Genomic DNA, 56,664 nt, shown 5'->3' with positions numbered 1-56,664 from the left:
CGTCACCGTTCGCTGGCGCGACGGGCACTGGTGACCTGGCCGCCGCCGGCCCCCTCCACCGTTCCGCAGCTCCCACGTTCCGCAGCCCCGCAGAGAAACCAGCCCCCAGAGAAACCAGTCCCGCAGATCCCTCCAGGAGGACCTCATGCCCGTGCGCAGCGCATGGCTCGTCAACCGCACCGACGCCGAGTCCGGCCAGTCCCGGGCCGACACCCGGCTCGCCCCGACCGGCACCATGACCCCGACGAGCGGGCTCGCCAGCCGCAGCGGCATCATCCCGGGCTCGCCCGACGGCAAGTCCCTGCTGTCCGCGTTCTACGTCTTCAGCTCCACCGCGGGCATGACCGCGACGGTCGCCCCCGGCCGTGCCGTCGTGCAGGGCAGCGAGGCGGCCGGCGCCTACCCGGTCGTCCTCACCGACTACACCACCATGGTCTTCGCCGACGGCGACGCCAACAACCCTCGGATCGACCTGGTCGTGCTGCGGGTCTACGACGCCCAGGTCGACAAGTCCGGCCGTACCGAGGTCGTTCTGGAGATCGTCCAGGGCGCGGCCGAGGGGAGTCCGCAGGTCCCGCAGACCCCGCCCGCCTCCCTGCCGCTGGCGACCGTGCGGGTCCCGGCGGGCGCCTCGGTCGGCACCGGCGGCATCGCCTGGGCGTCCGCCGTCGCCAACCTGCGGACCAGCACCGTCGCGGCCGGCGGCATCCTGCCGCTGTCCGGAAACACCAACGAGCCGGGCGCCTACCCGGGCCAGTACCGCGACATCGGCACCCAGCTCCAGCGCTGGGACGGCGGCAACTGGGTCGGCTACCCGGCCCAGACCGGCGGTATCGCCCCGACCGGCCAGCTCGCCACCGGTGGCTACGTGGGCCAGTACCGCGACAACAACGGCCGCCTGGAGCGGTGGAGCGGCACCGCCTGGGTGCTCGCGCTGCCCACCCCGGCGTTCTCGTACAACAACGACGGCGGCTACTGCAAGACGACCACCTGGTCGGAGGCGCTGACGGGCACCACGGGAGCGACGATCACCACGACGTTCACCGCGCCGGTGTCCGGGAAGGTCCTCGTCCACCTCGGGTTCCAGGGGCAGCCGTCCGTGGAGGGCGGCTGGGGCCGGATGTCCGCCAACATCCGCAAGGACGGCGTGCTGGTCACCGGCCTCGGCGCGGACGAGACCCGTTCGGCCGTCGACACCAACCGCGGCAACCAGTCCGTGAGCAGCGTCTTCCCGGTCACCGGGCTCCAGGCCGGCGCCCAGTACACCGCCGTCTCCGCGTACTCCTCCAGCGCCACGACCAACAACCACTGGTTCGACAACCGGTTCGTCCGCGTCGACCCGATGCTCTGAGGGGGACCGCGTGACGAGTTCGCCCCGTACGGCGTACACCCCGCTCACCCCCGTCTACCGGGCGGTCTTCTGCGATCTGCGCACCGACCAGGTGGTGGACGTGCTGCCGCTGACAGAGACCAGGTTCGACGACTACATCGGCAAGTCGGGATCGCTGTCGGCGACGGTTCCGCTCCCGGACGCGGCCCTGGCCCGCCGGGCCAGGGCCGCGCTGGTGCCCGGCCGCACCGCGGTGTGGCTGGAGCGCGACGGCGACATCTGGTGGGGCGGGGTGCTCTGGACCTGCACCCCGTCCAGCGACGAACGCGGCCGTCTCCAGGCGGAGTTCCAGGCCGGCACCTTCGACTCGTACCTGGACCACCGCATCCTGGCGCAGGACGTGTCCTACACGGCGCTCGACCAGTTCGAGATCGCGCGGCTGCTCGTCGCGCATGCCCAGGAGCAGCCGGGCGGCGACATCGGCATCCAGCTCGGCAACGAGATGTCCGGCATCGCGCGGGACTGTGCCTTCGCCTACTCCTCGCTGACCCGGATCAGGGAGCTGCTGGACCAGCTGGCCCAGCTGGCCGCCGGATTCGAGTGGCGGGTGCACTGCTACCGGGACGCCGCCGGCCGGCGCGCCAAACGGCTCCAGCTCGGGCACCCCCTGATCACGGCCGGCGCCTCCGACATCGTCCTGGACCACCCCGGCCAGGTCATCACCTACAGCCTGCCTGCCGACTCGACCGTGCAGGCCGACGTGTGGGTGGCGCGCGGGGACTCGCCCAACACCGACCAGGCGGAGGAGTCCCAGCCGCTCACCGTCTCCGTCGAGTCGCCCGCCGACCTGGCGGCCGGCTGGCCCCGGCTGGAGTTCACCTCGGACCACAGCGGGGTCACCGACGCGGCGACGCTGCGTTCCCTGGCCGGGGCCGAACTGGCCCGCCAGCGCATGCCGGAGGTGATCCCGGAGATCACCGTGCGGCTGGACGGCCGGATCACCCCGGCGCTGATCGGCGCCCGCATCCGGCTGCGGCTGCGCGACCTGTGGCACCAGCAGCCGCAGGACGAGCAGTACCGGATCGTCGGCATCGCGGTGGAACCGCCGCAGCGCGCCAAGGCCGAGACGGCGACCCTCTACCTGGAAGGGGTGTAGGACATGGCCACCATCCCCACCGATCTCCTGGACCGCATCCGGGAGATCGAACGCCGCATCCGCGGGCTGATGGCGAGTGCCAACAGCAGCCCGGCGATGAACCAGGTCGGCAACGGCGACATCGTCGTCGGCGACCGGGGCCGCATCCGCGCCAGGACCTCGCTGGGCGAGGACCTGCTGCTGGTCGGCCGGGTGCAGCCGGACCGCGACAGCGAGACCGAGACGTTCCAGCAGGGCCTGGAGCTGCGGCGGGACGACGGCTCTCTGGCGCTGTCGCTGATCACGACCGACCCCGTGAACACCCCGGTGCAGGCGCTGCGCGTCCTCGACCACCGGGGCGACACCGTGCTGGCGACCGATTCCGGCCGCGGCGGCCTGGCCCGCCCCTACCTGCCGTTCCCGACCCCGGTACCGGTCGGCACGGCGGGCTGGGAATCCACCGGCTCCACCGACTGGACCACGCTCTACGCGGGCCCCGGTTTCGCCCAGCACCCCAGGGTGTACTGCGCGCTGGCCGCGTCCGGGACCGTGGGAGCGGCCGTCCGGCTGCTCGTCAACGGCACGGTGGTGGGCGCGGAACAGGTCCTCACCGGCGAGCCGGGACAGACCGTCCGGCTCACCTTCACCCTGGTCGAGGATCTGCCCGCGTCCTTCGGCGACGCGGTGTCGTTCGAGATCCAGGCGAAGGCGGCGGCCACCGGCGGCACCGTCGCGTGCCTGCCGCGCGGACTGTACGGAGTGCAGTCCTAGCCGGAGCCACGACCGGCGACGCCGTCCGGTCCGCCTCCTCCCCGGGCCGGCCGCCCTGCCCTCCCGGGCGGAGCGGCCGGCCCGCCCCTGTGCCCGTACCTCCCCCGACCACACCGGAGTTCTCGTGCTGCCCGAATCCATCCCGACCGTCCGGCTCACCGCCCACTACCTCTCCCTCGACGGCCGTCCGCTGAGCGGGAACGTCGAGTTCCAGCCGCCGGCGCTGCTCACCCACTCGGAGGCCGACCTCTTCGTCGGCGGCCCGACCGTCGCCACCCTCGACGCCGAGGGCCGCATCGACGTCACGCTCCCGGCCACCGACGCCGAGGGCTGGAACCCCTTCGGCTGGACCTACTCCGTCACCGAGCGGATCGCCGGTGTCGGACGCAACCGTTCCTACCGCATCGCCCTGTCCGCCGGGGTGCCGGAGGTCGACCTCGCCGACATCGCCCCCGCCGATCCGGCCGGCACCCAGTACGTGACGGTTCCCGGTCCCGCCGGGCCGCAGGGCGAACCGGGACCACAGGGCCCGGCGGGACCGGTCCGCTCGGTCAACGGCCACACGGAGGCCGACGTCGTCCTGACCGCCGCCGAGGTCAGTGCCGTGCCCACCGCCGACGCCGGCCGGGCCGGCGGGATCGCCCAGCTCGACGCCACCGGCAAGGTGCCGCTGACCCAGCTGCCCGACGGCACCGGCGAGGGCGTCACCTCCGTCAACGGACAGACCGGGGCGGTCACCATCGCCGCCGCCGACCTGGGCGCACTCACCCCGGCCGCCGCCGACACCCGCTACCTGGCGATCGGCGGCGCCCCCGTCACCTCCGTCAACGGACAGACGGGGGCCATCACCCTCACGTCGGGAGACCTCGGTGCGGTCTCCGCCGATCAGGCCGTCCTGCTCAGCGGGGCCCAGACCATCGCCGGGGCCAAGACGTTCTCCACCGTCCCCACCGTCTCCGCCGACCCGGCCAACGGCGACCAGCTGGTGCGCCGCTCGTACGTGGACACGGTGGCCTCGTCCGGGACGTGGACACCGGCCTCCGTCGGCTTCAAGGCCTGGGCGTTCGACCCGGCGGCATCCTCCGTGATCAACCCGCAGTACTGCATCAACGGCACCGTCTACCTGATCGGTGTCCCGCTGACCACCGCGGCGACCATCACCAACGTCGTCTTCTACGTGCCCGGTTTCGTCGGCACCGGACTCGCCCCCACCTCGTACGCCGGTCTCTACACCAGTGCCGGCGCCCGCGTCGGGGTCACCGGCACCCTCGACAAGCTGATCAACAAGACCGAGGGCGCCACGTTCGTGCTGAAGCTGACCACGGCCTACGCGGCGGCGGCCGGCAACTACTGGGTGGCGCTGCTCATCAACGGCCCCGACCCGAAGACCAACGGCCCCGCGTTCATGGTGGGCGCCAGCGTCGGCAACTACCCGGGCGGCAGCGCCCGGATGCCGGGCGCCTTCTTCGTCCGGCACGCGCGGCTCACCATCACCGGACAGACCTCGCTGCCCGTCTCGTTCCCCCCGTCCAACATCATCGCGGACACCAACGCCATCTGGGCCGCCGTGTCCTGACCGGACGCCCGCCGCGGGCCGGCCGCCACGCGTCCGCGCGCGCCGGCCGGCCCCGCCGCGTACCGCATCACCACCCCGCAGCCCGATCCCTGATTCCGGCAGCCCCGACCCGGAAGGAGCCATCACCATGGCGACCCCCCTGACCGCCGACGCCCTCGTCGGCGCCCTGACCGCCGAAGGCGTCCACGTCGTCGAGTACGGCGACTGGCGCACGCACAACCGCAACGCGCAGGGCGCCTGGGGCCCCGTCAACGGCGTGGTCATCCACCACACCGTCACCTCCGGCACCGACAGCTCCGTGGCCCTCTGCTACGACGGCTACACCGATCTGCCCGGTCCGATCTGCCACGGCGTCATCGCCAAGGACGGCACCGTCCACCTCGTCGGCAACGGCCGCGCCAACCACGCCGGTTCCGGCGACGCCGACGTGCTCGCCGCCGTCATCAACGAGTCCCCGCTCCCCGCCCCGGACACGAACAACACGGACGGCAACACCCACTTCTACGGCTTCGAGTGCGTCAACCTCGGCAACGGCTCCGACCCGTGGCCCGAAGCGCAGCTGGAGGCGGTGGCCCGGGTGTCGGCCGCGATCTGCCGGGCGCACGGCTGGCACGCCGCCTCGGTCATCGGCCACCTGGAGTGGACCGACCAGAAGATAGATCCCAAGGGGTTCAGCATGGCCTCGATGCGCTCGCGGGTGGCCGCCCTGCTGGCCGCGGCTCCGGGCGGGAGCGCCCTGCGGCTCCAGCCGTTCCCGGGCGCCGCCTTCTTCACGGCCGCGCCCCGCTCCACCATCGTGGCCGCGATGGGCGGCCGTCTCGTCGCCGAGGGCTGCTCCGCCTACACCGACGGCCCCGGCCCGCAGTGGAGCGAGGCCGACCGCGCCTCGTACGCGCTGTGGCAGCGGAAGCTCGGCTACACCGGGGCCGACGCCGACGGCTGGCCGGGCGCCGGCTCGTGGGCCGCGCTGAAGGTCCCGTACACCGCCTGACCCCCGCTCCGGGCGCGCGCCCCGCGACACACACAACCGCGCGGCGCGCGCCCGGGGCCGCACGACCGCACGAAAGGCACACCGCATGTCCCCAGCCGCCATCCGATCCCTGCGCACGGTCCTGCAGACCGCCGTGGGAATCGCCGTCGCCCTGCCCGCCCTGGTGGAGAGCGGGGCCCTGCCCCGCTCCCTGCCCTGGGTGGGCGCGGCCCTCGCCGTCTCCGGGCTGCTGTCCCGCGCGATGGCGCTCCCGGCCGTCCAGGCCCTGCTGCCCGCGTGGCTGAGCGCACCGGATCCCCCGGCCACCCCGGCACCCGCCTCCACCGGCCCGGCCACCGTCCCCGCGGACGCCCCGACCGCCACCCTCGCTCCCGCCACCGGACCGGACACGACCACCACCGCAGCGACCCGGGCCGCTCATGACGCCGGCTGACGCCCACGCGCACGATCCGGTCGCCGACGCGCGCGAGCTGGAACGGCTCCGCGGCACCCTGGAAGCCGGCTTCGCCCGGGTGGACGGATCCCTGGCGCTGCTCGTCCAGCGCAGCGACCGCACCGACCGGCAGCTCACCGACCACGAAGCCCGGCTCGACGCACTGGAACGCGGCCGCTGGCCGATGGCCAGCATCGGCGCCCTCACCGCTCTCGCCGTCGCCCTCCTCACCCTGTGGGAGATCCTCGCGCGCTGACGGTCCCGCCCGCGCACGCCTCCCGGGCCCGATCCACCACCGGAGGACCCTCATGGCCACACCCCTGACCGCCACCGCGCTGCTCGCCGCCCTCACGTCGGAGGGCCTGACCGTCGTCGAGCACAGCGGCTGGCGCACCCACAACCGCAACACCAAGGGCCCCTGGGGCCCGGTGAACGGCGTGATGATCCATCACACGGTCACCTCCGGCACTGCCGCCACCGTCGCCCTCTGCTACAACGGGCACTCCGAGCTCCCCGGCCCGCTCTGCCACGGCGTCATCGCCAAGGACGGCACCGTCCACCTCGTCGGCAACGGCCGCGCCAACCACGCGGGCGTCGGCGACCCCGGCGTCCTGGCCGCCGTCGTCGCCGAACGGAGCACCCTGCCCGCGCCGAAGGGGCGTACCGCCGACGGCAACACCCACTTCTACGGCTTCGAGTGCGAGAACCTCGGCAACGGCCGGGACCCCTGGCCCGAGGCCCAGCTCACCGCCATCACCAAGGTCTCCGCCGCCCTGTGCCGTGCGCACGGCTGGAGCGCCGCCTCGGTGATCGGGCACAAGGAGTGGACGGACACCAAGATCGACCCGGTCGGCTTCACCATGGCGTCCCTGCGCACCCGGACAGCGGCCCGGCTCGCATCGGCTCCGGCCTCCGGGGGTGCCACGTCCCCCGCCCTCCAGCCGTTCCCCGGCACCGCGTGGTTCAAGAAGACGCCCAGGTCGGCGGTCGTCACGGCCATGGGCCGACGACTGGTCGCCGTCGGCTGCTCCGCCTACCGCTCCGGCCCCGGCCCGCAGTGGAGCGAGGCCGACCGGGCGAGCTACGCAAGGTGGCAGCGCAAGCTCGGCTACAGCGGCGCCGACGCCGACGGCTGGCCCGGCAGCGCCTCCTGGACGGCGCTGAAGGTCCCGCACTCCTCCTGAAAGGGCGTGATCACATCATGGAGACGCCTACCGGAACGTACCGCGGCGGCCCGGCGCCGGCCGTGTGCGGCGAGAGGGGTCCCAGGTGAGCGGACCGGCCCGCCAGGGGACCTCGGCCGTCGCCGTCGAACTGGAGCGCCTGCGCGGCACGGCCGAGGCCGGCTTCGCCCGGGTGGACGGCGCGTTCGCCCTCCTGGTCCAGCGGAGCGACCAGAGCGACCGGCAGCTCACTGACCACGAGGTCCGGCTGGGCGAGCTGGAACGCTCCCGCTGGCCCCTGGCCAGCGTCGGCGCCCTCACCGCGGTCACCACTGCGGCCCTGGCCCTCTGGGGCCTGGGCCCGCGCTGAGCCAGGGGTCGCGGCGCAACCCGAACACGCCGGAGGGCGGCCACCCCATGTACGGGGTGACCGCCCTCCGGTCGTATCAGGCGACTCGCCTACTGGTTGTACGGACCGTAGTCGTAGTCCTCCAGCGGAACGGCCTGGCCGGAGCCCGTGCCGAACGGCGAGTAGTCGATGTCGTCGTAGCCGACGGCCGAGTACATCGCGGCCTTGGCCTCCTCGGTCGGCTCGACCCGGATGTTGCGGTAGCGGGACAGGCCCGTACCGGCCGGGATGAGCTTACCGATGATGACGTTCTCCTTGAGGCCGATCAGGGAGTCGGACTTGGCGTTGATCGCCGCGTCCGTCAGGACCCTGGTCGTCTCCTGGAAGGAAGCCGCGGACAGCCACGACTCCGTCGCCAGCGAGGCCTTGGTGATACCCATCAGCTGCGGACGGCCGGAGGCGGGGTGACCGCCCTCGGTGACCACACGACGGTTCTCGGTCTCGAACTTCGAACGCTCGACGAGCTCGCCCGGCAGCAGTTCCGCGTCGCCGGACTCGATGATCGTCACACGGCGCAGCATCTGCCGGATGATGATCTCGATGTGCTTGTCGTGGATCGACACACCCTGCGAGTTGTAGACCTTCTGGACCTCGCCGACCAGGTGGACCTGGACCGCGCGCTGACCGAGGATCCGCAGCACGTCGTGCGGGTTGGTGGCACCCACGGTGAGCTTCTGGCCCACCTCGACGCGGTCGCCCTCGCCGACCAGCAGACGGGCGCGCTTGGAGATCGGGAAGGGGATCTCCTCGCTGCCGTCGTCCGGCGTGACCACGAGCTTCTTGGTCTTCTCGGTCTCCTCGATACGGACCCGGCCCGCGGACTCCGAGATCGGGGCGACACCCTTGGGCGTACGGGCTTCGAAGAGCTCGACGACTCGGGGCAGACCCTGGGTGATGTCGTCACCGGCCACACCACCGGTGTGGAAGGTACGCATCGTCAGCTGGGTACCGGGCTCACCGATGGACTGGGCGGCGATGATGCCGACCGCCTCACCGATGTCGACCAGCTTGCCGGTGGCGAGCGAGCGTCCGTAGCAGAAGGCACAGGTGCCGACCGCGGACTCACAGGTCAGGACCGAGCGGGTCTTGACCTCCTCGACGCCGGCGCCCACCAGGGCGTCGATCAGGACGTCACCGAGGTCGACGTTGGCAGGCGCGATGACCTTGCCGTCGACGACGACGTCCTCGGCGAGCATGCGGGCGTAGACCGAGGTCTCGACGTCCTCCGTCTTGCGGAGCACGCCGTCGGCGCCCTTGACGGCGATCTTCAGCTTGAGGCCGCGGTCGGTGCCGCAGTCCTCCTCGCGAATGATCACGTCCTGCGAGACGTCCACCAGACGACGGGTCAGGTAACCCGAGTCGGCGGTACGCAGGGCGGTGTCCGCCAGACCCTTACGGGCACCGTGCGTGGAGATGAAGTACTCCAGGACGGTGAGGCCCTCGCGGAAGGACGCCTTGATGGGACGGGGAATCGTCTCGTTCTTGGCGTTGGACACCAGACCACGCATACCGGCGATCTGACGCATCTGCATCATGTTTCCTCGGGCACCCGAGTCAACCATCATGAAGATGGGGTTCGTCTTGGGGAAGTTCGCGTTCATCGCCTCGGCAACCTCGTTGGTCGCCTTGGTCCAGATCGCGATGAGCTCCTGCGTGCGCTCGTCCTTGGTGATCAGACCGCGCTCGTACTGCTTCTGGACCTTCTCGTCCTGGTCCTCGTAGCCCTTGACGATGGCCTTCTTGGCCTCGGGCACGACGATGTCCGCGACGGACACGGTGACGCCGGAGCGGGTGGCCCAGTGGAAGCCCGCCGCCTTCAGGTTGTCGAGCGTCGCCGCCACGATGACCTTGGGGTAGCGCTCGGCGAGGTCGTTGACGATCTCGGAGAGCTGCTTCTTGCCGACCGAGTAGTCGACGAACGGGTAGTCCTCGGGCAGCAGCTCGTTGAAGAGCGCACGGCCCAGCGTCGTCCGCTGCCGGAAGGTGTCACCCGGCTGGTACTCGGGCTCGCCCTCCTCGGCGACCGGCGGCACCCAGCCACGCGGCGGGATGGTGCCCACCGGGAAGCGGATGTCGACCAGCGACTGGAGCGCCAGCTCACCGGTGTCGAACGCCATGATCGCCTCGGCCGTGGAGCCGAACGCGCGGCCCTCGCCCTTGGTGTCACGGAGCTCGCCGTCGGTGGTCAGGAAGAACAGACCCAGCACCATGTCCTGCGTGGGCATGGTGACGGGACGACCGTCGGCCGGCTTCAGGATGTTGTTCGAGGACAGCATCAGGATGCGGGCCTCGGCCTGCGCCTCCGCGGAGAGCGGCAGGTGCACGGCCATCTGGTCACCGTCGAAGTCCGCGTTGAACGCGGTGCAGACGAGCGGGTGGATCTGGATGGCCTTGCCCTCGACCAGCTGCGGCTCGAAGGCCTGGATACCGAGGCGGTGCAGGGTCGGTGCACGGTTCAGCAGCACCGGGTGCTCGGCGATGACCTCTTCGAGGACGTCGTACACCACGGTGCGGCCGCGCTCGACCATGCGCTTGGCCGACTTGATGTTCTGCGCGTGGTTCAGGTCCACCAGGCGCTTCATCACGAACGGCTTGAAGAGCTCCAGCGCCATGGCCTTCGGCAGACCGCACTGGTGCAGCTTGAGCTGCGGGCCGACGACGATCACGGAACGCGCGGAGTAGTCCACGCGCTTGCCGAGGAGGTTCTGACGGAAACGGCCCTGCTTGCCCTTCAGCATGTCGCTGAGGGACTTGAGCGGGCGGTTGCCGGGACCGGTGACCGGGCGACCGCGGCGGCCGTTGTCGAACAGCGCGTCGACGGCCTCCTGCAGCATCCGCTTCTCGTTGTTCACGATGATCTCGGGGGCACCGAGGTCAAGGAGACGCTTGAGGCGGTTGTTGCGGTTGATCACACGGCGGTACAGGTCGTTCAGGTCGGAGGTCGCGAAGCGGCCACCGTCCAGCTGCACCATCGGACGCAGGTCCGGCGGGATGACCGGCACGCAGTCGAGCACCATGCCCTTGGGCTTGTTGCTGGTCTGCAGGAACGCGGAGACGACCTTGAGGCGCTTGAGCGCACGGGTCTTCTTCTGGCCCTTGCCGGTGCGGATGATCTCGCGGAGGCGCTCGGCCTCCTCGTCGAGGTCGAAGGACTCCAGGCGCTTCTGCAGAGCAGCGGCACCCATGCAGCCGTCGAAGTACGTGCCGAAGCGGTCACGCAGCTCGCGGTAGAGCAGCTCGTCGCCCTCGAGGTCCTGGACCTTGAGGTTCTTGAAGCGGCTCCACACCTCGTCGAGACGGTCGATCTCGCGCTGCGCACGGTCGCGCAGCTGCTTCATCTCGCGCTCGGCGCCTTCGCGTACCTTGCGGCGCACATCGGCCTTGGCGCCCTCGGCCTCGAGCTCGCCGAGGTCGGTCTCGAGCTTCTTGGCGCGGTTCTCCAGGTCGGAGTCGCGACGGTTCTCGACCTGCTGACGCTCGACGGAGACGTGCGCCTCCAGCGACGGGAGGTCGCGGGTACGGCGCTCCTCGTCGACGAACGTGATCATGTACGCGGCGAAGTAGATGACCTTTTCGAGGTCCTTCGGCGCGAGGTCCAGCAGGTAGCCCAGTCGGGACGGGACGCCCTTGAAGTACCAGATGTGGGTGACGGGAGCGGCAAGCTCGATGTGGCCCATGCGCTCACGGCGCACCTTGGCGCGAGTTACCTCGACACCACAGCGCTCACAGATGATGCCCTTGAATCGGACACGCTTGTACTTGCCGCAGTAGCACTCCCAGTCCCGGGTCGGACCGAAGATCTTCTCGCAGAAGAGTCCGTCCTTTTCGGGCTTGAGCGTGCGGTAGTTGATGGTCTCCGGCTTCTTCACTTCGCCGTGGGACCAGGTCCGGATGTCGTCCGCGGTGGCAAGGCCGATCCGCAGCTCGTCGAAGAAGTTGACGTCGAGCACTTGTCGTCAATCCCTCTTTCGGGGGTTCGAGCCCCCTCGCTTCACGCGAGAAATCGGGGCACTTCAGCAATGGTCTGAACGGGTCCGGGGAGAGCCGGCCGGATCACGGGGATCCGGCCGGCCAACCCGTCAGACCTCTTCGACGCTGCTCGGCTCGCGCCGGGACAGGTCGATTCCGAGCTCCTCCGCCGCGCGGAAGACGTCCTCGTCCGTGTCGCGCATCTCGATGGACATGCCGTCCGAGGACAGCACCTCCACGTTGAGGCAGAGCGACTGCATTTCCTTGATGAGCACCTTGAAGGACTCGGGAATGCCGGGCTCGGGGATGTTCTCGCCCTTGACGATGGCCTCGTAGACCTTCACGCGGCCGGTCACGTCGTCGGACTTGATCGTCAGCAGCTCCTGGAGGGCGTATGCGGCGCCATAAGCTTCAAGGGCCCACACCTCCATTTCACCGAAGCGCTGTCCACCGAACTGAGCCTTACCACCCAGCGGCTGCTGGGTGATCATGGAGTACGGACCCGTCGAACGAGCGTGGAGCTTGTCGTCGACCAGGTGGTGGAGCTTGAGGATGTACATGAAGCCGACCGAGACCGGCTCGGGGAACGGCTCGCCGGAGCGGCCGTCGAACAGGTTGGCCTTGCCCGAGGGCTGGACCAGCCGGTCACCGTCGCGGTTCGGGATCGTGGCCTGGAAGAGGCCGGTGATCTCGTCCTCACGGGCACCGTCGAAGACCGGGGTCGCGACGTTGGTGCCGGGGGCGACCTGGTCGGCGCCGATGGTCTGCAGGCGCTTGGCCCACTCGTCACCGAGGCCGGAGACGTCCCAGCCGCGGCTGGCGAGCCAGCCGAGGTGGATCTCCAGGACCTGTCCCGGGTTCATTCGGGACGGGACACCCAGCGGGTTGAGGATGATGTCGACCGGGGTGCCGTCCTCCAGGAACGGCATGTCCTCGATCGGCAGGATCTTCGAGATGACGCCCTTGTTGCCGTGACGGCCGGCGAGCTTGTCACCGTCGGTGATCTTGCGCTTCTGCGCGACGTAGACGCGCACCAGCTGGTTCACGCCCGGCGGCAGCTCGTCGCCCTCTTCGCGGTCGAAGACGCGGACGCCGATGACCTTGCCGATCTCACCGTGCGGCACCTTCAGCGAGGTGTCGCGCACTTCGCGCGCCTTCTCACCGAAGATCGCGCGGAGCAGGCGCTCCTCGGGGGTCAGCTCGGTCTCGCCCTTGGGCGTGACCTTGCCGACGAGGATGTCGCCGGCGACGACCTCGGCACCGATACGGATGATGCCGCGCTCGTCGAGGTCCGCGAGGACCTCTTCGGAGACGTTCGGGATGTCCCGGGTGATCTCCTCCGGGCCGAGCTTGGTGTCACGGGCGTCGACCTCGTGCTCCTCGATGTGAATCGAGGAGAGGACGTCGTCCTGCACGAGGCGCTGCGACAGGATGATCGCGTCCTCGTAGTTGTGACCCTCCCACGGCATGAAGGCCACGAGCAGGTTCTTGCCCAGGGCCATCTCACCGTTCTCGGTGGCCGGACCGTCGGCGAGCACCTGGCCCTCGACCACCCGGTCGCCCTCGGAGACGACGACCTTCTGGTTGACCGAGGTGCCCTGGTTGGAGCGCATGAACTTCGCGATGCGGTACGTGGTGTACGTGCCGTCGTCGTTGGTCACGGTGATGTAGTCCGCGGAGACCTCCTGGACCACACCGTCCTTCTCGGCCTTCAGCACGTCACCGGCGTCGGTGGCGCAGCGGTACTCCATGCCGGTGCCGACCAGCGGCGCCTCGGACTTGATGAGGGGCACCGCCTGACGCATCATGTTCGCGCCCATGAGGGCACGGTTGGCGTCGTCGTGCTCCAGGAACGGGATCATCGCGGTGGCGACGGACACCATCTGGCGCGGCGAGACGTCCATGTAGTCGACTTCGGTGCCGGGCACGTAGTCGACCTCTCCGCCACGACGGCGGACGAGGACGCGGGGCTCGGTGAACCGGAGCTCTTCGGAGAGCGTCGCGTTCGCCTGGGCGATGACGTAACGGTCTTCCTCGTCGGCCGTGACGTAGTCGACCTCGTCGGTGACCTGGCCGTCGACGACCTTGCGGTACGGCGTCTCGATGAAACCGAACGCGTTGACGCGTCCGTACGAGGCGAGCGAACCGATCAGACCGATGTTCGGGCCTTCAGGGGTCTCGATCGGGCACATGCGTCCGTAGTGGGACGGGTGCACGTCACGGACCTCGAAGCCGGCCCGCTCACGGGAGAGACCACCCGGGCCAAGAGCCGACAGGCGGCGCTTGTGGGTGAGACCCGACAGCGGGTTGTTCTGGTCCATGAACTGCGACAGCTGGCTGGTGCCGAAGAACTCCTTGATGGAGGCGACGACCGGCCGGATGTTGATCAGGGTCTGCGGCGTGATGGCCTCGACGTCCTGAGTCGTCATGCGCTCACGCACGACGCGCTCCATCCGCGCCAGGCCCGTACGGACCTGGTTCTGGATGAGCTCGCCGACGTTGCGCAGACGACGGTTGCCGAAGTGGTCGATGTCGTCGGTCTCGACGACGATCGAACGGCCGGACTCGCCGACGGTCTCGGTCTCCCCGGCGTGCAGCTTCACCAGGTACTTGATGGTCGCGATGATGTCGTCGCTGGTGAGGACACCGGCGTCGAGCGGCTCATCCGCGCCGAGCTTCTTGTTCACCTTGTAGCGGCCGACCTTCGCGAGGTCGTAGCGCTTCGGGTTGAAGTAGAGGTTCTCGAGCAGCGTCTGAGCAGCTTCGCGGGTGGGCGGCTCGCCCGGACGCAGCTTGCGGTAGATGTCGAGCAGTGCGTCGTCCTGGCCCTGGGTGTGGTCCTTCTCCAGGGTGGCGCGCATCGACTCGTACTCGCCGAACTCCTCCAGGATCTGCTCGGTGGTCCAGCCGAGAGCCTTCAGGAGGACGGTGACGGACTGCTTGCGCTTGCGGTCGATGCGGACACCGACCATGTCGCGCTTGTCGATCTCCATCTCCAGCCAGGCACCCCGGGAAGGGATGATCTTGGCGGAGAAGATGTCCTTGTCGGACGTCTTGTCGATCGAGGAGTCGAAGTAGACACCCGGCGAGCGGACCAGCTGCGACACGACGACACGCTCGGTGCCGTTGATGACGAAGGTGCCCTTGTTGGTCATGAGCGGGAAATCGCCCATGAAGACCGTCTGGGACTTGATCTCGCCGGTCTCGTTGTTGGTGAACTCGGCCGTGACGAAGAGCGGGGCGGCGAACGTGAAGTCGCGCTCCTTGCACTCGTCGATCGAGTTCTTCGGGGGCTCGAAGCGGTGGTCGCGGAACGTAAGCGACATCGACCCGGAGAAGTCCTCGATCGGTGAAATCTCCTCGAAGATCTCCTCCAGGCCGGACTTGGTGGGGACGTCTTGTCCACTGTCCAGAGCAGCCTCGACGCGAGCCTTCCAGGCGGCGTTACCGAGGAGCCAGTCAAAGCTCTCGGTCTGCAGCGCGAGGAGGTTCGGAACCTCGAGGGGCTCCTTGATCTTTGCAAAAGAGATGCGCAGCGGGGCGGTGCTGGCGCCGTTGTTCGTATTCGCGGTCGAGGCGTTGCGCGAGGCGGCCAAGAGGGGGTCCTTCCGAGGGCTCGGACTCACTACGCGCGTACCGGTCCCAAACTGGACACATGGATAGATGTCCCTTTTCAGGGATGCTCAGTCCACGGTGCACAAGATGGGTATGCCCCTGGTGACGGGCAGGAGGCAGCTAACAGGCAGCGCAAAGGGTCAGTGTAGCCAAGCGGCACACTGATGTCCAGTCGGGGTTCTCAGAGACCCACGTTGCTCTCAACAGCTTGTTCTCAACACCTATGTCTAGCCCTGCATGAGCTGCGCTCTTCTTTACTGCCCTCTCCGCCATCGATCCATGCCTCGGATCCGGATCGATGTGACGACGCGCCTTGAGAATTGCGCGCCTCGTGCGGTTCGTCAAGGCCCCCCAGCCGGGACAGGCCCCGCGGAGCCGTACACGCCGCCCCTCGGCGCCGCCCGCGCTCCCCTCCGAGAGGCGCACGGCGAAGATCACCATACTCGTCAGCACGGGAAGAGCAAGGCACCCCCACGGGTACGCCGAAAGGCGACCACCCGTACGGGTGATCGCCTTTCGCGATGTGACGTCCGTGCCTCGCGGCACGGGGGTCCAGACGAGTCAGAAGACTCGCAGGGTCACTTGACCTCGACGGAGGCGCCGGCGCCCTTGAGGGACTCGGCAGCCTTCTCGGCGGCCTCCTTGGCGACCTTCTCGAGGACGGGCTTCGGGGCGCCGTCGACGAGGTCCTTGGCCTCCTTGAGACCCAGCGAGGTCAGCTCACGCACGACCTTGATGACCTGGATCTTCTTCTCGCCGGCACCCGTGAGGATGACGTCGAACTCGTCCTGCTCGGCCTCGGCCTCGGCGGCGGGACCACCGGCGGCGGGACCGGCGACGGCGACGGCCGCGGCGGCGGTGACGTCGAACTTCTCCTCGAAGGCCTTCACGAAGCCGGAGAGCTCGATGAGGGTCATGTCTTCGAACTGCGCGAGCAGGTCGTCCTGGGACAGCTTCGCCATGATAGGCGTCCTTCCACTATTCGGCAGGTGCCGGATGTATATGTCGGCGGGCGTACGTGGCGCCCGCTGGACCGCTGAGCGAAATTACTCGGCGGCCTCGACGGGAGCCGGCGTACCGGCACCGTCCTGCTCTTCCTTCTTGGCGCGAAGCGCTTCCGCGGTGCGGACGAACTTCGACGGCAGAGCCTGGAAGAGCTGCGCAGCCTGAGTCTGCTTGCCCTTCATGGCACCGGCCAGCTTGGCGAGCAGAACCTCGCGGGACTCGAGGTCCGCGAGCTTCTTGAAGTCGTCGGCGGACAGTGCCTTGCCATCAAGGACACCGCCCTTGATGACGAGGTTGGGGTTGTCCTTGGCGAAGTCACGAAGACCCTTCGCCGACTCCACCGGGTCACCGGTGACGAAGGCAACCGCCGTCGGACCTGCGAACAGGTCGTCGAGCGTGTCGATCCCGGCCTCGTTGGCCGCAATCTTGGTCAGCGTGTTCTTCACCACGGCGTACTGGGCGTTCTCACCGAGTGAACGGCGCAGCTGCTTGAGCTGGGCCACGGTGAGACCCCGGTACTCGGTCAGCACAGCGGCGTTCGAGCTGCGGAACTGGTCCGCGAGCTCGGCTACCGCGGCAGCCTTGTCGGGCCTTGCCATGAGCGTCGGCCTCCTTCCGGGTGATGAGGACCGCTCAGAAGGGGCCGGAAAAGACGAAACGCCCCAGCACAGGTGCCAGGGCGTAGCTCGACCGCACGAAGTCCGGGAGCTTTCCACAGTCACCTGCGCAGGTCGTCCGTGCTCAACGGATCCTTCGGTTGCTGTTCCCCCTTGCGGGAGTGCAGCAACGACCAGCGGTCTTTGGCTTCTGCAGAAGAGTACGCGACCGGGGTCGCGCCGAGCAAATCCGTCCCACTCCGGCTACCGCGGGACGTTCAGGACGCGCCGCCGGAGGCGGCCTGCTGCTTCTTCATGACTTCGGAGAAGTCGACGCTGTCGGAGGCCGGCGGCCGCTCGACCGACACCTTGGTGCCGTAGTCGCTGTAGAACACCGTGGAGTTGAGCTCGCCGGTCTTCATCTGGCCGCGCTCGGTCTTCTTCACCAGCAGGTCGTTCTTGTCGACCCAGATGTCGACCTTCTCCGTGCTGATCCCGGCGTCGCTGAGCTGCTTCTTGAACGCGGCGAGCTGCGTGGCGTCCAGCTCGGAGTTCTTGGCGGTCAGCTCGGCCACGTCGACCGTGCCGGAGTAGTGCGTGGCGGCGACGCCCCGGACGTCCTCCTGGCCCACCTTCTTCACGTCCCCGGAGGCCAGCAGCGCCTTCACCCCCTGGTCGGGGGTGGTGTTCTGCATCTGGTCCTTCATCACGTCGCCCGAGGCGCCGGAGAGCGCGGCGAGGTCCTCGTAGCTGTAGTTGATCCAGTGCTTGCCACCGGCCTGCTTGGCGAAGGCGTCGCCCATGTTGGCCGCGTAGCCGTCCTTGAAGTAGCGCGCCTGCATGGTGCCGTCGCTGCCGGCCTGCTTCAGGGTGTCGGCCATGGTGCCGCCGGTGTACGTGATCTCCAGGGCGCCGCTGATGCCGTCGGACCAGTCGATGGCCCCGGTCTGCTTCATGGCCATCGTGGTGCCCATCGTGGTGGTGCCCTCGACCTTCGCCGAGTTCGCCCCACCGGTCTTCTTCTGCACCGCGAGCAGGGCGGCGATCGGCTCGGCCCTCGTGACCGCCGCGCCGCCCTCGTTCTTGCTGTCCGATCCGCCGCAGGCCGCGACCGACGTCAGCGCCGCTGCCACTGCCACGGACAGACCCACGCGTCGTACGGTACTGGTCCTCATATCCGCTCCCACCCCTTTGTCCGGCTCTCGGTGACCTCACGCTAACGCACGGGTCCGACAGCCCCTCGGTACGTATGTACGAGGACGGGCCCCGCACCTCGAAAGGTTGCGGGGCCCGTCAATGTCACACGTGACGCGGCGGTCGTACGAGCACGGAGGCTCAGACGGAGGCCGGGTCCTCCTCGACGAGGAGGTTACGGGTGCGGTTGGAGTCCAGCGGGATGCCGGGGCCCATCGTGGTGGCCAGCGTGGCCTTCTTGATGTAGCGGCCCTTGGCGGCGGACGGCTTCAGACGGAGGATCTCGTCCAGCGCCGCTGCGTAGTTCTCCACCAGCTTGGTCTCGTCGAACGAGGTCTTGCCGATGATGAAGTGCAGGTTCGAGTGCTTGTCGACGCGGAACTCGATCTTGCCGCCCTTGATGTCGTTGACAGCCTTCACGACATCGGGGGTGACGGTGCCGGTCTTCGGGTTCGGCATCAGACCACGCGGACCGAGCACGCGGCCCAGGCGGCCGACCTTGCCCATGAGGTCCGGGGTCGCGACGACGGCGTCGAAGTCCAGACGGCCCTTCGCCACCTCGTCGATGAGCTCGTCGGCGCCGACGATGTCGGCGCCCGCGGCTTCCGCGGCCGCAGCACGGTCACCGGTCGCGAAGACCAGGACCCGGGCGGTCTTGCCGGTGCCGTGCGGGAGGTTCACGGTGCCACGGACCATCTGGTCGGCCTTGCGAGGGTCAACACCCAGGGCAAACGCGACCTCGACGGTGCTGTCGAACTTCGTGGAGGCGGTGTCCTTGGCGATACGGACGGCCTCGAGCGGGGCGTAGTTGCGCGCCCGGTCGATCTTGGCGTCCGCAGCGCGGAGGTTCTTGCTGCGCTTCACTTCTACTCCTGTGGTTTCAGAGTGTGGAGTCGTGGTGCGGACCAGCGCTTGGTCCTACCACTGAGGGAGGTGGGGCTGAATCAGCCTTCGACCGTGATGCCCATGGAACGGGCGGTGCCGGCGATGATCTTCGACGCTGCGTCGAGGTCATTGGCGTTCAGGTCGGGGAGCTTCGTCGTGGCGATCTCGCGGACCTGGGCGGCCGTCAGCTTGGCAACCTTGGTCTTGTGCGGCTCGCCGGAGCCCTTGTCCACACCCGCGGCCTTGAGGATCAGCTTGGCGGCCGGCGGAGTCTTGGTGATGAAGGTGAAGGAGCGGTCGTCGTAGACCGTGATCTCCACCGGCACGACCATGCCACGCTGCGACTCGGTCGCGGCGTTGTAGGCCTTGCAGAACTCCATGATGTTGACGCCGTGCTGACCCAGTGCGGGGCCGACCGGCGGGGCCGGGTTGGCCGCACCGGCGTTGATCTGGAGCTTGATAAGCCCCGTGACCTTCTTCTTCTTGGGAGGCATGTGCTCTCTCCGGGTCCTAGTGAGAGTTTTCGCCGTCATCCGGTCATCCGGATGCAGGCATACCGCACAACGATAACGGGTATAGCTGCGCGACCAAAAACCGAGCAGGTCAGACAGGCTTTGACAGCCGGTCTGACCTGCTCGGTAGGCATGTGTCCAGAAGCTGGCGGCCCGCTCGGGGCAGTCGCTAGTTCTTCTGGATCTGGTCGAAGCTGAGCTCGACCGGCGTCTCGCGGCCGAAGATCTCGACGAGACCCTTGACCTTCTTCGAGTCGGCGTTGATCTCGTTGATCGTCGCCTGCAGCGTCGCGAACGGGCCGTCGGTGACGGTGACGGAGTCGCCCACCTCGAAGTCCAGCACCTGGACCTCGACCTTGCGGGACGGGGCCGGCTTGCCCTCGGCCTCCGCGGCCTCACGGGCGGCCTTCTCCTCGGCCTCCGGCGCCAGCATCTTGACGATCTCGTCCAGGGTCAGCGGGTACGGGTCGTAGGCGTTGCCCACGAAGCCGGTGACACCGGGAGTGTTGCGGACGACGCCCCAGGACTCGTTCGTCAGGTCCATGCGCACCAGGACGTAACCCGGGAGCTTGTTCTGACGGACGTTCTTGCGCTCGCCGTTCTTGATCTGGACGATTTCCTCCTCAGGCACCTCGGCCTGATAGATGAACTCCTCCACGTTCAGCGAGACGGCGCGCTGCTCCAGGTTGGCCTTCACACGCTTCTCGTAACCGGCGTACGTGTGGATGACGTACCACTCGCCCGGCAGCGTGCGCAGTTCCTCGCGCAGGGCCGTGACGGTGTCGACGGGGGCGGCCGGCTCGGCCTCTTCCTCGTCGGTCTCGGCCTCGTCGGCGGCTTCCTCTGCTGCGGCCTCTTCGGCTGCGGCTTCCTCGGCCTCGACGCTCTCGGCCTCGACGTCGGCCACTACGGCCTCGTCGGCGGGCTCGGTGTGCACTGCGGCCTGCTCGGCGGGCTCGCCCGCGGCCTCGTCGGCAGCTTCAGCCTGGTCCGGCTCCTCAGCGTCCGCCGCCTCGACGATGTCGAGCTCGTCCTCGGCGGACTCGAAGGCGCCCGCCGTCGGCTCGACGGCGTCGTTCAGGTTCGGGTCAGACACGGTGGCTGCTTCTTCCTGGATACAAATGGGTGGAACATGCGAAAGGGGCGCCCATGAGGCGCCCTCCGCGGGATCAGCCGAAGACGTACTTGATGACCCGCTGGAATCCGAAGTCAATCACGGTCACGAGACCAATCATGACGACTACGAACACAATCACCACTGAGGTGTAGGTCGTCAGCTGGTTGCGAGTCGGCCAGACCACCTTGCGGAGCTCGGCCACGATCTGGCGGTAGAAGAGCGCGAGACGGCCCAGAGGGCCCTTCTTGCCGCGCTTACCGCCCTTCCGGGTCTTCTTCTTCGACTCGGGGACTTCATCCTCGGCATCAGGCATGTCGATGGAGCCCACGGCGTCCGTCACGCTTCTCACCTGATTCCGGGTCATGGCCGTGCCGCGCCCGGTGGAGCCGCACGGCGATGCATTTAAGTACGTACATGCGCACACATCCTGGCGAAGGAGTGTGTAGCAGGGCCGGAGGGACTTGAACCCCCAACCGCTGGTTTTGGAGACCAGTGCTCTACCAATTGAGCTACGACCCTTTGTGGTTTCCACCAACCTACCGCATGCTCCCGGATGCCCCGAGTGCAGGAACGGTGCGGCTGGTGAAGGCCAACGACAGGTGAGTGTACGTGCTCAGCGGCCCGGCGTCGAACAGATAGCTCCCGACCGCTCCTGTCCGTTGCTGCCCGGTTGTTTGTCCGCATGCTGTCCAAGTGCTGTCCGGTCCCTGAAACCCCTGTGCCGACGCGGAATACGGTCTGGGAACATGGAGGGCATGAGCGCTGCTACTTCTCCCTCCGAGCGTCGGGTCTCCGCCCGCGTCGGTGCGATCTCCGAGTCCGCCACCCTCGCCGTCGACGCCAAGGCCAAGGCCCTCAAGGCCGCCGGCCGTCCGGTGATCGGCTTCGGTGCCGGCGAGCCCGACTTCCCGACCCCCGGCTACATCGTCGACGCCGCGGTCGAGGCCTGCCGCAACCCGAAGTACCACCGCTACACCCCGGCAGGCGGGCTCCCCGAGCTCAAGGCCGCCATCGCAGAGAAGACGCTGCGCGACTCCGGATACGAGGTCGACGCCTCCCAGATCCTGGTGACCAACGGCGGCAAGCAGGCCATCTACGAGGCCTTCGCCGCGATCCTCGACCCGGGCGACGAAGTCATCGTCCCGGCTCCGTACTGGACCACCTACCCCGAGTCGATCCGCCTCGCCGGCGGTGTCCCGGTGGAGGTCGTCGCGGACGAGACCACCGGCTACCGGGTCTCCGTGGAGCAGCTGGAGGCGGCCCGTACCGAGCGTACGAAGGTCGTCCTGTTCGTCTCCCCGTCGAACCCGACCGGCGCGGTCTACAGCGAGGCCGACGCCGAGGCGATCGGCCGCTGGGCCGTCGAGCACGGCCTGTGGGTGCTGACCGACGAGATCTACGAGCACCTCGTCTACGGCGACGCGAAGTTCACCTCGCTGCCGGCGATCGTGCCCGAGCTGCGCGACAAGTGCATCGTGGTCAACGGTGTCGCCAAGACGTACGCGATGACCGGCTGGCGCGTGGGGTGGATCGTCGGCCCCAAGGACGTGGTGAAGGCCGCGACCAACCTCCAGTCGCACGCCACGTCCAACGTCTCCAACGTCGCCCAGATCGCCGCGCTCGCCGCCGTCTCCGGGAACCTGGACGCGGTCGCCGAGATGCGCACCGCCTTCGACCGGCGCCGGCAGACCATCGTGCGGATGCTCAACGAGATCGACGGCGTGCTGTGCCCGGAGCCCGAGGGCGCGTTCTACGCGTACCCCTCGGTGAAGGCGCTGCTCGGCAAGGAGATCCGCGGCAGGCGTCCGGCCACCTCGGTGGAGCTGGCGGCGCTCATCCTGGACGAGGCCGAGGTCGCGGTCGTGCCGGGCGAGGCCTTCGGCACGCCGGGCTACCTGCGCCTCTCCTACGCGCTGGGCGACGAGGACCTCGCCGAGGGCGTCTCGCGGCTCCAGAAGCTGCTGGGCGAGGCCAAGGCCTGAACACCTGACGTATCCAGCGGGCGACCCTCGGCCACGGCCGGGGGTCGCTTTCCCGTTCGAGGGGCAACTCGATGGGGAATCCGGCTACCGCGACACCCCGTCCGTGCGGCAGGATCTTGGAATGGAGCGTGATGTACGGCTGTTGCCCAAGGCCCACCTGCACTTGCATTTCACCGGGTCGATGCGGCCCACGACGCTACTCGAACTCGCCGACAAGTACGGCGTGCGGCTGCCGGAGGCGCTGACCGGCGGCGAGCCTCCGCGGCTGCGTGCGACGGACGAGCGCGGCTGGTTCCGTTTCCAGCGGCTCTACGACATCGCCAGATCCTGTCTGCGCTCGCCGGAGGACATCCAGCGGCTGGTGCGCGAGGCCGCCCAGGAGGACGTCGCGGACGGCTCCGGCTGGCTGGAGATCCAGGTCGACCCCACCTCGTACGCGCCTCTGCTCGGCGGGCTCATCCCGGCGATCGAGATCATCCTGGACGCGGTGGACAGCGCGTCGCGCGACACGGGGCTGCCGATCCGGGTGGTCATCGCGGCGAACCGGATGAAGCACCCATTGGACGCCAGGACCCTGGCCCGGCTCGCGGTGCGCTACGCCGACCGGGGCGTCGTCGGGTTCGGGCTCTCCAACGACGAGCGGCGCGGCATGGCGCGCGACTTCGACCGGGCCTTCGCCATCGCCAGGGAGGGCGGCCTGCTGGCGGCCCCGCACGGGGGCGAGCTGGCGGGCCCGTCCAGCGTCCGCGACTGCCTGGACGATCTCGACGCGTCCCGGGTCGGGCACGGGGTGCGGGCCGCCGAGGACCCGCGGCTGCTGCGCAGGCTGGCGGAGCGCGGGGTGACCTGCGAGGTGTGCCCCGCGTCGAACGTGGCGCTCGGCGTCTACGAGAAGCCGTCCGACATCCCGCTGCGCACCTTGTTCGAGGCCGGGGTGCCGATGGCGCTCGGCGCGGACGACCCGCTGCTCTTCGGCTCCCGGCTGGCCGCGCAGTACGACCTCGTGCGACGCCATCACGCCTTCACCGACGAGGAGCTGGCGGAGCTGGCGCGTCAGTCGGTACGGGGTTCAGCGGCGCCGGACGCGGTGCGGGCGGAGCTGCTGGCGGGCGTGGACGGCTGGCTGGCGAAGCCGGTGGGCTGACCGGCCGCCGGCCCGGTCCGCTCCCCGATCCCCCGCAGCACCGTGCGGGCCACCGACTCGGCGAACGCGTCGAGGGACTGCGGCGGCCCCCCGGTCTCCGTGGCCGCGTAGGCGAAGGCCCGCTGGGCGCAGGCCCCCAGCAGCAGGGACGCGGCCGCGTAGGTGTCGGCGTCGGCCCGCACCCGGCCCGCGGACTGTTCGGCGCGCAGATAGGCGTCCACCCCGCGGATCGGCACGTGGGGGCCGGTGCCCAGCTCCCGCATCGCCGCGTTGTGACGGTCCCTGAGCCGCGGCTCGGCGTAGAGGGACGCCGCGATCGGGAAGCTCTGCTCGTAGAAGAGGGCGGCTTCGCGGGCGATCTCGGTGAGGTTCCGCTCGACTGTCCGCTCCCCCTCCCCCGGGTCGGCGATCAGCCGCTTCAGGATTCCGTCGACCTTGGGCAGCCGTTCCTTCAGGACCACCACGAAGAGCTCTTCCTTGCTCGGGAAGTGTTTGTAGAGCGCGGCCTCCGAGCAGCCGGCGGCTTTCGCGATCTCCTTGGTGGTGGCGCGGGCCAGGCCGATGGTGAGCATCAGCCGGTGAGCGGCGTCGATGATGCGGGCGCGGGCCGGCTTCTGCTCCATGTGCACTCCAACGAACCTTGACGACCGGGTGAGTATTCACTCACTCTAGAGGTGAGTGAATACTTACCCACCCGAGGAGGGTGCGCAATGAGGCTCACAGTGTTCGGTGCGACAGGCGGTATCGGTCAGGAGATCGTCCGCCAGGCGGTGGCGGGAGGGCACGAGGTGACGGCGGTGGTGCGCGACCCCGCGCGGCTGCCGGTCCCGCTCTCCGAAGTGACGGTCCACACGGCGGCCCGGATCGACGACCCGGAGGCGCTGCGCGAGGCGGTCGCGGGCCGCGACGCGGTGCTCTCCGGTCTGGGCTCGCGGGGCCGGAAGGCCGGCGGGATCGCGGAGCGGCTGACCCGCGGGGTGCTGGCGGCGATGGAGGCGGAGGGGACGCGGCGGCTGCTCGTGGTGAGCGCGGCCCCGGTCGCGCCGGAGCCCGCCGACGACCCGCTGCTCGACCGGATCATGCTCTCGGCGATCGGGGCGATCCTCAAGGAGGTCTACACGGACCTCACCGCGATGGAAGCCGCACTCGCGGCCTCCGCGACGGACTGGACGTCCGTACGGCCCCCGAAGCTCACCAACGGCCCGCTGACGGGCACGTACCGGACGGTCCACGGCAGCAACCCGCGCAGCGGCCGGTCCATCTCCCGGGCCGACGTGGCGCACGCGATGCTGGCGCTGATCGACGACCCGGCGGCGGTGAAGCAGGGGGTGGGCGTGGCGTACTGAGCGGGCCGCCCGCTGCCGGGTCCGGCTACAGGGTCACGCCCACGGTCACCGGTTCGTTGACCAGCGTGACGCCGAAGGCCTCGTGGACCCCGGCGACGACCTCGCGGGCCAGGGCCAGCAGGTCGTCGGTGCCGGCGGCGCCCCGGTTGGTGAGGGCGAGCGTGTGCTTGGTGGAGATACGGGCCGGGCCGGTGCCGTATCCCTTGGTGAATCCGGCCCGGTCGATGAGCCAGGCCGCCGAGGTCTTGGTGCGTCCCCCGCCCGCGGGGAAGGCGGGGGGCGCCACCTCCGGCCCGAGCCGGTCCGCCACCCGGGCGAGGAAGGCCTCGTACTGCTCCGGGTCCAGGATCGGGTTGGTGAAGAACGAGCCGGCCGACCAGGTGTCGTGGTCCTCGGGATCGAGCACCATGCCCTTTCCGGCCCGGAGCCGGAGCACGGTTTCGCGGGCGGCGGCGGCGGGAACGCGCTCACCCTCCGCAACACCCATGGCACGGGCCGTCTCCGGGTACTTGAGGGGCGCGGACAGGCCGCCCGCCTCTTCCAGCCCGAAGCGGACCCGCAGCACCACGAAGCGGTCGGGTTCGGCCTTGAAACGGCTGTGCCGGTAAGAGAAGTCGCACTCGGCGTTCGGGATGGTGACGGTTTCACGGCTGTGCCGGTCGTAGGCGACGACCTCCGTGATGGTGGACGACACCTCCTGCCCGTACGCCCCGACGTTCTGGATCGGTGTCGCACCGGCGGAACCGGGGATTCCGGCCAGGCATTCGAGCCCGGCGAGACCGGCGTCCACGGTGCGGGCGACGGCGTCCGTCCAGATCTCTCCGGCGGCGAGTTCGAGCGTCGCGCCGTCCAGCACGAAGCCCTTGGTGGCGATGCGCAGGGCGGTGCCGTCGAAGCCCTTGTCACCGATGACCAGATTGCTGCCGCCGCCGATGACCAGGAGCGGGGTGCCGCTGTCGTCGGCCGCGCGTACGGCCTCGACCACTTCGGCGTCGGTCGTCGCGGTGAGGAGGCGGGTGGCGGGGCCGCCCAGCCGGAAGGTGGTCAGGGGGGCGAGGGGCGCGTCGTGGAGTTCCTGCACGGGGACAAGAGTACGGTCCGCTCCCCCACCACCCGGGCGGGGCCGCGGACCGTATCGGCGTGACAACCCCTCAGGCGGACACGGGGACCCGCGCCTCGGTCTGCTCCGCCTCCTGCGCCTGGGTGCTGCGACGGCCCGGGATCATCAGGGCGACGAGCCCGGCGAGAGCCACCACACCGGCGCCCAGCCAGACCGCGGGGACGGTGCCGTCCGTGAACTTCTGCGGGGGGCCGTAACCGCCCTGCGAGGAGAAGACCGTGGCGAGCAGGGCGACCCCGAGGGCTCCGCCGACCTCGCGCAGCGCGTTGTTGGCGCCGGAGGCGATGCCCTGTTCACCGGGGCGGACGCTGGACATCACCAGACTGGCGGCGGGGGCGAAGTACAGGGCCATTCCGACGCCGCCGACGATCAGGCCGGGCAGCTGCGAGGCGTAGGAGGCGTCGGGGGCGAGGGCCATGGCGAACAGGCCGAGGCCGACGGCCTGGAGGGCGAGCCCGGTCACGACCACGGGACGGCCGCCGAACCGGTCGGCGAGCACCCCGGCGATGGGCGCCACCAGCATCGGCATCCCGGTCCAGGGGAGCATCCGCAGACCCGCCTCGGTGGGCGAGTAGCCCAGCACGCCCTGGAGGAACTGGCTGAGCAGGAAGATCGAACCGAACATGCCGAGGAACATCAGCAGGCTGGCCATGTTGATCCCGAAGAACGCCCGGTTCCGGAAGAGCCGCATCGGCAGCATCGGGTGCTCGGCGTGGAAGCCGTGGTAGATGAACCCGCCGAGGAGAACACCGCCGGCGATGAGGGCGGTCAGGACGGTGGGGTCGGTCCAGCCGTCGGAGTTGGCGTTGACCAGGCCGTAGACGATCCCGAAGAGCCCGCCGCTGACCAGGAGGGTGCCGGGGATGTCGAGCCGGGAGTCCGGGGCGTACGACTCGGCCAGGCGCAGCCGGGCGAGCGGGAGCAGGATCAGGCCGATCGGAACGTTCAGCCAGAAGATCCACTGCCAGGAGAGGTGTTCGGTGAGGCTGCCGCCGACCAGTGGCCCACAGGCCACGGCGAGCCCGGTGACGGCGCCGAAGAGGCCCAGCGCGGCTCCGCGGCGGGCGGGCGGCACGGCGGCCGTGAGCAGGGTGAGCGTCAGCGGCATCATGATCGCCGCGCCCACGCCCTGGACCGCCCGGAAGGCGATCAGTTCGTTGATGCCGGGCGAGAGGGCGGCCGCGGCGGAGGCCGCGGTGAAGACGCTGAGCCCGATGGTGAAGAGTCTGCGTCTGCCGAACCGGTCACCGAGTGAGGCCCCGAGCATCAGCAGGACGGCGAAGGTGAGGGTGTACGCGTTCACCGTCCATTCGAGCTCTTCCAGCTCGCCGCCGAGGCTTTCGCGGATGGACGGCAGGGCGGTGGTGACGACGAGGTTGTCGAGGGCCGCCATGAAGCTGGCGACGCTGGTGATGACGAGGGCCCAGACCGCTCCCGAGCGGCCTTTCGTTTGCTGGGTCACTGCTCCCCCTGAGGGTTAGTTATTGATTACTAACTTTTCTGGACAGAAAAGCGGGCCGAACACGGGGTTCGCACGGTTCAGACCGTCGGCCTGGCGGACTGGTAGAACCCGGACCAGATCCGGTGACCGGCCGGATATCCGAGTGAGGTCAGGGTGTTGATGAGCATGCCGTAGGCGAGGAACGAGGTCGCCTCGTCGACATCGGCGCCGAGCGCGAGGGAGATGTCGTCGAACATCTCCAGCCAGCCGGCCCGCAACGACTCACCGAACTCGTGGTCACCGGCGGCCTCCGCCGCCGCGACGGCCGCGTACATCTGCATCTGCATCAGCAGCCGGTCGGGGTCGTCGACGATGAGGTGCTGATACGCGGCGGCCATGGCCCGCAACGCCTCTTCGCCGTCTAGCCCCTCGGCGGCCTCCGCGAAGACCTGGCGGGTGTCCACCAGGCACCTCTCGGCGGCGGCGAGGAACATGGCCTGCTTGTTGGGGAAGAGCCGGAAGAGATAGGGCTGCGAGACGCCCACGCGCCTGGCGATCACTTCGGTGGACGTCGCGCTGTACCCGCCGCGGGCGAACTCGGTGATCGCCGCCCGGATGACGCTTTCGCGCCGCTCGTCTGCACTCATCCTTACCATGCGAGCTAAGTTAGTACTCAATCACTAACTTGGTCAACCGGGAGGGCGCGGCCACTCATGTGCAACGCGGCCGCTCATGCGTAAGGGGCACGGCCCCATGGACCGTGCCCCTTACGACACCCGGCTCCGGACGGCGTCAGCCGAGCTGGACCACGGCGCGGGACATGCCCAGCACCTTCTTGTCGTCGCTCATCGCCGTCAGGTCGACCCGCACCCGCTTGTCGTCCAGCAGGGCGGCCACCTTGGCGCTGACCTCGATCAGGGCGCCCTTGTCGTCATTGGGCACGACGACCGGCTTGGTGAACCGCACCCCGTACTCGACGACCGCGCCGGGATCACCGGTCCAGTCCGTGACCACCCGGATCGCCTCGGCCATCGTGAACATGCCGTGCGCGATCACGTCCGGCAGTCCGACCTCGCGGGCGAACTTCTCGTTCCAGTGGATCGGGTTGAAGTCGCCGGAGGCGCCCGCGTACTGCACCAGCGTCGCCCGGGTGACCGGGAACGACTGCGCCGGCAGCTCCGTACCGACCTCGACCGACCCGTAGGTGACCTTCGCCGTCATCACGCCTCCTCGGCGGCACGCGCCACCAGCTTCGTCCACGCCGTCACGACATGCTCGCCGGACGCGTCGTGGACCTCGCCGCGGACGTCCAGGATGTCGTTGCCCGCCATGGACTTGACCGCCTCGATGGTCGACGTGACCGTCAGCAGGTCCCCCGCCCGCACCGGGCGGACGTAGACGAACTTCTGGTCGCCGTGCACCACCCGGCTGTAGTCCAGGCCCAGCTGCGGGTCCTGCACGACCTGCCCCGCGGCCTTGAAGGTGATCGAGAACACGAAGGTCGGCGGCGCGATCACATCGCTGTGACCGAGCGCCCTGGCCGCCTCGGGATCGACGTACGCGGGATTGGCGTCGCCGACCGCCTCGGCGAACTCCCGGATCTTCTCCCGGCCGACCTCGTAAGGCTCGGTGGGCGGATAGGTCCGCCCCACGAAGGACTGGTCGAGCGCCATGAGCTCGCAACCTCCTGATGAAAGACGAATGGGCCGAAGTACAGCCCTATACAACGACACGAGGCCGCCCCCAACGGGGACGGCCTCGTGTACGAGCCTGATTCAGCGCGTTTCGCGGTGCGCGGTGTGCGAGTTGCAGCGCGGGCAATGCTTCTTCATCTCAAGACGGTCCGGGTTGTTACGCCGGTTCTTCTTGGTGATGTAGTTCCGCTCCTTGCACTCCACGCAGGCCAGCGTGATCTTCGGGCGGACGTCGGTGGCAGCCACGTGAGTGCTCCTTGGACGGACGGTGGACGGATGAACGCAAAAAAAGAGTAGCCGATCGGAGGACCGACCCCACAATCGGCTACTGTTAGTAGCGGTGACCGGACTTGAACCGGTGACACAGCGATTATGAGCCGCTTGCTCTACCGACTGAGCTACACCGCTTTGATGACTGAGTCCCCCCGCCGAAGCGGGGTTTCCCGATCACCAGAGCCCCAATGCGGAATCGAACCGCAGACCTTCTCCTTACCATGGAGACGCTCTACCGACTGAGCTATTGGGGCGAGCGATGAAGACATTACACGCTCGGTCGCCGATCGCCCAAATCCGTTTCGAAGCCCCATCCCGAGCCCCCGATCGAGGCCGCTCGGAACCCTTGATCAGCCGCTCTTCCGGCACTTGATCAGCGGTTCGGCAGCCACCGGCCCACCTCCCGCACCACGCGTGCGCCCTGGTCCCACAGACCCCGCCGGGCGACACCGGTACGACTATTCAGCTCCTCCTCGAACCCGACACATCACACCCCTAGGCTCGACTCACTCTGCGTGATCCTGCCCCCTTCCCTGGAGCGCGATGCCCGACAGCCGGCCGCGGCCGCCAGACGACCACGCCGCCGACGCGGCCAACGGCCGGGAGAGCTCCGCACTGACGCTCTGCGGGGCCCGTCTCACCGACGGACGCACCGTGGACGTACGGCTCGCAGGCGGCCGCATCGAGGCCGTCGGCACCGCCGGCAGCCTCACCGCCCCCGGCGCGCGCGTCGATCTGCGCGGCCACCTGCTGCTGCCCGCGCCCGCCGAACCGCACGCCCACAGCGACACCGCGCTCACCGCCGACGGCGCCGGACCGGGCGCCCCGGGACCGGCCTCGCAACTCCCCGAGGAGATCCAGCGACGCGCCACCGAGGCCGCGTTGCTCCAACTCGGCCACGGCGCGACCGCACTCCGCTCCCACGTGCGGATCGGTGACGTACAGGGCCTCGCCGCCCTCGAAGCCGTCCTCCAGGCACGCCGCTCGCTGCGCGGACTCGCCGATCTGACCCCGGTCGCGGTCCCCCGGCTGCTCACCGGCGTCGCGGGCGCCGACGGCCTGGCCATGCTCCGCGACGCGGTCAAGATGGGGGCCGGCGCGGTCGGCGGCTGCCCCGACCTCGACCCCGACCCGACGGGGTACGCCGAAGCCGTCCTGGAGATCGCCGCAGAGTTCGGCTGCCCCGTCGACCTGCACACGGACAGTGACGACCCGGCCCGGCTGGCCCGGCTCGCGGCGATGGCGGGCGGACTGCGGCAAGGGGTCGCCATCGGCCCCTGCGGGGGTCTCTCGCGGCTCACCCGGGAGGCCGCGGGCCGCGCCGCCGACCAGCTCGCCGCCTCCGCGGTGACGGTGATCTGCCTGCCCCAGGGCGGCTGCTGCGGAGTGGAGCGCCGGGGCACCGCCCCCGTCCGGCTGCTGCGCGCGGCCGGGGTGCGGATCGCGGCGGGCAGCGGGGCGCTGCGGGACCTCGCCAACCCGGTCGGCCGCGGCGACCCGCTGGAGGCCGCCTTCCTGCTGGCCTCGCAGAGCGGGCTGCGGGCCGAACACGCCTACGCGGCGGTCTCCACGGAGGCCAGGCGCGCGATGGGGCTGCCCGAGGTGCGGATCGAGGCGGGCTTCCCGGCCGAACTGCTCGCCGTGCGCGGCGAACAGCTCACCGGGGTGCTCTCACTGGCGTACAGCCGGATCGTGGTGCACCGCGGCCGGGTGGTGGCCCGGACCAGCGCGGTACGCGAGTACTGCGACTCGGAGACGGGCGGCGGACCCGGGCTCCCCCGCCAGGGGAGGGCGGATTCCGGTCCCGGCGGCGGGCCCTGACCGCACCGCGGCACGCTCCGGCGTACGGTCGTGACCATGCGCATTGTCATCGCAGGTGGACATGGTCAGATCGCACTGCGGCTGGAGCGGTTGCTCGCCGCACGCGGGGACGAGGCGGCGGGCATCATCCGCGATCCCGGGCAGAGTGACGACCTCCGGGCGGTCGGCGCCGAACCGGTGGTCCTGGACCTCGAATCGGCCACCGTGGAGGAAACCGCGGAGGTGCTGCGCGGCGCCGACGCGGTGGTCTTCGCGGCCGGTGCGGGCCCCAACAGCGGCACCGCCCGCAAGGACACGGTGGACCGCGGGGCCGCGGTGCTCTTCGCGGACGCGGCGGAGCGGGCCGGGGTGCGGCGCTACGTCGTGGTCTCGTCCATGGGCGCCGACCCCGACCACCCCGGCGACGAGGTGTTCGACGCGTATCTGCGGGCCAAGGGTGCGGCGGACGCGTACGTGCGCTCCAGGACGGCGCTCGACTGGACGATCCTGCGCCCCGGAATGCTGACCAACGACGCGGGCAACGGCCAGGTGCTGCTCGCCGCGTCGACCGGCCGCGGCCCGGTGCCGCGCGACGACGTGGCGGCGACGATCATGGAGCTGCTGGACACCCCGGCGTCGGCGGGCCTGACGCTGGAGCTGATCTCGGGCAACGTGCCGGTGATGGTCGCGGTGAAGGACATCGCCGGGAACTGACGCGGGCACCGGGGACGGCGGATCCGCCGTCCCCGTCAGCCGCTCCGGTCAGCCGCCCGGTGCCGGACGTACGGTGATGCCGTGCCGCTCCAGCAGGGCGGCGGTGACCCCGTCGCCCTCCCGCAGCTCGCCGGCGAACGTACCGTCATAAACCTTGCCGCGCCCGCACGAAGGGCTGCGGGCCATCAGGAGCGCCTCGGTGCAGCCGGTCCGGCGCGCGGCCTCCAGCGCCCGCCCGGCGCCGTCGAGGAACGCCTCGGTCACGTCGTGCCCGGTGTCGTCCACGACGCGTGCACGGCCGTCCAGCACGTCGTGGCCGTCGCCGCCGACGATCTCGGCGGGACGGCGGGGCGTGGGCAGCCCGGCGGCGACCTCGGGGCAGAAGGACACGGCCCGGCGGTCGCCGATGGCCGCGGCCATCTCCGCGGAAGCCCTGCCCCGGCCGTCGAAGCGGCAGGGCACCCCTTGGAGACAGGCACTGACCAGCACGGATTCCATGTTCACGCCCCTCGCGACGGCACAACAGAGAAGGCCCCCGTCCGAGGACGAGGGCCTTGCTTTGTGGCGGCGCCAGGGTTCGAACCTGGGTAGGCTGAGCCGGCAGATTTACAGTCTGCTCCCTTTGGCCACTCGGGCACACCGCCAAGGGATGCTGCCGTGAGACCGTCTCTCGACGGCGCTCTGTGGCAACGACGTAAACGATACCTGATGCCTCGGGGTGCTACGCCACTGGATTGACCAGCGGCCCGGACGGGCGCGGGTGGCTAGGCTTTGGTGGGCGGCGTGGTGCCAGCGGGCCCCGCGGCCGCCCCGTAAGGACATCCCGTTTCCAGCACCCCGATACAAGGAGCCACACGTCATGGCCGACTCCAGTTTCGACATCGTCTCGAAGGTCGAGCGGCAGGAGGTCGACAACGCCCTCAACCAGGCCGCCAAGGAGATCTCGCAGCGTTACGACTTCAAGGGCACCGGCGCCGCGATCTCCTGGTCCGGCGAGAAGATCCTCATGGAGGCCAGCGGCGAGGAGCGGGTCAAGGCGATCCTCGACATCTTCCAGTCCAAGCTGATCAAGCGCGGCATCTCACTGAAGTCGCTGGACGTGGGCGAGCCCCAGCTGTCCGGCAAGGAGTACAAGCTCTTCGCCACCATCGAGGAGGGCATCTCCCAGGAGAACGCCAAGAAGGTCGCGAAGGTCATTCGTGACGAGGGCCCCAAGGGCGTCAAGGCGCTGGTCCAGGGTGACGAGCTGCGGGTCAGCTCGAAGAGCCGGGACGACCTTCAGGCCGTTCAGGCCCTGCTGAAGGGCCAGGACTTCGACTTCGCCGTGCAGTTCGCGAACTACCGGTAGGACGCGGCGGTCCGGGCGCGGAGCGGAATGCGTTCTTCCGCGCCCGGACGTCATGTCCGAATACCGCCGGTCGCGGCGGTGCGGGCGACGCAGACTGGTCCGTGGCGGCCGATGATCCGGCTGCCGGGCGGACGAGGAGAGGGACGAGCCATGACCATGTACGCGACGGTCGACAGCCCGCTGGGCGAACTGCTGCTGGTCGGCGAGAAGGCCGCGGGACCGGCCGGCGACGGGGTCGCCCTCGTCTCGCTCTCCCTGCCGGGCCAGAAGGGCGCGGCGGTCGTCCAGGACGGCTGGAGCCGCGATCCCGGAGCCTTCGCGGGAGTCGCCGCGCAGCTGCGGGAGTACTTCGAGGGCCGGCGGACCCGCTTCGACATCGTGCTCGCGGACGGCCGGGGCACCGAGTTCCAGCGCCGGGTGTGGGCCGCGCTGGACGGCGTCCCCTACGGGGAGACGGTGTCGTACGGGCAGATCGCCGAGCGGGTCGGCGCCTCCGGGGCGGGGGTACGGGCCGTGGGCACGGCGATCGGGCGCAACCCCCTGCTGGTCGTACGGCCGTGCCACCGGGTGATCGGCGCGGACGGGGCGCTGCGCGGCTACGCGGGCGGCCTGGAGCGCAAGGAGCGGCTCCTGGGGCTTGAGGGCGCCCTGGCGGTGAGCTGATGACCGGGCTCTTCCCCAGGCCGCGGGCGCAGGTCGCGCCGGGGGCCGTGCACGTCCCCGAGTGGCTGTCCGTGGAGCAGCAGCGGGAGTTGGTGGCGGCGTGCCGGGAGTGGGCGCGCGGGCCCGTGCCGCTGCGGCACACGGCGTTGCCGGGCGGTGGGGTGATGTCCGTACGGAGTGTGTGCCTGGGGTGGCACTGGCAGCCGTACCGGTACTCGCGTACGGCGGACGACGTGAACGGTGCGCCGGTCGCCCCGTTTCCGGAGTGGCTCGGGGAGTTGGGGCGGGCGGCCGTGGTGGCGGCGTACGGGCCGGAGGGCCCTGTGCGGGCGTACGCGCCGGACACCGCGCTGATCAATTTCTATGACGACGCGGCGCGGATGGGCATGCACCAGGACAAGGAGGAGCGGTCGGGTGCGCCCGTGGTGTCGCTGAGCATCGGTGACACCTGTGTCTTCCGCTTCGGGAACACGGAGAACCGGGGAAGGCCGTTCACGGACGTGGAGCTGGCCTCGGGGGATCTGTTCGTCTTCGGCGGGCCGTCGCATTTCGCGTTCCACGGGGTGCCGAGGATCCGGCCGGGTACGGCCGGTCCCGCGACAGGGATGAGCGGTGGTCGGCTCAATCTGACCCTGCGCGAGACCGGGCTGGGCGTCTGAACAATGGCCGCGTGTCAGCGGCGTTCGCGGGAGTTCCCGAAGAACAGGCGGTAGATGATCAGCAGGATCAGCGATCCGCCGATGGCCGCGACCCAGGTCTCCACGTCGACGAAGTCCTTGGATATGGGGCGGTCCAGGAACTTCGACGATATCCAGCCACCGAGGAAGGCGCCGACGATGCCGGTCAGGGTGGTCCCCACAAGGCCGCCGGGGTCGCGGCCCGGCAGCAGGATCTTGGCGATGACGCCGGCAATAAGTCCGAGAATGATCCAGGCAAAAATGCTCATGCGTGCGAACCTACCCGTCACTCGGTCTTGGAATCCAAGACGTTCGTGACGGTCGGCCGGTTGCGGTCCGCGGGTCGCGGACCGGTGTCTCGGGTTGTCCGGTTTGCCGCCCGGAGGGGGCTCCTACCAGCCGGCGAACTGCTCGTCGGTGCTGACGATCTCCTTGCCGAAGGGCATCAGCGAGACGGGGATCAGCTTGAAGTTCGCGATGCCCAGGGGGATGCCGATGATCGTGATGCACAGGGCGATTCCCGTGGTGATGTGCCCCAGCGCCAGCCACCAGCCGGCGAGGACCAGCCACAGGACGTTGCCCACGCAGGAGGGTGCGCCCGCGTCCCGGCGGTCGACGACACGGTGGCCGAAGGGCCACAGGGCGTAGACGCCGATGCGGAAGGCCGCGAGGCCGAACGGGATGCCGATGATCGTGATGCACAGCAGGAGGCCCGCGACAAGGTAGCCGAGGAACATCCAGAAGCCGCACAGGACCAGCCAAATGACGTTCAGAATGGTTTTCACGGACGATGACCTGCCATCTGCTCGAGTCGGGCAATGCGCTCCGCCATCGGCGGATGTGTCGAGAACATCTTGGACACGCCCTGCCCGGGGCGGAAGGGATTCGCGATCATCATGTGGCTCGCGGTCTCGATCCGCGGCTCGGGCGGCAGGGGAAGCTGCTTCGTGCCGGCGTCCAGCTTCCGCAGGGCGCTCGCCAGGGCCAGTGGGTCACCGGTCAGCCGGGCGCCCGAGGCGTCGGCCTCGTACTCGCGGGAACGGCTGACGGCCAGTTGGATGACGGAGGCGGCGAGCGGGCCCAGGATCATGATCAGCAGCATGCCGAGGATGCCGGGGCCCTCGTCGTCGTTGGAGCGGCCGACCGGGATCAGCCAGGCGAAGTTGACCAGGAACATGACGACGGAGGCGAGCGCTCCGGCGACGGACGAGATCAGGATGTCGCGGTTGTAGACGTGGCTGAGCTCGTGGCCGAGGACGCCGCGCAGCTCCCGTTCGTCCAGGATGCGCAGGATGCCCTCGGTGCAGCAGACCGCGGCGTTGCGCGGGTTGCGTCCGGTCGCGAAGGCGTTGGGGGCCTGCGTCGGGGAGATGTAGAGCCGCGGCATGGGCTGGCGGGCGGCGGTGGAGAGCTCACGGACCATGCGGTAGAGCTGGGGCGCCTCGAACTCGCTCACCGGGCGGGCCCGCATGGCGCGCAGCGCCAGCTTGTCGCTGTTCCAGTACGCGTAGGCGTTGGTGCCGACGGCTACCAGGAGCGCGACGATCAGGCCGGTACGTCCGAAGAAGCTGCCGATGAGGATGATGAGTGCGGACAGGCCCCCGAGGAGTACGGCGGTTCTCAGCCCGTTGTGCCGGCGGTGCACGGTACGCCCTCCAGGTGGTGCAAGCAGGGGGACCCTTTGATTGGTGGGTGCTCCACTCCCCAGTGGAGCTTCCCGTACTGGTCAACGCCAGGCGAGGAGAGCTAGTTCCCTTGTGCTTGCGGTCCGGTGCGCCCGTGGGACCGGGCCGCTCCGGCGGTTCGTGCCGGAGCGGGCCTTGGGCCGTACGGGTGGCGGCGTGCCCCGGGGTCAGCGCTGGACGGGGAGTTTCGCGAGTGCGAGGGCCTGGGGGTCGGGCTCGACCTCGCTGGTGCAGTGGGCGCAGCGGGAGGCGACGGCCGGGATCTCCGTGTAGCAGCGGGGGCAGTCGCGCAGGGCGGCCTTGATGTCGGCCTGCTCCTCGTCCTTCTTGGCCGTGAAGCGGTTCTGGACCTTGGCCATGGGCACGACGACACAGAAGTAGAGGACCGCGGCGGTGATGAGGAAGGCGATGGCGGCGCTGACGAAGAGTCCGTAGGGGAACGTCACGTCGTCGAACTTGAACTCGGCCTTGCTGAAGTCGCCGGTGCCACGGGTGATGAGGCCGATCAGCGGCACGATGAACGCGTTGCTGAACCCGGTGACGACTGCGGTGAACGCGGCTCCGACGGCGAGGCCGATCGCCATGGAGATCACGTTTCCGCGCAGGATGAATTCCTTGAACCCGTTCAGCACTGCTCTGGCTCCTCTGTGATGTCAACGCGGGGTGCGTCGTGTGCGGGCATGACCTTGCCCTGAGCGGGCTGCCGGGAGCAAGCCGATCCCGGATCCGCCGGAACGGGTACCGGACAGGTGTCGGCTGTCAGAACAGGTTGACGGCGGCGAACCTGAGGACGGTCTGCGGGGCGCCGGAGAGGGCGATCCCGGCGACGGCGGTGAGGACGATCGCGGCGGTCAGCGGGACCGGGGTCCGGTGCCGGGCGGCGGGCTGCGGCTGCTCCGTACCGTCCTGCGCGGGGCCGCGGAACAGGGCGGCGGTCCACTGGAGGTAGTAGTAGAGCGCGATCACGACGTTGACGGCCATGACGACGGCGAGCCAGCCGAGTCCGGCGTCGACGGCCGAGGAGAAGACGGTGACCTTGGCGAAGAGGCCGATGATGCCCGGCGGCAGTCCGGCCAGGCAGAGCAGGAAGAAGCCCATCGCGAGGGCGGCCAGGGGCCGGGTGGCGTAGAGGCCCCGGTAGTCGGCGATGCGGTTGCCGGGGTGGGTACGGGCGACCAGGGCGGCCACCGCGAACGCGCCGAGGTTCACGACGGCGTACATCAGGGCGTACGCGACGGTGGAGCCGATCTGCCGGTCGCCGGCGTACGCGGCCGCGGCGATCGGCACCAGGAGGTAGCCGGCCTGGGCGACGGACGACCAGGCGAGCAGGCGTACGGCGCTGCGGGCGCGGGTGGCGCTCTGGCGCAGCGCGGCGACGTTGCCGACGGTCATGGTGAGCGCGGCGAGGACGGCGAGGGCGGGGCCCCAGACGTCGGCGTAGGAGGGGAACGCGACCACGGTGACGAGGACGAGGCCGGAGAAGCCGACCGCCTTGCCGACGACCGAGAGGTAGGCGGCGATCGGCAGGGGGGCACCGACGTAGGTGTCGGGGACCCAGAAGTGGAAGGGCGCGGCGGCCGTCTTGAAGGCGAAGCCGACGAGGGTGAGGGCGACGCCCGCGCGGGCGAGGGTGGTGAGCTGCCCGGGGACGTCGTCGAGGCGGCCGGCGATCTCGGTGAGGTGGAGGGTGCCGGTCGCCGCGTAGACGAAGCTGACGCCGAGGAGCATCACGGCGGTCGCGACGACGGAGGACAGGAAGAACTTCAGCGCGGCCTCGGAGGAGCGCCGGTCGCCGCGCTTGATGCCGACGAGGGCGAACGCGGGCAGCGAGGCGACTTCGAGGGCGACGACGAGGGTGGCGAGGTCGCGGGCGGCGGGCAGCAGTGCGGCGCCCGCGGCGGAGGACAGCAGCAGGAACCAGAACTCGCCGGCCGGGAGCTTGCGGGTGTCGCCGAGCGAGAGCAGTGCGGTGAGCAGCGCTCCGCCGAGTACGAGGACCTGGATGATCAGGGTGAAGTGGTCGGCGGTGTAGCTGCAGGCGCGGGTGCCGGTGGTGAGGCAGAAGGTGGAGCGGTCGCCGTCGCGCAGCGGGATCAGGAGGGCGAGGGCGACGACGAGTCCGGCGACGGCTCCGTAGCCGAGGAGCGGTTTGCGTTCCCGGGGTACGAAGAGGTCGGCGACCAGGACGGCGAGGGCGACGGCCGCGACGGTGACCGGGGGCGCGATGGCGAGCCAGTCGACGGACTGGACGAGGCTGGTGGTGCTCTCGGCCGCTGTGGTCACGACTTGCCTCCTGCGAGGAGCTTCTGCACGGCCGGGTCGGTGAGGCCGAGGAGGACGGCGGGCCACAGGCCGGCCAGGACGGTGAGGGCGGCGAGGGGGGTCCAGGCGGCGAACTCGTGGTGCTGGATGTCGGGGATCCGGTGCGGTTCCTCGCGCTTGGCGCCCATGCAGACGCGGCGGACCAGGAGGAGCATGTACGCGGCGGTGAGCAGGGTGCCGAACGCGGCGACGGACATGAACGTCAGGAAGGCGGGGCGGTTCAGGCCGTCGGCCGGGTCGAAGGCGCCGAACAGGGTGAGCATCTCGCCCCAGAACCCGGCGAGGCCGGGCAGGCCCAGGGACGCGACGGCGGTGAACGCGAGGAGGCCGCCGAGGCGGGGCGCGCTGCCGTAGAGCGCGGCGCCGGTGGCGCCGGAGAGGGTGTCGAGGTCGGCGGTGCCGTACCGGTCCTTGACCGCGCCGACCAGGAAGAACAGCAGGCCGGTGATGAGCCCGTGGGCGATGTTGGCGAAGAGCGCGCCGTTGACGCCGGTGGGGGTCATGCTCGCGATGCCGAGGAGTACGAAGCCCATGTGGCCGACGGAGGAGTACGCGATCAGGCGTTTCAGGTCGCCCTTGGCGCCGGGCCGGACGAGGGCCAGGCAGGCGAGCGATCCGTAGATGATGCCGGCGACGGCGAAGGCCGCGAGCCAGGGCGCGAAGGTGTGCATGCCGTCGGGGGCGATCGGGAGCAGGATCCGGACGAACCCGTACGTGCCCATCTTCAGCAGGACGCCCGCGAGCAGGACGGAGCCGACGGTGGGGGCGGCGGTGTGGGCGTCCGGGAGCCAGCTGTGCAGCGGCCACATCGGGGTCTTGACCGCGAGTCCGATCCCGATCGCGAGGACGGCGGTGACCTGCACGGACGAGGTGAGGCCGCGGCCGTTGTCAGTGGCGAGTGCCACCATGTCGAAGGTGCCGCTCTTCAGTCCGATGAGGAGCAGGCCCAGCAGCATGACGACCGAGCCGAGCAGGGTGTAGAGGATGAACTTCCAGGCGGCGGCCTGCTTCCGCGCACCGCCCCAGCGGGCGATGAGGAAGTACATCGGGATGAGCACCATCTCGAACGCCAGGAAGAACAGCAGCAGATCGAGGACGGCGAAGGTCGCGAGGGTGCCGGACTCCAGGACGAGGATGAGCGTGACGAAGGCCTTCGGGGAGGGGCCCGTGGCCCGCGGCGTCAGCCGCTCGTGTTGGAGCTTGAAGTAGCTGTGGAGCGCGCAGAGGAAGGTCAGCAGCGCGGTCAGTACGAGAAGGGGGAGCGAGATGCCGTCGATGCCGAGATGGATGCGGACGTCGAGCGCCGGGATCCAGCTGATGTCGGTGGTGGCCTGCATCTTCGACGGGTGGTCGTGGTCGAAGCCGGCGGCCAGCACGAGCGTGGCGAGGAGGATCACGCCGGTGACGGTCACGCCGTGGCGGAGCACGGCCTGGTCGGGGTTCCTGCCCTTGAGCCCGGGCGGGGCCGGGAGCAGGGCCGCGACGGCTCCGAGGAGCGGGGCGGCGACGACGAACGCCAGAAGGAACTGCATCACGGATGCGCTGATATCGATCACGGTTCACGACCCGGCGTTGACGTTGGCGAAGACGACGGCGGCGACCGCCAGGACCAGGGAACCGGCGAGCAGTGCGCTGAGGTAGGTCTGCACGTTGCCGGTCTGGGCACGGCGGACGGCGGTGCCGAGCCAGCGTGCGCCGGTGGCGGAGCCGCGTACGTAGGTGTCGACGACCTCGCGGTCCAGGAAGCGGACGAGGCTCGCGGCGGCCTGGACGGGGCGGACGAACAGCGTCGCGTAGACGGCGTCCAGGTGGAAGCCGGCTGCCGCGTGGCGGTGGAGCGGGCCGAGCAGGAGCCGGCCGGGGTCGGCCGGGTCGGGGGCGTCACCGGCGTCTCCGTAGGCGGCGGTGTGGCTCTCCATGGCCTCGACCTCGATGAGGGCGGGTTCCGCTCCTGGGTGGGCGACGACGGAGCCCATGGGGGTCCGGGCGGCCAGTGCCGTGGTGTGGCGCCAGGCCCCGTAGGTGACCAGGCCGCCGACGAGGCCGACGCCGGTGGAGAGCACCGCGGTGGTCAGCGACGGGGTGAGGCGGTGGCCGTCGAACCAGTCGCCGATGACACCGACGGTGAGTCCGAGGGCGATGGTGGGGACGGCCAGCACCCAGAGGACCGAGGTCATGGCGGCGGGCTGCCTGCCGTGGTCGGGGGCCTCGGCGCCGCGGCCCCGGAAGACGAGGAGCCAGAGCCGGGTGGCGTACGCGGCGGTGAGGACGGCGGCCAGGAGTCCGGCGACGAGGACGGTCCAGCCGGCGGCGGCCGGGGCGACGTGGCGGTCGCCGAGGGCGGTGTGCTCGGCGGCGACGAGGACGGCTTCCTTGGAGAAGAAGCCGGCGAACGGCGGGATGGCGGCCAGCGCGAGGAGCGCGATGGTCATCGTCCAGTAGGCGTCGGGGATGCGCCTGGCCAGGCCGCCCATGCGGGACATGGCGGCCAGTGAGTTGGTGCCGGCGGCGTGGATGACGACGCCCGCGGCGAGGAAGAGGACGGCTTTGAACGCACCGTGCGAGAGGAGGTGGAAGACGGCGGCGCCCCGGTCGCCGACGGCCAGGGCGCCGGACATGTAGCCGAGCTGCCCGATCGTGGAGTAGGCGAGGACGCGCTTGATGTCGTCCTGGGCGAGGGCGGCGAGTCCGGAGCCGATCATCGTGACGGCGGCCATGACGGCGAGGACGACGAGCGCCGCGCCCGAGGCGGCGAACACGGGGAGCAGCCGGGCCACGAAGTAGATGCCGGCGGCGACCATCGTCGCGGCGTGGATCAGCGCGGACACGGGGGTGGGGCCGGCCATCGCGTCGGGCAGCCAGGTGTGCAGGGGAAACTGCGCGGACTTGCCCGCGACACCGGCGAGGAGGAGCAGGGCGATCACGGTGGGGTGGTCGAGGCCGCCGTGGGCGACGGAGCCCAGGATGCCGGTGATGCGGAAGGTGCCCGTGTCGGCGGCGAGGGCGAACAGGCCGATGAGGAAGGGGACGTCGCCGAGCTTGGTGACCAGGAAGGCCTTGAGGGAGGCCGCGCGGGCCTCTGGCGTCTCCCAGTAGTGGCCGACCAGGAAGTACGAGCAGATACCCATGATCTCCCAGCCGACCAGGAGCACCATCAGGTCGCCGGAGTAGACGACGAGCAGCATCGCGGAGGTGAAGAGGGAGACGAGGGCCGCGTACGAGGGGTAGCGGGGGTCGTCGCGCAGGTACGCGGTCGAGTAGATCTGCACGCAGCTCGCCACGAGGGCGACCAGGACGGCGACGAGGACCGCGAAGCCGTCGAGGTGCAGGGCGAGGTCGACCGGGACAGAGCCGGTGGGGGTGAGCTGGGTCGCGGCGTCGATGGCCCGGCCGCCGCCCTGGCGGGCCGCGACGACGGCCGCGATGACGAGGGAGGCGAGGGAGGGCAGTACCGCGAGCGGGCGGACGAATCCGGGGGCGCCGCGTCCGAGCAGGAGTCCGGCCGCCGCTCCCAGGAACGGGAGGAGGGGGACGAGGACGGCGAGGGTCGTGGTGGTCACGGGGTGGCCTCTGCCTTCTTTGCCTTCCCTGCCGGAGCAGTGGCCTGGTCTTCGGTGCCGGAGGCGGTGCCGTCGTCGTCACCGTCGTCGTCACCGTCCGGGAGGGTCTCGGCCTCGTCGGTCTCGGCGGTGTCGCGGAGTCGGTCGATGTCGGAGCTGCCGCGGTTGCGGTACACGGCGAGGACGATGGCCAGGCCGATGCCGATCTCCGCCGCCGCGATGGCGATGGTGAACAGGGTGAGGGCCTGGCCGGAGTGCAGGGCGTCGCGGAGCCACACGTCGAAGGCGACCAGGTTGAGGTTGACGGCGTTGAGCATCAGCTCGACGGACATCAGGACCAGGATCGCGTTGCGGCGCGCGAGCACTCCGTAGAGCCCGGTGCAGAAGAGGAGGACGGCGAGGACGGCGGGATAGGCGAGGTGCATCAGTTCTTGTCCTCTCGGCCCTTGCGGGACAGGACGACCGCGCCGACGAGGGCGGCGAGCAGGAGAACCGAGAGCGCCTCGAAGGGGAGCACCCAGTGCCGGAAGAGGAAGGCTCCGGTGGCCTCGGTGGACCCCTGGACCGGCCCGTCCAGCTCGATCCAGGTGGTGCGGAACGCGTCCACGACGACCCAGACGAGGGTGCCGGCGGCGGCGACGGCCACCGCGAGGGCGGGCAGGCGGTTCTCCGAATCGGCGTCCGGGGAACGGCCGATGGGGGCCCTGGTGAGCATCAGGCCGAACAGCAGGAGGACGACGACGGAACCGACGTAGATCAGTACCTGCACCCAGGCGATGAACTCCGCCGTGAGCAGGAGGTACTCGACGGCGAGGCCGCCGAGCGTCACGATCAGCCAGAGGGCCGCGTGCACCAGCTGTCTGGTCGTGACGGTGACGAGGGCCGCGCCGAGGGTGACGATCCCGGCCAGCACGAACGCGATCTCGATACCGGTCGGGGAGAGGAAGCCGGGGTGGCTCTCGGTGAGGCTGAAGACGGGTCCGGAGGCGCCCGGGGTGGTGGCGAGGGTGGTCGCGGTGGCGGTGATCACGCCCGGCCCTCCTGGTCCGTCGCGGTGGGATCGGCCGGGGCGGGCGGGCCGGCCGCGGCGGCCTCCTGCTCGCGCTGGGTCCGGAGCTTCTCCGCCGTCTTGCGGGCGGCGGCGATCTCCTTCGGTTCCTCGGCCGCCGGGTCGAGGGCCGGCGGCTCCGGCACCGTCCACATCCAGTCGCGGAGCTTGTCGCGCTCATGGGTGAGTTCGAGGATGTCCGTCTCCGCGTACTCGAACTCCGGTGACCAGAAGAGCGCGTCGAACGGGCACACCTCGATGCAGATCCCGCAGTACATGCAGAGCGAGAAGTCGATGGCGAAGCGGTCCAGCACATTGCGGCTCCGCTCGCGCCCGCCCGGGGCCGCGGCGGGCACCGTCTCCTTGTGGGAGTCGATGTAGATGCACCAGTCGGGGCACTCACGGGCGCAGAGCATGCAGACCGTGCAGTTCTCCTCGAACAGCGCGATGACGCCGCGGGAGCGGGGCGGCAGTTCGGGCTGCACGTCCGGGTACTGGGCGGTGACGGTCTTCTTCGTCATCGTCCGCAGGGTGACGGCGAGACCCTTGGCCAGGCCTGCGCCGGGGATCGGGGGCACTAGTTGATCGCCACCTTCACGATGCCGGTGAGCGCGATCTGCGCGAGAGCGAGCGGGATGAGGACGGTCCAGGCGAGCTTCTGCAGCTGGTCCTCGCGGAGGCGGGGATAGCTCACGCGCAGCCAGATGACGACGAAGGCGAGGACGGCGGTCTTCAGGAGCGTCCAGACCCAGCCCAGTCCGTCGGCGCCCAGCGGGCCGTGCCAGCCGCCGAGGAAGAGCACGGTGGTCAGTGCGCACAGCACGACGATGCCCGCGTACTCGGCGAGCAGGAACAGGGCGAAGCGGAGGCCGGTGTACTCGGTGTAGGCACCGAAGATGATCTCCGAGTCGGCGACCGGCATGTCGAAGGGCGGGCGCTGGAGTTCGGCGAGTCCGGCCACGAAGAAGACCAGGGCCCCGGTGATCTGCCAGGGCAGCCACCACCACTCGAAGGCGTCGAGGATGCCGGGGAGCGAGACCGTGCCGGCCGCCATCGCCACGGAGGCGGCGGCGAGCAGCATCGGCAGCTCGTACGCGAGCAGCTGAGCGGCGGTACGGAGACCGCCGAGCAGCGAGAACTTGTTGGCCGATGCCCAGCCCGCCATGAGCGAGCCGAGCACGCCGATGCCCATCACGGCGAGCACGAAGAAGATGCCCGCGTCGACGACCTGGCCGACCGCGCCCTCGCCGGGGCCGATCGGGACGGCGACGAGCACGAGGAGGTACGGGAGCAGCGCGACGGCGGGGGCGAGCTGGAAGACGCGGCGGTCGGCGTCGGCCGGGACGATGTCTTCCTTCTGCACGAACTTCACGCCGTCCGCGACGAGCTGGGCCCAGCCGTGGAAGCCACCGGCGTACATCGGGCCCAGGCGGCCCTGCATGTGGGCCATCACCTTGTGTTCGGTCTGGCCCACGACGAGGGGGACGACCATGAACACCGCGAACACGATGACGAGGCGGAGGGCGACGTCCAGTACGTCGTTCACTCGGTATCGCCTCCGGCGGGGGTGTCAGGGGTGTCGGGAGTCGCGGTGGTGCCGGGAGTTGGGGGGACGTTGTGCCACGGCGCGTCCGCGGTGGGAGCCGGGCCCGGGGGCGTCGGCGGCGCGAGCGGCTGCTGGCCCGCCGAACCGTCGCTCGCGCTGCGGGTGCGACGGGCCGGGCGGTCGCCCGCGGGCCTCGCCGTGCGGGCGGGACGGGCGGGGGCGGGCGGGAGCTGGCCCTTCAGCGGGCCCCATTCGTTCGGGTCGGGGACGCCGGGCGGCAGCATCGTGCGGCGCTTCGGGCCGCCGTGCTCCGACTCGCCCGGCTCCTTGGCACCCGGCCAGGCCTTGGCCACGCGGGCCGCCAGGACGAAGTCCTTGCGCAGGGGGTGGCCCTCGAAGCCCTCGGGCAGCAGCAGGGGGACCAGGTGCGGGTGGCCGTCGAAGGCGATGCCGAACATCTCGTGGGTCTCGCGCTCGTGCCAGCCGGCACCCGCGTAGACGCCGATCGCGCTGGGCAGCACGGCCGCCTCGTGCGGAACGGTCGTGCGGACCAGGAGCCGTCGGACCGCCGGACCGGGCGCGGAACGGTCGGGCAGTGCGGCGAGGTGGGCGCAGACCCGGAAGCCCGTGCCCGGTTCGTCCACGGCGCTCAGCCAGTCGAAATAGGTGCAGCCGAGCCCGTCACGCGCCGTTTCCAGCGCGGCGGTCCAGGAGGCGGGCGGCACGTCGACGGTCAGCAGGTCGTACGCCTGCTCCGCCGTGGCGTCCTCGCCGAAGATCTCGGTCACGGCGTCCGGCAGCCGGTCGTAGCTCTCGGCGGCGGTCACTTCGGCTCCTCCCCGGAGGCGTCCGGCGCGGACGGTGCCTGAGACGTCTCAGGTGCCTGAGGGGCCTGCGGTGCCTGAGGCGCCTGAGGGGCCTGCGGGGCGGCGACCAGTCCGCTGCGCAGCGCGGCGGTGGAGGGGCGGGTCGCGCCGTCGTTCGCGTAGCGCTCGCCCAGCGACTCGCGCGCGATCTTCTCCTGGAGCTTCAGGATGCCCTGGAGCAGGGCCTCCGGCCGGGGCGGGCAGCCGGGAACGTAGACGTCCACCGGGATGATCTGGTCGACGCCCTTCGTCACCGAGTACGAATCCCAGTACGGGCCGCCGCAGTTGGAGCAGGCGCCGAAGGAGATGACGTACTTGGGCTCGGGCATCTGCTCGTACAGCCGCTTCACCGCGGGGGCCATCTTGTCCGTCACCGTGCCGGAGACGATCATCAGGTCGGCCTGGCGGGGGCCCGGGGCGAACGGGATCACGCCGAGCCGGATGAAGTCGTGGCGCGCCATGGAGGCGGCGATGAACTCGATGGCGCAGCAGGCGAGTCCGAAGTTGAAGACCCACAGGCTGTAGCGGCGGCCCCAGTTGAGGACGACCTTCATCGGCTCGGGTGCGAGCCGGGACAGCACGCCCAGCCGCTTCGGCTCAGGAAGGAACGTGGGTACGGGATCGGCTGCGGGCACGGGTACGGAACCCGGCTCCGGCTCCGGTCCCGACTGCGGCTGACCGGCTGACGACGGGCTCGTCACGTCCATTCGAGGACGCCCTTCTTCCATGCGTAGAGCAGTCCCACGGCCAGGAAACCGAGGAAGATGAACATTTCCACCAGCGTCGTCGCGCCGTATCCGGGCGCGGCGAAGACGGTCGCCCACGGGAACAGGAAGATCGAGTCGACGGCGAAGACCACGTACAGGAACGCGTACACGTAGTAACGGACCTGGGTGTGGGCCCAGCCCTCCCCCACGGGGTCCACGCCGCACTCGTACGTGAGGAATTTCTCCGGCGTCGGGACCACGGGACGCATCAGGCGGCCGGTTCCGAAGGCGACGGCGACGAACAGCACCCCTACCACGGCGAGCAGTCCGACGACCGAGTAGCTGTGGAAGTACTCCGACGCGAGAACGGTCGGTCCCGGCAGGTCCGCAACGTCCGCCACGTCCGCCCCTCGCTCCCTCAAACCCGTCCGACGATCTGTACGCACGGGAGTCTAGGCCCTGTAAAGGAACGGTAAGCAGCCGCGTCGGACAACTGGTGGGGTTATCCCTACTTCATCGCCACCCATGAGCCCCATGGCGTCCGGGTGCCTCACCCGGCAGGCTGGGCATATGACCATGAGCCCCCAGGTACCCGACAACGACCGGCCGCCGCCCGTCCGCTTCGCCCTCGACGCGTGCACCTGGAAGGAGATCGCGCATCTCCTCGCCAACTTCCCGATGGCGGTCGTCGGGTTCGTCTACACGGTGATCATGGTCGCCGTCGGTGTGGGGCTCGCGGTCACGGTGGTCGGTCTGCCCCTGCTGGCCGCCGGGCTACAGGGTTCGCGGCTGCTCGGGCGGGCCGAGCGGGGCCGGGCGCGCGGGCTGCTCGGGGTGCGGATCGACGAGCCGAGTCCGATGGTCCTGGTCCGCCGGGAGGAGGGGTTCTTCTCCTGGCTGTGGTCGAGCCTGAAGGACCCGGTGGGCTGGCGCGCGGTGCTGTACTCCTTCGTCCGGCTGCCGTGGGGCGTGCTCACCTTCGTGGTGACGCTCGTGAGCCTCTTCGTCCTGTGGCCGGTGCTCCCCTTTACGGCGCGGTTCCTGTCCAACGCCGACCGGGGCATGGTGCGCGGGCTGCTGTCGCCCTCCGACGAGCTGGAACGCCGGATCGCCGAGCTGGAGTCGGACCGGGGCGTGGTCGTGGACACCGCCGCCGCCGACCTGCGCCGCATCGAACGCGACCTCCACGACGGCGCGCAGGCCCGCCTCGTCGCCCTCGCCATGGGGCTCGGGCTCGCGAAGGAGAAGCTGACCGACGACCCCGAGGCCGCCGCCCGGATGGTCGACGAGGCCCACGGCGAGGTCAAGGTCGCCCTCCAGGAACTCCGCGACCTCGCCCGCGGCATCCACCCCGCCGTCCTCACCGACCGCGGCCTCGACGCCGCCCTCTCCGCCATCGCCTCCCGCTGCACCGTCCCCGTGACGGTGGGGGTGGATCTGCCGGGGCGGCCGGCGCAGGCCATCGAGGGGATCGCGTACTTCACCGTGTCCGAACTGCTCCAGAACGTCAGCAAGCACAGCGGGGCGCGCACGGCGTCCGTCGATGTGTGGCGGACGGCGGACCGGCTGCTGATCCAGGTCACCGACGACGGACGGGGCGGGGCCTCGCTGGACGGCGGTACGGGGATGTCGGGGCTGGCCGAGCGGCTGGGCGCCGTCGACGGCCTGTTCGTCCTCGACTCCCCGCCCGGCGGCCCGACGACGGTCACCGCGGAACTGCCCTGGCGCGACCGGGACGACGAGAAGGGCGCGGCGGCGGCCGGCACGGGCCGGACCGCGCGGCCGAGCGGCGCTGAGAGCCGGGGCCGGGCCGGGGGTAGGGAAAACCCCCGGTCGGAGAGGGATACCGCCCTCATGGTGGGCGGCTCACCGCGACAGCACACTTGAAGTGCGCACACGAAGCGCGCACAGCGAGCGAACGCCCGAGCACGCACGCCCAGCGAGTACCCACAGTGAGTGCCCACAGCGAGTACGCACAGCAGACAGAGCCGGCCTCACGGACGCAGAAGAAACGGACGGAACCCATGGCCACGACATACGGACCCGGCAGACGGGACGATGATCGACCGGGAACCGGCTCCGGGGACCGCACCGCGCGCAGGCACTTCTTCCCGGCCTGGCTGCGCGCCCCCGTCGAGGCCCGGACCTGGCGCGAGTTCGCCTATCTGCTGCTGAGCCTGCCGATCAGCGTCGTGCTGTTCGCCTTCGCGGTCACCATGACGTCGTTGAGCGCGGGCCTGCTCATCACCTTCCTGGGGATTCCCGTCCTGGCCCTCGGCCTGACCGTGTGCCGCGGCTTCGGCACGATGGAGCGGGCCAGGGCCCGTGGCCTGCTGAAGCTGTACGTGCCCGCTCCCGCACCGGTACGGGGCCGGACCGGCGGTCTGATGTCCTGGGTCGGGGCGGTCCTGAAGAGCGGGGTGTCCTGGCGGCACCTGCTCTACGCGGTGCTGCACCTCCCGTGGGCGGTCTTCGCCTTCTGTGTGTCGCTGACGTTCTGGTCGTGGGGCTGGGCGGCCCTCACGTACCCGTTGTGGCACTGGGCCTTCCCGACGCACGTGGGAACCAGCGGCATCCAGCTGTACGGGGACGCCGGCCACCGGGTCTACCTGGACTCCTCCCTCGACCTGGCGGCGACCAGTGCCATCGGGCTGGTGATCGTCCTGATCAGCCCGTGGATCATCCGGGGCCTCGCCTCGGTGGACCGGCTGATGGTGGCCGGGCTGCTGAGTCCGTCGAAGCTGGCGACCCGGGTCACGGAGCTGGAGTCGGACCGGGGCGTGGTCGTGGACACGGCCGCCGCCGACCTGCGCCGCATCGAACGCGACCTCCACGACGGCGCGCAGGCCCGCCTCGTCGCCCTCGCCATGGATCTGGGGCTCGCGAAGGAGAAGCTGACCGACGACCCCGAGGCCGCCGCCCGGATGGTCGACGAGGCCCACGGCGAGGTCAAGGTCGCCCTCCAGGAACTCCGCGACCTCGCCCGCGGCATCCACCCCGCCGTCCTCACCGACCGCGGCCTCGACGCCGCCCTCTCCGCCATCGCCTCCCGCTGCACCGTCCCGGTCAACGTCGAGGTCGACCTCGACTCCCGGCCCGCGCAGGCCATCGAGGGCATCGCGTACTTCACCGTGTCGGAGCTGCTCCAGAACGTCAGCAAGCACGCCCACGCCACCCGCGCGTCCGTCGACGTGTGGCGGACGGCGGACCGGCTGATGCTCCAGGTCACCGACGACGGGCGCGGTGGCGCCGGCCTGACGTCGGGCAGCGGTCTCGCCGGTCTGACCGAGCGGCTGGACGCGGTGGACGGGATCCTGCTCGTCGAGTCCCCGGTGGGCGGCCCGACCAGGATCACCGCCGAGCTGCCCTGGCGCGGCTGACCACCCCCTCCCCCCCTCTCACCGGTCCACTTCCCCGGGGCGACGCAACCCTTCGAACGTCCTCGGCGTCACCGCCGATACTGGGATGCTGGATGCTGAACGGCATACGGGTGGGGAACAGCGAACAGTGGGGGAAGAGACGTCGTGGTGGAGGACAGGGTGCGTGTGGTCATCGCCGAGGATTCGGTGCTGCTCCGGGAAGGACTCACCCGGCTGCTGACCGATCTGGGTCATGACGTCGTGGCAGGGGTCGGGGACGCGGAGGCCCTGATCAAGACGGTGAGCGACCTCGCCGCGCAGGACGCGCTGCCCGATGTGGTGGTGGCCGACGTACGGATGCCGCCGACCCACACGGACGAGGGCGTGCGGGCCGCGGTGCGGCTGCGCAAGGAGTACCCGGGGATCGGGGTGCTGGTCCTTTCGCAGTACGTCGAGGAGCAGTACGCGACCGAGCTGCTGGCCGGGTCCAGCCGGGGCGTGGGGTATCTGCTGAAGGACCGGGTCGCCGAGGTCCGGGAGTTCGTGGACGCGGTGGTGCGGGTGGCGCAGGGCGGTACGGCGCTGGACCCCGAGGTGGTGGCGCAGTTGCTGGGCCGGAGCCGTAAGCAGGACGTGCTGGCCGGGCTGACGCCCCGTGAGCGCGAGGTCCTCGGCCTGATGGCGGAGGGGCGGACGAACTCGGCGGTGGCCAAGCAGCTGGTGGTGAGCGACGGCGCGGTGGAGAAGCACGTGAGCAACATCTTCCAGAAGCTCGGGCTGTCCCCCAGCGTGGGCGACCACCGGCGGGTGCTGGCCGTGCTGACCTATCTGAATTCCTGATGCCGGCCCGCGTTCCCGAGGAAGGACCGAGTCTCTGATTCCGGTCTGAATCCCTGCTGCCGGGGCCAACTATCTGACACTCTGTCAGATAGTTGCCGGGGCGGTCCCGGCGGCGTCCGGACCCGAGAGCCGGACAGGGAAGCCGGCGACTCGCTCCACGCCCTCTCCAGCGAGGGTCCGACGCGGAACCGGGCGGCTGATGAATCATGACGGAACAGCGCCGAAAAGCGTCTCAACATGCCGTCCATCATGTGATCGGCCAGAGGAAGGCGACCCTTACAGACGTAGGGTGGGGCCTGGGACCGCCGGCGGGCCGGATGGTTCCGAGCCGCCGCGCCGAGGGAGGTCCAGTAAGTGACCAGCCAGGTCAGTAGCCCAGCCGAACAGGCCGATGAGGCCAGTGAGGCGCTCGTGGGGGGACAGCGTGCCCCCCAGTCCGCAGCAGGCAACGGGGACAAAGAGATCCGCCGTCTGGACCGGGTGATCATCCGTTTCGCGGGTGACTCCGGTGACGGTATGCAGCTCACGGGTGACCGGTTCACCTCGGAGACCGCTTCCTTCGGGAACGACCTCTCCACCCTGCCGAACTTCCCCGCCGAGATCCGGGCCCCCGCAGGCACCCTGCCGGGTGTGTCGTCGTTCCAGTTGCATTTCGCCGACCACGACATCCTGACCCCCGGCGACGCGCCCAACGTGCTCGTCGCGATGAACCCGGCCGCACTCAGGGCGAATATCGCCGATGTGCCGCGCGGCGCCGAAATCATCGTGAACACCGATGAGTTCACCAAGCGGCCGATGGCCAAGGTCGGGTATCTGACCAGCCCGCTGGAGGACGGCTCGCTGGAGGCGTACAACGTCCATCCGGTGCCGCTGACCACCCTCACCATCGAGGCGCTGAAGGAGTTCGGGCTCCCCCGCAAGGAGGCCGAGCGCTCCAAGAACATGTTCGCGCTCGGGCTGCTCTCCTGGATGTACCACCGGCCGACCGAGGGAACCGAGACCTTCCTGCGGGCCAAGTTCGCCAAGAAGCCGCAGATCGCCGAGGCGAACGTGACCGCGTTCCGGGCCGGCTGGAACTTCGGGGAGACCACCGAGGACTTCGCGGTCAGCTACGAGGTGGCCCCGGCCTCCCAGGCCTTCCCCACCGGCACGTACCGCAACATCTCGGGGAACCTCGCACTGTCCTACGGGCTGATCGCCGCGGGCCGGCAGGCGGACCTGCCGGTCTACCTGGGCTCGTACCCCATCACCCCGGCCTCCGACATCCTGCACGAGCTGTCGAAGCACAAGAACTTCGGTGTGCGGACCTTCCAGGCCGAGGACGAGATCGCGGGCATCGGTGCCGCGCTGGGCGCCGCGTTCGGCGGTGCGCTCGGGGTGACGACCACGTCGGGACCGGGGGTGGCGCTGAAGTCGGAGACCATCGGGCTCGCCGTCTCCCTCGAACTGCCGCTGCTGATCATCGACATCCAGCGCGGCGGCCCCTCCACCGGCCTGCCCACCAAGACCGAACAGGCCGACCTGCTCCAGGCGATGTTCGGGCGCAACGGCGAGGCCCCGGTGCCGATCGTGGCTCCGAGGACCCCGGCGGACTGCTTCGACGCGGCGCTCGACGCCGCCCGGATCGCCCTGACGTACCGCACCCCGGTCTTCCTCCTCTCCGACGGCTACCTGGCCAACGGCTCCGAGCCCTGGCGCATCCCGGAGGTCGGCGGGCTTCCGGACCTGCGCGTCCAGTTCGCCGGCGGCCCGAACCACGAGCTGGCCGACGGCACCGAGGTCTTCTGGCCGTACAAGCGCGATCCGCAGACCCTGGCCCGCCCCTGGGCGGTCCCCGGCACCCCCGGCCTCGAACACCGCATCGGCGGCATCGAGAAGCAGGACGGCACCGGCAACATCTCCTACGACCCCGCCAACCACGACTTCATGGTCCGCACCCGGCAGGCCAAGATCGACGGCATCGAGGTCCCGGACGTGGAGGTCGACGACCCCGCACAGGCCCGGACGCTGGTCCTGGGCTGGGGCTCCACCTACGGGCCCATCACCGCCGCCGTGCGCCGGCTGCGCGCCGCCGGGCACCCCATCGCCCAGGCACATGTGCGCCATATCAATCCGTTCCCGCGGAATCTCGGCGAGGTGCTGAAGCGTTACGACAAGGTGGTCGTCCCGGAGATGAACCTCGGGCAGCTGGCCATGCTCATCCGGGCCAAGTACCTGGTGGACGCGCAGAGTTACACCCAGGTCAACGGCATGCCGTTCAAGGCCGAGCAGCTCGCGACGGCCCTCAAGGAGGCCATCGATGCCTGAGACCAACGAACTCCTCCAGCCCTCGGCAGGAACCGGGGCCGCAGCCGAGACCGAGACCGAGACCAACGAACTCCTTCAGCTGGTGCCGAAGTCCGAGGCCAAGCAGTCGATGAAGGACTTCAAGTCCGACCAGGAAGTGCGCTGGTGCCCCGGCTGCGGCGACTACGCGGTCCTCGCCGCCGTGCAGGGCTTCATGCCCGAACTGGGTCTGGCGAAGGAGAACATCGTCTTCGTCTCCGGCATCGGCTGCTCGTCCCGCTTCCCGTACTACATGAACACCTACGGGATGCACTCGATCCACGGCCGCGCCCCGGCCATCGCCACCGGACTCGCCTCCTCCCGGCGGGACCTGTCCGTCTGGGTGGTCACCGGTGACGGCGACGCGCTCTCCATCGGCGGCAACCACCTCATCCACGCCCTGCGCCGGAACGTCAACCTGAAGATCCTCCTCTTCAACAACCGGATCTACGGGCTCACCAAGGGCCAGTACTCCCCGACCTCCGAGGTCGGGAAGATCACCAAGTCGACGCCGATGGGATCGCTGGACGCCCCCTTCAACCCGGTGTCGCTGGCGATCGGCGCGGAGGCGTCCTTCGTCGCCCGCACGGTCGACTCCGACCGCAAGCACCTCACGAGCGTGCTGCGCGCGGCGGCCGACCACCCCGGCACGGCGCTGGTGGAGATCTACCAGAACTGCAACATCTTCAACGACGGCGCGTTCGAGGTCCTCAAGGACCGGGAGCAGGCCCAGGAGGCCGTGATCCGGCTGGAGCACGGGCAGCCGATCCTCTTCGGCACCGACAGCGCCAAGGGCGTCGTCAGGGATCCGCGGACGGGCGATCTGTCGGTGGTCGAGGTCACCGAGGAGAACCGCTCGCAGATCCTCGTCCACGACGCGCACGCCGCCAGCCCGAACACCGCGTTCGCGCTGTCCCGGCTCGCCGACCCGGACACCCTGCACCACACCCCGATCGGGGTGCTGCGCAGCGTCGAACGGCCGGTCTACGACACCCTGATGGCGGAGCAGCTGGACGCCGCCGTCGAGCGGGACGGCAAGGGCGACCTGGGCGCGCTGCTCGCGGGCAACGACAACTGGACCGTGGTCGGGTAACACCGCCGTCCGCCCCGTCCGGCGATGCGGAGCGGCCTCCGGGAGTACACCCCGGGGGCCGCTTCCGCGTTGCCGAACGGCTGACTTTCCGGGCGTCCGGCGATTGCGGGCCGGGCTCCGGCCGGCATCCGCGCACCATGTGGCCATGACCCTGGACCGCCCGGCCTACCGCATCAAACGGCACCTGCTCGGCAAACCGCTGACCACCGAGCACATCAGCGACGAGAAGCTGAACAACCGGACGGCTCTCGGGGTGCTCGCCTCCGACTGCATCAGCTCGTCCGCGTACGGCTCCGAGGAGATGCTCCGGGTCCTCGTGCCCGTCGTCGGCGCCGCCGCGTTCACGATGATCATGCCGGTGACCTTCGCGATCCTGCTGGTCCTGCTGCTGCTGACGCTCTGTTACAGCGATGTGGTGATGATCTACACCCGGGCGGGCGGGTCGTACGTCGTCGCCCGGGAGAACTTCGGGCCGAACGTCGCGCAGATCGCCGCCGTGGCGCTGCTCGTCGACTACATCGTCACCGTCGCCGTACAGGTCTCGGCCGGCACCAACGCCCTCATCTCGCTCGCCCATCTGGCCGGCAACCAGTTCACCGGCCTCGACCACCTCCAGCTGCCGGTCTCCGTCGGCGTGATCGTGATCCTCGCGTACGGGAACCTGCGCGGGGTCCGCGAGGCGGGGCGGCTCTTCGCGCTGCCCGCCTACCTGTTCATGGCCGCCGTCGGCCTGATACTGGCCGCCTCCGCGGTGCGCGGGCTCACCGGCGGGCTGCCGCACGCCGATCTGCACGCCGCCGGGGTCGTGCCGCTCGGCACGCCGGGCGACGGCTGGCTCTACGGCGCCTCGCTCTTCATCGTGCTGCGCTCGTTCGCCAACGGCGGCTCGTCCCTCACGGGGCTCGAAGCGATCTCCAACGGCATCTCCGCGTTCCGTGAGCCCCAGGGCCGCAACGCGCGCCGCACCCTCGTCGCCATGAGCGTGATCCTCGGCATCCTCGTACTCGGTGTCTCCACGCTGGCGCACTACACCCATGCCGTCCCGTACACGGACGGCACGCCGACCGTCATCGCGCAGGAGGCCCACCTCGCCTTCGGCAGCGGGGCCGTCGGCACGGTCGGGCTGGTCTTCGTGCAGCTGGCGACCGCGCTGGTCCTCTACACGGGCGCCAACACCCCGTTCACCGGCTTCCCCTACCTGGCCAGCTTCGTCGCCGAGGACCGGTTCCTGCCGCGGGTGCTGACCCGGCGCGGGCACCGCCTCGCGTTCTCCAACGGCATCATCGCGCTGACCGTCGTCTCCCTGGCACTGCTCCTGGCGACCGGCGCCAGCGTGGACAAGCTCGTGGCGCTGTACGCGATCGGCGTGTTCACCGCGTTCACCATGGCGGGGGCCGGCCTCACCGTCTACCACCTGAGGCGCCGGGACCGGTACCGCAGGGCGAAGGTCACGCTCAACGGGCTCGCGGCGGTGACCTCGGCCGCCGTCGTGCTGATCTTCGCGGTCACCAAGTTCACCGAGGGCGCCTGGCTGGTCGTGGTGGTCTTCCCGCTGGGGGTGTGGACGCTCATGCGGATCAACCGCGAGTACCGGCGCGAGGCCGCCGCGCTCCAGGGCATCCAGGCCCCGGGCGCGGACCGGGCGGTGTACAGCCGCCACCTGGTCCTCGTCCTGGTCGAGGCGCTCGACCTGGCGACGCTGATGTCGCTGCGGTACGCCCATGAGCTGCGGCCCGACGAGATCCGGGCGGTGCACTTCGCGATCGACGAGGAGTACGCCAGGCGGCTGGCCGCCCGCTGGGAGGAGACGGCCGCCACGGCCGTCCCGCTGGAGCTGGTGGCGTGTCCGGACCGGCGGCTGCGCCACGCGATGAAGGAGCTCGCGTACCGCAGCACCGAGGACGGCGAGACCTGGCTGACGGTCCTGGTGCCCCGGCGGACGTACAGCAACGCGCTCGGGAAGCTGCTGCACCGGGGCACGGGCGAGAAGATGGGGAAGACGCTGACGCAGCTGCCGCACGTCGTGGTGACGATCCTGCCCTTCGACGTCTCGCGGGCGCTGCGGGCCATGGAGGAGCGGCACCGGAACCGGGCGGGCTGACCCGCCCGGCACCCGGCCCGGGGCCGTCCGGGTGGCCCCTCAGCCGGAACCCCGGTCGCTCGCGTCGTACGCGGCGCGCGCCGCGGCCACCGCGTCCAGCTGCCGTTCCGACCAGCGCGCCAGGCCCCACACCTGCTCGGCGGCCTCCCGGCCCATCGCGGTGAGCGTGTAGTCCACCCGTGGCGGGATGACCGGCTTGGCGTCCCGGTCCACGAAGCCGTCGCGCTCCAGCGTCCGGAGCGTCTGCGACAGCATCTTCTCGCTGACCCCGCCGACCTCGCGGCGCAGCTCGCTGAAGCGGAACGAGCG

54 protein-coding genes, 4 tRNA genes and 2 pseudogenes (2 of these 60 cut by a window edge) are annotated in these 56,664 nt (G+C 70.2%); 24 read left to right on the top strand and 36 right to left on the bottom strand.

Annotation, left to right across the window (positions count from 1 at the left end; all coding sequences use genetic code 11):
* The 10 genes and pseudogenes from ACIO3R_RS34505 to ACIO3R_RS34460 all read left to right on the top strand — a co-directional run.
* Positions 1-34, top strand: the 3' portion of a protein-coding gene (locus ACIO3R_RS34505) for a phage distal tail protein (protein ID WP_385041473.1). 914 nt of this gene lie to the left of the window's left edge; the window shows 34 of its 948 coding nt (coding positions 915-948); the start codon falls outside the window, past its left edge; it ends in the stop codon at positions 32-34.
* 111 nt (positions 35-145) lie between these two features.
* Positions 146-1,351 carry a hypothetical protein gene (locus ACIO3R_RS34500; RefSeq protein ID WP_402110954.1) on the top strand — a complete coding sequence of 402 codons (1,206 nt, stop codon included), beginning with the start codon at positions 146-148 and terminating at the stop codon, positions 1,349-1,351.
* 10 nt (positions 1,352-1,361) lie between these two features.
* A complete protein-coding gene (locus ACIO3R_RS34495) occupies positions 1,362-2,486 on the top strand; it encodes a hypothetical protein (RefSeq protein WP_385349716.1) in 1,125 nt (374 codons plus the stop codon).
* A gap of 3 nt (positions 2,487-2,489) precedes the next feature.
* Positions 2,490-3,236 (top strand): hypothetical protein, encoded by a 747-nt coding sequence (locus ACIO3R_RS34490; RefSeq protein WP_385035419.1) that lies wholly within the window; start codon positions 2,490-2,492, stop codon positions 3,234-3,236.
* A gap of 124 nt (positions 3,237-3,360) precedes the next feature.
* Entirely contained in the window at positions 3,361-4,812 is a 1,452-nt protein-coding gene (locus ACIO3R_RS34485; RefSeq protein WP_402110952.1) for a phage tail protein, read from the top strand.
* 127 nt (positions 4,813-4,939) lie between these two features.
* Positions 4,940-5,803 carry a peptidoglycan-binding protein gene (locus ACIO3R_RS34480; protein ID WP_385349721.1) on the top strand — a complete coding sequence of 288 codons (864 nt, stop codon included), beginning with the start codon at positions 4,940-4,942 and terminating at the stop codon, positions 5,801-5,803.
* Positions 5,804-5,888: 85 nt separating this feature from the next.
* Positions 5,889-6,086 (top strand): annotated as a pseudogene (locus tag ACIO3R_RS34475) (hypothetical protein); the annotation flags it as partial.
* Positions 6,087-6,222: 136 nt separating this feature from the next.
* Positions 6,223-6,492, top strand: a complete 270-nt coding sequence (locus ACIO3R_RS34470; protein WP_385035422.1) for a hypothetical protein — start codon at positions 6,223-6,225, stop codon at positions 6,490-6,492.
* 52 nt (positions 6,493-6,544) lie between these two features.
* Positions 6,545-7,420: a peptidoglycan-binding protein gene (locus ACIO3R_RS34465; protein WP_402110949.1), complete on the top strand. Its 876-nt coding sequence runs from the start codon at positions 6,545-6,547 to the stop codon at positions 7,418-7,420.
* A gap of 85 nt (positions 7,421-7,505) precedes the next feature.
* Positions 7,506-7,769, top strand: coding sequence for a hypothetical protein (locus tag ACIO3R_RS34460; protein WP_385035426.1), 264 nt, complete (start codon positions 7,506-7,508; stop codon positions 7,767-7,769).
* An 89-nt stretch (positions 7,770-7,858) separates the two neighbouring features.
* On the opposite strand, the gene ACIO3R_RS34455 is transcribed toward ACIO3R_RS34460, so the two are convergent.
* The 10 genes from ACIO3R_RS34455 to ACIO3R_RS34410 form a co-directional block, all read right to left on the bottom strand.
* Complete coding sequence (locus ACIO3R_RS34455; RefSeq protein ID WP_385035428.1) at positions 7,859-11,758, bottom strand: DNA-directed RNA polymerase subunit beta'; 3,900 nt, start codon at positions 11,756-11,758, stop codon at positions 7,859-7,861.
* 129 nt (positions 11,759-11,887) lie between these two features.
* On the bottom strand, positions 11,888-15,373 hold the full coding sequence (rpoB, locus tag ACIO3R_RS34450) for a DNA-directed RNA polymerase subunit beta (protein WP_363024448.1): 3,486 nt from the start codon (positions 15,371-15,373) through the stop codon (positions 11,888-11,890).
* A gap of 597 nt (positions 15,374-15,970) precedes the next feature.
* On the bottom strand, positions 15,971-16,354 hold the full coding sequence (gene rplL / locus ACIO3R_RS34445) for a 50S ribosomal protein L7/L12 (RefSeq protein WP_073732691.1): 384 nt from the start codon (positions 16,352-16,354) through the stop codon (positions 15,971-15,973).
* Positions 16,355-16,438: 84 nt separating this feature from the next.
* Positions 16,439-16,996: a 50S ribosomal protein L10 gene (gene rplJ, locus ACIO3R_RS34440; protein ID WP_073732692.1), complete on the bottom strand. Its 558-nt coding sequence runs from the start codon at positions 16,994-16,996 to the stop codon at positions 16,439-16,441.
* A 275-nt stretch (positions 16,997-17,271) separates the two neighbouring features.
* Positions 17,272-18,168: a hypothetical protein gene (locus ACIO3R_RS34435; RefSeq protein WP_402110946.1), complete on the bottom strand. Its 897-nt coding sequence runs from the start codon at positions 18,166-18,168 to the stop codon at positions 17,272-17,274.
* Positions 18,169-18,328: 160 nt separating this feature from the next.
* The gene (rplA, locus tag ACIO3R_RS34430) at positions 18,329-19,051 is read right to left on the bottom strand and encodes a 50S ribosomal protein L1 (RefSeq protein WP_123461041.1); all 723 of its coding nucleotides are present in this window, start codon (positions 19,049-19,051) and stop codon (positions 18,329-18,331) included.
* A gap of 80 nt (positions 19,052-19,131) precedes the next feature.
* A complete protein-coding gene (gene rplK, locus ACIO3R_RS34425; protein ID WP_024494105.1) occupies positions 19,132-19,566 on the bottom strand; it encodes a 50S ribosomal protein L11 in 435 nt (144 codons plus the stop codon).
* 187 nt (positions 19,567-19,753) lie between these two features.
* A complete protein-coding gene (gene nusG, locus ACIO3R_RS34420; protein WP_385035433.1) occupies positions 19,754-20,680 on the bottom strand; it encodes a transcription termination/antitermination protein NusG in 927 nt (308 codons plus the stop codon).
* 73 nt (positions 20,681-20,753) lie between these two features.
* On the bottom strand, positions 20,754-21,041 hold the full coding sequence (gene secE / locus ACIO3R_RS34415) for a preprotein translocase subunit SecE (RefSeq protein ID WP_073732696.1): 288 nt from the start codon (positions 21,039-21,041) through the stop codon (positions 20,754-20,756).
* Between the two features lie 106 nt (positions 21,042-21,147).
* A tRNA-Trp gene (locus ACIO3R_RS34410) sits at positions 21,148-21,220 on the bottom strand.
* A 236-nt stretch (positions 21,221-21,456) separates the two neighbouring features.
* Here ACIO3R_RS34410 and ACIO3R_RS34405 point away from each other — a divergent pair.
* Both ACIO3R_RS34405 and ACIO3R_RS34400 read left to right on the top strand, forming a co-directional pair.
* A complete protein-coding gene (locus ACIO3R_RS34405) occupies positions 21,457-22,683 on the top strand; it encodes a pyridoxal phosphate-dependent aminotransferase (RefSeq protein ID WP_385035435.1) in 1,227 nt (408 codons plus the stop codon).
* A gap of 121 nt (positions 22,684-22,804) precedes the next feature.
* Positions 22,805-23,827: an adenosine deaminase gene (locus ACIO3R_RS34400; protein WP_385035437.1), complete on the top strand. Its 1,023-nt coding sequence runs from the start codon at positions 22,805-22,807 to the stop codon at positions 23,825-23,827.
* Positions 23,828-23,853: 26 nt separating this feature from the next.
* On the opposite strand, the pseudogene ACIO3R_RS34395 reads toward ACIO3R_RS34400, so the two are convergent.
* Positions 23,854-24,450: pseudogene (locus ACIO3R_RS34395) on the bottom strand (TetR/AcrR family transcriptional regulator); the annotation flags it as partial.
* Between the two features lie 87 nt (positions 24,451-24,537).
* On the opposite strand from ACIO3R_RS34395, the gene ACIO3R_RS34390 reads away from it, so the two are divergent.
* The gene (locus ACIO3R_RS34390) at positions 24,538-25,173 is read left to right on the top strand and encodes an NAD(P)-dependent oxidoreductase (protein WP_385035439.1); all 636 of its coding nucleotides are present in this window, start codon (positions 24,538-24,540) and stop codon (positions 25,171-25,173) included.
* Between the two features lie 25 nt (positions 25,174-25,198).
* On the opposite strand, the gene ACIO3R_RS34385 is transcribed toward ACIO3R_RS34390, so the two are convergent.
* From ACIO3R_RS34385 to ACIO3R_RS34350, 8 genes are all read right to left on the bottom strand, one after another.
* Positions 25,199-26,254 carry a UDP-N-acetylmuramate dehydrogenase gene (locus tag ACIO3R_RS34385; RefSeq protein ID WP_385035441.1) on the bottom strand — a complete coding sequence of 352 codons (1,056 nt, stop codon included), beginning with the start codon at positions 26,252-26,254 and terminating at the stop codon, positions 25,199-25,201.
* A gap of 70 nt (positions 26,255-26,324) precedes the next feature.
* Entirely contained in the window at positions 26,325-27,755 is a 1,431-nt protein-coding gene (locus ACIO3R_RS34380) for a DHA2 family efflux MFS transporter permease subunit (RefSeq protein ID WP_402110943.1), read from the bottom strand.
* A gap of 77 nt (positions 27,756-27,832) precedes the next feature.
* Positions 27,833-28,381 carry a TetR/AcrR family transcriptional regulator gene (locus ACIO3R_RS34375; RefSeq protein ID WP_385035445.1) on the bottom strand — a complete coding sequence of 183 codons (549 nt, stop codon included), beginning with the start codon at positions 28,379-28,381 and terminating at the stop codon, positions 27,833-27,835.
* A gap of 145 nt (positions 28,382-28,526) precedes the next feature.
* A complete protein-coding gene (locus ACIO3R_RS34370; RefSeq protein WP_385349744.1) occupies positions 28,527-28,955 on the bottom strand; it encodes a MaoC family dehydratase in 429 nt (142 codons plus the stop codon).
* Positions 28,955-29,407: a MaoC family dehydratase N-terminal domain-containing protein gene (locus ACIO3R_RS34365; RefSeq protein WP_385035449.1), complete on the bottom strand. Its 453-nt coding sequence runs from the start codon at positions 29,405-29,407 to the stop codon at positions 28,955-28,957. Before ACIO3R_RS34365 ends, ACIO3R_RS34370 begins: the two co-directional genes overlap by 1 nt.
* 102 nt (positions 29,408-29,509) lie before the next feature.
* Entirely contained in the window at positions 29,510-29,674 is a 165-nt protein-coding gene (gene rpmG / locus ACIO3R_RS34360; protein WP_003956487.1) for a 50S ribosomal protein L33, read from the bottom strand.
* An 89-nt stretch (positions 29,675-29,763) separates the two neighbouring features.
* A tRNA-Met gene (locus ACIO3R_RS34355) sits at positions 29,764-29,836 on the bottom strand.
* A gap of 46 nt (positions 29,837-29,882) precedes the next feature.
* A tRNA-Thr gene (locus tag ACIO3R_RS34350) sits at positions 29,883-29,955 on the bottom strand.
* 289 nt (positions 29,956-30,244) lie between these two features.
* Here ACIO3R_RS34350 and ACIO3R_RS34345 point away from each other — a divergent pair.
* The gene (locus ACIO3R_RS34345) at positions 30,245-31,522 is read left to right on the top strand and encodes an amidohydrolase family protein (protein WP_402110940.1); all 1,278 of its coding nucleotides are present in this window, start codon (positions 30,245-30,247) and stop codon (positions 31,520-31,522) included.
* A gap of 36 nt (positions 31,523-31,558) precedes the next feature.
* Entirely contained in the window at positions 31,559-32,215 is a 657-nt protein-coding gene (locus ACIO3R_RS34340) for an SDR family oxidoreductase (RefSeq protein ID WP_385349753.1), read from the top strand.
* 48 nt (positions 32,216-32,263) lie between these two features.
* Here ACIO3R_RS34340 and ACIO3R_RS34335 read toward each other — a convergent pair whose 3' ends face one another.
* Both ACIO3R_RS34335 and ACIO3R_RS34330 read right to left on the bottom strand, forming a co-directional pair.
* The gene (locus tag ACIO3R_RS34335) at positions 32,264-32,713 is read right to left on the bottom strand and encodes a DUF523 domain-containing protein (RefSeq protein WP_385035503.1); all 450 of its coding nucleotides are present in this window, start codon (positions 32,711-32,713) and stop codon (positions 32,264-32,266) included.
* Between the two features lie 64 nt (positions 32,714-32,777).
* Positions 32,778-32,859 (bottom strand) — tRNA-Tyr (locus ACIO3R_RS34330).
* 215 nt (positions 32,860-33,074) lie between these two features.
* Between ACIO3R_RS34330 and ACIO3R_RS34325 the strand changes: the two genes are divergently transcribed.
* The 3 genes from ACIO3R_RS34325 to ACIO3R_RS34315 all read left to right on the top strand — a co-directional run bounded on the left by ACIO3R_RS34325 (position 33,075) and on the right by ACIO3R_RS34315 (position 34,885).
* Entirely contained in the window at positions 33,075-33,563 is a 489-nt protein-coding gene (locus tag ACIO3R_RS34325; protein ID WP_385035501.1) for a YajQ family cyclic di-GMP-binding protein, read from the top strand.
* A gap of 150 nt (positions 33,564-33,713) precedes the next feature.
* A complete protein-coding gene (locus tag ACIO3R_RS34320) occupies positions 33,714-34,226 on the top strand; it encodes a methylated-DNA--[protein]-cysteine S-methyltransferase (protein ID WP_402110937.1) in 513 nt (170 codons plus the stop codon).
* Positions 34,226-34,885 (top strand): alpha-ketoglutarate-dependent dioxygenase AlkB family protein, encoded by a 660-nt coding sequence (locus tag ACIO3R_RS34315; protein WP_402110936.1) that lies wholly within the window; start codon positions 34,226-34,228, stop codon positions 34,883-34,885. The genes ACIO3R_RS34320 and ACIO3R_RS34315 overlap by 1 nt, the downstream gene beginning before the upstream one ends.
* Positions 34,886-34,899: 14 nt before the next feature.
* Here the strand turns inward: ACIO3R_RS34315 and ACIO3R_RS34310 are convergent, their stop codons facing one another.
* From ACIO3R_RS34310 to ACIO3R_RS34245, 14 genes are all read right to left on the bottom strand, one after another.
* Positions 34,900-35,172, bottom strand: coding sequence for a GlsB/YeaQ/YmgE family stress response membrane protein (locus ACIO3R_RS34310; RefSeq protein WP_385035495.1), 273 nt, complete (start codon positions 35,170-35,172; stop codon positions 34,900-34,902).
* A 123-nt stretch (positions 35,173-35,295) separates the two neighbouring features.
* Positions 35,296-35,688 carry a YccF domain-containing protein gene (locus ACIO3R_RS34305; protein ID WP_362960613.1) on the bottom strand — a complete coding sequence of 131 codons (393 nt, stop codon included), beginning with the start codon at positions 35,686-35,688 and terminating at the stop codon, positions 35,296-35,298.
* Positions 35,685-36,548 carry a zinc metalloprotease HtpX gene (htpX, locus tag ACIO3R_RS34300; RefSeq protein ID WP_385035493.1) on the bottom strand — a complete coding sequence of 288 codons (864 nt, stop codon included), beginning with the start codon at positions 36,546-36,548 and terminating at the stop codon, positions 35,685-35,687. Before htpX ends, ACIO3R_RS34305 begins: the two co-directional genes overlap by 4 nt.
* Before the next feature lie 207 nt (positions 36,549-36,755).
* Positions 36,756-37,220 carry a large conductance mechanosensitive channel protein MscL gene (gene mscL / locus ACIO3R_RS34295; protein ID WP_385035491.1) on the bottom strand — a complete coding sequence of 155 codons (465 nt, stop codon included), beginning with the start codon at positions 37,218-37,220 and terminating at the stop codon, positions 36,756-36,758.
* Positions 37,221-37,347: 127 nt separating this feature from the next.
* On the bottom strand, positions 37,348-38,871 hold the full coding sequence (locus ACIO3R_RS34290) for an NADH-quinone oxidoreductase subunit N (RefSeq protein WP_402110934.1): 1,524 nt from the start codon (positions 38,869-38,871) through the stop codon (positions 37,348-37,350).
* Complete coding sequence (locus ACIO3R_RS34285; protein WP_402110996.1) at positions 38,868-40,442, bottom strand: NuoM family protein; 1,575 nt, start codon at positions 40,440-40,442, stop codon at positions 38,868-38,870. Before ACIO3R_RS34285 ends, ACIO3R_RS34290 begins: the two co-directional genes overlap by 4 nt.
* Before the next feature lie 27 nt (positions 40,443-40,469).
* The gene (locus ACIO3R_RS34280) at positions 40,470-42,470 is read right to left on the bottom strand and encodes an NADH-quinone oxidoreductase subunit L (protein WP_402110932.1); all 2,001 of its coding nucleotides are present in this window, start codon (positions 42,468-42,470) and stop codon (positions 40,470-40,472) included.
* Positions 42,467-42,895: an NADH-quinone oxidoreductase subunit NuoK gene (gene nuoK / locus ACIO3R_RS34275; protein WP_385035485.1), complete on the bottom strand. Its 429-nt coding sequence runs from the start codon at positions 42,893-42,895 to the stop codon at positions 42,467-42,469. Before nuoK ends, ACIO3R_RS34280 begins: the two co-directional genes overlap by 4 nt.
* Entirely contained in the window at positions 42,895-43,398 is a 504-nt protein-coding gene (locus ACIO3R_RS34270; protein WP_385035507.1) for an NADH-quinone oxidoreductase subunit J, read from the bottom strand. The genes nuoK and ACIO3R_RS34270 overlap by 1 nt, the downstream gene beginning before the upstream one ends.
* A gap of 98 nt (positions 43,399-43,496) precedes the next feature.
* Complete coding sequence (locus tag ACIO3R_RS34265; protein WP_385035483.1) at positions 43,497-44,096, bottom strand: NuoI/complex I 23 kDa subunit family protein; 600 nt, start codon at positions 44,094-44,096, stop codon at positions 43,497-43,499.
* Positions 44,096-45,064, bottom strand: coding sequence for an NADH-quinone oxidoreductase subunit H (locus tag ACIO3R_RS34260; RefSeq protein WP_385035481.1), 969 nt, complete (start codon positions 45,062-45,064; stop codon positions 44,096-44,098). The genes ACIO3R_RS34265 and ACIO3R_RS34260 overlap by 1 nt, the downstream gene beginning before the upstream one ends.
* Positions 45,061-45,891, bottom strand: coding sequence for an NADH-quinone oxidoreductase subunit C (locus tag ACIO3R_RS34255; RefSeq protein WP_402110929.1), 831 nt, complete (start codon positions 45,889-45,891; stop codon positions 45,061-45,063). Before ACIO3R_RS34255 ends, ACIO3R_RS34260 begins: the two co-directional genes overlap by 4 nt.
* Positions 45,888-46,637, bottom strand: a complete 750-nt coding sequence (locus ACIO3R_RS34250; RefSeq protein ID WP_402110927.1) for an NADH-quinone oxidoreductase subunit B — start codon at positions 46,635-46,637, stop codon at positions 45,888-45,890. Before ACIO3R_RS34250 ends, ACIO3R_RS34255 begins: the two co-directional genes overlap by 4 nt.
* Positions 46,628-47,038, bottom strand: a complete 411-nt coding sequence (locus tag ACIO3R_RS34245; protein ID WP_385035475.1) for an NADH-quinone oxidoreductase subunit A — start codon at positions 47,036-47,038, stop codon at positions 46,628-46,630. Before ACIO3R_RS34245 ends, ACIO3R_RS34250 begins: the two co-directional genes overlap by 10 nt.
* A gap of 169 nt (positions 47,039-47,207) precedes the next feature.
* On the opposite strand from ACIO3R_RS34245, the gene ACIO3R_RS34240 reads away from it, so the two are divergent.
* The 6 genes from ACIO3R_RS34240 (at position 47,208) to ACIO3R_RS34215 (ending at position 56,355) form a co-directional block, all read left to right on the top strand.
* Complete coding sequence (locus tag ACIO3R_RS34240; RefSeq protein WP_402110926.1) at positions 47,208-48,524, top strand: sensor histidine kinase; 1,317 nt, start codon at positions 47,208-47,210, stop codon at positions 48,522-48,524.
* Between the two features lie 137 nt (positions 48,525-48,661).
* Positions 48,662-50,017 carry a sensor histidine kinase gene (locus ACIO3R_RS34235; RefSeq protein WP_385035469.1) on the top strand — a complete coding sequence of 452 codons (1,356 nt, stop codon included), beginning with the start codon at positions 48,662-48,664 and terminating at the stop codon, positions 50,015-50,017.
* 159 nt (positions 50,018-50,176) lie between these two features.
* Positions 50,177-50,836, top strand: a complete 660-nt coding sequence (locus ACIO3R_RS34230) for a response regulator transcription factor (RefSeq protein ID WP_363069889.1) — start codon at positions 50,177-50,179, stop codon at positions 50,834-50,836.
* A 354-nt stretch (positions 50,837-51,190) separates the two neighbouring features.
* The gene (locus tag ACIO3R_RS34225) at positions 51,191-53,143 is read left to right on the top strand and encodes a 2-oxoacid:acceptor oxidoreductase subunit alpha (RefSeq protein WP_385035467.1); all 1,953 of its coding nucleotides are present in this window, start codon (positions 51,191-51,193) and stop codon (positions 53,141-53,143) included.
* Between the two features lie 109 nt (positions 53,144-53,252).
* Positions 53,253-54,254, top strand: a complete 1,002-nt coding sequence (locus tag ACIO3R_RS34220) for a 2-oxoacid:ferredoxin oxidoreductase subunit beta (protein WP_402110993.1) — start codon at positions 53,253-53,255, stop codon at positions 54,252-54,254.
* Between the two features lie 145 nt (positions 54,255-54,399).
* Entirely contained in the window at positions 54,400-56,355 is a 1,956-nt protein-coding gene (locus tag ACIO3R_RS34215) for an APC family permease (RefSeq protein ID WP_385035465.1), read from the top strand.
* 39 nt (positions 56,356-56,394) lie between these two features.
* On the opposite strand, the gene ACIO3R_RS34210 is transcribed toward ACIO3R_RS34215, so the two are convergent.
* Positions 56,395-56,664, bottom strand: partial view of a winged helix-turn-helix transcriptional regulator gene (locus tag ACIO3R_RS34210; protein WP_402110924.1) — the 3' portion only. Its footprint extends 165 nt past the window's final position; 270 of the gene's 435 nt are visible here — the last part of the coding sequence; its start codon lies beyond the right edge, outside the window; it ends in the stop codon at positions 56,395-56,397.

Source organism: Streptomyces sp. NPDC087428 (assembly GCF_044744085.1).
GTDB lineage: Bacteria > Actinomycetota > Actinomycetes > Streptomycetales > Streptomycetaceae > Streptomyces.
This window is presented reverse-complemented; position numbering and strand designations above follow the sequence as displayed.

Bases quoted from the DNA above. Each gene is read 5' to 3' on its own strand.
- ACIO3R_RS34480 (WP_385349721.1), top strand. From the start codon at position 4,940: ATGGCGACCCCCCTGACCGCCGACGCCCTCGTCGGCGCCCTGACCGCC.
- ACIO3R_RS34345 (WP_402110940.1), top strand. From the start codon at position 30,245: ATGCCCGACAGCCGGCCGCGGCCGCCAGACGACCACGCCGCCGACGCG.
- ACIO3R_RS34235 (WP_385035469.1), top strand. From the start codon at position 48,662: ATGGCCACGACATACGGACCCGGCAGACGGGACGATGATCGACCGGGA.
- rplJ (WP_073732692.1), bottom strand. From the start codon at position 16,996: ATGGCAAGGCCCGACAAGGCTGCCGCGGTAGCCGAGCTCGCGGACCAG.
- ACIO3R_RS34435 (WP_402110946.1), bottom strand. From the start codon at position 18,168: ATGAGGACCAGTACCGTACGACGCGTGGGTCTGTCCGTGGCAGTGGCA.
- rplK (WP_024494105.1), bottom strand. From the start codon at position 19,566: ATGCCTCCCAAGAAGAAGAAGGTCACGGGGCTTATCAAGCTCCAGATC.
- ACIO3R_RS34335 (WP_385035503.1), bottom strand. From the start codon at position 32,713: ATGGAATCCGTGCTGGTCAGTGCCTGTCTCCAAGGGGTGCCCTGCCGC.
- ACIO3R_RS34400 (WP_385035437.1), top strand. From the start codon at position 22,805: ATGGAGCGTGATGTACGGCTGTTGCCCAAGGCCCACCTGCACTTGCAT.
- ACIO3R_RS34340 (WP_385349753.1), top strand. From the start codon at position 31,559: ATGCGCATTGTCATCGCAGGTGGACATGGTCAGATCGCACTGCGGCTG.
- ACIO3R_RS34465 (WP_402110949.1), top strand. From the start codon at position 6,545: ATGGCCACACCCCTGACCGCCACCGCGCTGCTCGCCGCCCTCACGTCG.
- ACIO3R_RS34215 (WP_385035465.1), top strand. From the start codon at position 54,400: ATGACCCTGGACCGCCCGGCCTACCGCATCAAACGGCACCTGCTCGGC.
- ACIO3R_RS34240 (WP_402110926.1), top strand. From the start codon at position 47,208: ATGACCATGAGCCCCCAGGTACCCGACAACGACCGGCCGCCGCCCGTC.
- ACIO3R_RS34325 (WP_385035501.1), top strand. From the start codon at position 33,075: ATGGCCGACTCCAGTTTCGACATCGTCTCGAAGGTCGAGCGGCAGGAG.
- ACIO3R_RS34285 (WP_402110996.1), bottom strand. From the start codon at position 40,442: ATGCAGTTCCTTCTGGCGTTCGTCGTCGCCGCCCCGCTCCTCGGAGCC.
- ACIO3R_RS34375 (WP_385035445.1), bottom strand. From the start codon at position 28,381: ATGAGTGCAGACGAGCGGCGCGAAAGCGTCATCCGGGCGGCGATCACC.
- nuoK (WP_385035485.1), bottom strand. From the start codon at position 42,895: ATGCACCTCGCCTATCCCGCCGTCCTCGCCGTCCTCCTCTTCTGCACC.
- ACIO3R_RS34490 (WP_385035419.1), top strand. From the start codon at position 2,490: ATGGCCACCATCCCCACCGATCTCCTGGACCGCATCCGGGAGATCGAA.
- ACIO3R_RS34370 (WP_385349744.1), bottom strand. From the start codon at position 28,955: ATGACGGCGAAGGTCACCTACGGGTCGGTCGAGGTCGGTACGGAGCTG.
- ACIO3R_RS34320 (WP_402110937.1), top strand. From the start codon at position 33,714: ATGACCATGTACGCGACGGTCGACAGCCCGCTGGGCGAACTGCTGCTG.
- ACIO3R_RS34250 (WP_402110927.1), bottom strand. From the start codon at position 46,637: ATGGACGTGACGAGCCCGTCGTCAGCCGGTCAGCCGCAGTCGGGACCG.
- ACIO3R_RS34365 (WP_385035449.1), bottom strand. From the start codon at position 29,407: ATGGCGCTCGACCAGTCCTTCGTGGGGCGGACCTATCCGCCCACCGAG.
- ACIO3R_RS34220 (WP_402110993.1), top strand. From the start codon at position 53,253: ATGAAGGACTTCAAGTCCGACCAGGAAGTGCGCTGGTGCCCCGGCTGC.
- ACIO3R_RS34315 (WP_402110936.1), top strand. From the start codon at position 34,226: ATGACCGGGCTCTTCCCCAGGCCGCGGGCGCAGGTCGCGCCGGGGGCC.
- ACIO3R_RS34470 (WP_385035422.1), top strand. From the start codon at position 6,223: ATGACGCCGGCTGACGCCCACGCGCACGATCCGGTCGCCGACGCGCGC.
- ACIO3R_RS34390 (WP_385035439.1), top strand. From the start codon at position 24,538: ATGAGGCTCACAGTGTTCGGTGCGACAGGCGGTATCGGTCAGGAGATC.
- rplL (WP_073732691.1), bottom strand. From the start codon at position 16,354: ATGGCGAAGCTGTCCCAGGACGACCTGCTCGCGCAGTTCGAAGACATG.
- ACIO3R_RS34500 (WP_402110954.1), top strand. From the start codon at position 146: ATGCCCGTGCGCAGCGCATGGCTCGTCAACCGCACCGACGCCGAGTCC.
- ACIO3R_RS34310 (WP_385035495.1), bottom strand. From the start codon at position 35,172: ATGAGCATTTTTGCCTGGATCATTCTCGGACTTATTGCCGGCGTCATC.
- ACIO3R_RS34405 (WP_385035435.1), top strand. From the start codon at position 21,457: ATGAGCGCTGCTACTTCTCCCTCCGAGCGTCGGGTCTCCGCCCGCGTC.